Source organism: Cryomorpha ignava, from assembly GCF_010686655.1.
Lineage (GTDB): Bacteria > Bacteroidota > Bacteroidia > Flavobacteriales_D > Cryomorphaceae > Cryomorpha > Cryomorpha ignava.
In genome coordinates, this window is sequence record NZ_JAAGVY010000030.1 from 1 (window position 1) to 57,671 (window position 57,671).

Annotated in this window: 53 protein-coding genes (1 of these 53 running past the window's edge); 27 read left to right on the forward strand and 26 right to left on the reverse strand. The window is 41.5% G+C overall.

Features of this window, described 5'->3' with window-relative positions; genetic code table 11:
- A partial coding sequence (locus G3O08_RS14085; protein WP_163286027.1) for a fasciclin domain-containing protein occupies positions 1 to 887 on the forward strand: 887 nt, incomplete at its 5' end.
- 181 nt (positions 888 to 1,068) lie between these two features.
- Here G3O08_RS14085 and G3O08_RS14090 read toward each other — a convergent pair.
- The 3 genes from G3O08_RS14090 to G3O08_RS14100 form a co-directional block, all read right to left on the reverse strand.
- Positions 1,069 to 5,307, reverse strand: coding sequence for a reprolysin-like metallopeptidase (locus G3O08_RS14090; RefSeq protein WP_163286028.1), 4,239 nt, complete (start codon positions 5,305 to 5,307; stop codon positions 1,069 to 1,071).
- Positions 5,308 to 5,428: 121 nt separating this feature from the next.
- Positions 5,429 to 5,896, reverse strand: a complete 468-nt coding sequence (locus G3O08_RS14095; RefSeq protein WP_163286029.1) for a hypothetical protein — start codon at positions 5,894 to 5,896, stop codon at positions 5,429 to 5,431.
- A 203-nt stretch (positions 5,897 to 6,099) separates the two neighbouring features.
- Positions 6,100 to 6,501, reverse strand: coding sequence for a LysM peptidoglycan-binding domain-containing protein (locus G3O08_RS14100; protein ID WP_163286030.1), 402 nt, complete (start codon positions 6,499 to 6,501; stop codon positions 6,100 to 6,102).
- A gap of 111 nt (positions 6,502 to 6,612) precedes the next feature.
- On the opposite strand from G3O08_RS14100, the gene G3O08_RS14105 reads away from it, so the two are divergent.
- The gene (locus G3O08_RS14105; RefSeq protein ID WP_163286031.1) at positions 6,613 to 7,071 is read left to right on the forward strand and encodes a hypothetical protein; all 459 of its coding nucleotides are present in this window, start codon (positions 6,613 to 6,615) and stop codon (positions 7,069 to 7,071) included.
- Between the two features lies 1 nt (position 7,072).
- Here the strand turns inward: G3O08_RS14105 and G3O08_RS14110 are convergent, their stop codons facing one another.
- A complete protein-coding gene (locus tag G3O08_RS14110) occupies positions 7,073 to 7,606 on the reverse strand; it encodes a hypothetical protein (protein ID WP_163286032.1) in 534 nt (177 codons plus the stop codon).
- Between the two features lie 558 nt (positions 7,607 to 8,164).
- Here G3O08_RS14110 and G3O08_RS14115 point away from each other — a divergent pair.
- The 3 genes from G3O08_RS14115 (at position 8,165) to G3O08_RS14125 (ending at position 15,288) form a co-directional block, all read left to right on the forward strand.
- Entirely contained in the window at positions 8,165 to 8,908 is a 744-nt protein-coding gene (locus G3O08_RS14115; protein WP_163286033.1) for a LuxR C-terminal-related transcriptional regulator, read from the forward strand.
- Positions 8,909 to 8,986: 78 nt separating this feature from the next.
- Positions 8,987 to 12,853, forward strand: a complete 3,867-nt coding sequence (locus G3O08_RS21745; RefSeq protein WP_163286034.1) for a S8 family serine peptidase — start codon at positions 8,987 to 8,989, stop codon at positions 12,851 to 12,853.
- 212 nt (positions 12,854 to 13,065) lie between these two features.
- Positions 13,066 to 15,288 (forward strand): NADP-dependent isocitrate dehydrogenase, encoded by a 2,223-nt coding sequence (locus tag G3O08_RS14125; protein WP_163286035.1) that lies wholly within the window; start codon positions 13,066 to 13,068, stop codon positions 15,286 to 15,288.
- Positions 15,289 to 15,483: 195 nt separating this feature from the next.
- Here G3O08_RS14125 and G3O08_RS14130 read toward each other — a convergent pair whose 3' ends face one another.
- Positions 15,484 to 15,621, reverse strand: coding sequence for a hypothetical protein (locus tag G3O08_RS14130; RefSeq protein WP_163286036.1), 138 nt, complete (start codon positions 15,619 to 15,621; stop codon positions 15,484 to 15,486).
- 214 nt (positions 15,622 to 15,835) lie between these two features.
- On the opposite strand from G3O08_RS14130, the gene G3O08_RS14135 reads away from it, so the two are divergent.
- Together G3O08_RS14135 and G3O08_RS14140 are read left to right on the forward strand one after the other, a co-directional pair.
- Positions 15,836 to 17,767, forward strand: a complete 1,932-nt coding sequence (locus G3O08_RS14135) for a T9SS type B sorting domain-containing protein (protein ID WP_163286037.1) — start codon at positions 15,836 to 15,838, stop codon at positions 17,765 to 17,767.
- Positions 17,768 to 17,906: 139 nt separating this feature from the next.
- Positions 17,907 to 18,782 (forward strand): DUF808 domain-containing protein, encoded by an 876-nt coding sequence (locus tag G3O08_RS14140; RefSeq protein WP_163286038.1) that lies wholly within the window; start codon positions 17,907 to 17,909, stop codon positions 18,780 to 18,782.
- A gap of 472 nt (positions 18,783 to 19,254) precedes the next feature.
- Here the strand turns inward: G3O08_RS14140 and G3O08_RS14145 are convergent, their stop codons facing one another.
- On the reverse strand, positions 19,255 to 20,265 hold the full coding sequence (locus tag G3O08_RS14145) for an endo alpha-1,4 polygalactosaminidase (RefSeq protein ID WP_239541242.1): 1,011 nt from the start codon (positions 20,263 to 20,265) through the stop codon (positions 19,255 to 19,257).
- Positions 20,266 to 20,546: 281 nt separating this feature from the next.
- On the opposite strand from G3O08_RS14145, the gene G3O08_RS14150 reads away from it, so the two are divergent.
- The 3 genes from G3O08_RS14150 to G3O08_RS14160 all read left to right on the forward strand — a co-directional run bounded on the left by G3O08_RS14150 (position 20,547) and on the right by G3O08_RS14160 (position 23,423).
- Complete coding sequence (locus G3O08_RS14150) at positions 20,547 to 21,878, forward strand: MATE family efflux transporter (RefSeq protein WP_163286039.1); 1,332 nt, start codon at positions 20,547 to 20,549, stop codon at positions 21,876 to 21,878.
- A 99-nt stretch (positions 21,879 to 21,977) separates the two neighbouring features.
- Positions 21,978 to 22,454, forward strand: coding sequence for a hypothetical protein (locus tag G3O08_RS14155; protein WP_163286040.1), 477 nt, complete (start codon positions 21,978 to 21,980; stop codon positions 22,452 to 22,454).
- Between the two features lie 177 nt (positions 22,455 to 22,631).
- Positions 22,632 to 23,423 carry a type II toxin-antitoxin system antitoxin SocA domain-containing protein gene (locus tag G3O08_RS14160; RefSeq protein ID WP_163286041.1) on the forward strand — a complete coding sequence of 264 codons (792 nt, stop codon included), beginning with the start codon at positions 22,632 to 22,634 and terminating at the stop codon, positions 23,421 to 23,423.
- A 252-nt stretch (positions 23,424 to 23,675) separates the two neighbouring features.
- Here G3O08_RS14160 and G3O08_RS14165 read toward each other — a convergent pair whose 3' ends face one another.
- Entirely contained in the window at positions 23,676 to 26,648 is a 2,973-nt protein-coding gene (locus G3O08_RS14165) for a glycoside hydrolase family 3 N-terminal domain-containing protein (RefSeq protein WP_163286042.1), read from the reverse strand.
- A 149-nt stretch (positions 26,649 to 26,797) separates the two neighbouring features.
- On the opposite strand from G3O08_RS14165, the gene G3O08_RS14170 reads away from it, so the two are divergent.
- From G3O08_RS14170 to G3O08_RS14220, 11 genes are all read left to right on the forward strand, one after another.
- On the forward strand, positions 26,798 to 27,109 hold the full coding sequence (locus G3O08_RS14170) for a hypothetical protein (RefSeq protein WP_163286043.1): 312 nt from the start codon (positions 26,798 to 26,800) through the stop codon (positions 27,107 to 27,109).
- An 8-nt stretch (positions 27,110 to 27,117) separates the two neighbouring features.
- Positions 27,118 to 28,950 carry a DNA mismatch repair endonuclease MutL gene (mutL, locus tag G3O08_RS14175; RefSeq protein WP_163286044.1) on the forward strand — a complete coding sequence of 611 codons (1,833 nt, stop codon included), beginning with the start codon at positions 27,118 to 27,120 and terminating at the stop codon, positions 28,948 to 28,950.
- Positions 28,951 to 29,694 carry a rhomboid family intramembrane serine protease gene (locus tag G3O08_RS14180; protein ID WP_239541243.1) on the forward strand — a complete coding sequence of 248 codons (744 nt, stop codon included), beginning with the start codon at positions 28,951 to 28,953 and terminating at the stop codon, positions 29,692 to 29,694. It begins immediately after the preceding gene.
- A 1-nt stretch (position 29,695) separates the two neighbouring features.
- Entirely contained in the window at positions 29,696 to 30,601 is a 906-nt protein-coding gene (locus tag G3O08_RS14185) for a rhomboid family protein (RefSeq protein WP_163286045.1), read from the forward strand.
- A 53-nt stretch (positions 30,602 to 30,654) separates the two neighbouring features.
- A complete protein-coding gene (locus G3O08_RS14190; RefSeq protein WP_204336888.1) occupies positions 30,655 to 31,716 on the forward strand; it encodes an endonuclease/exonuclease/phosphatase family protein in 1,062 nt (353 codons plus the stop codon).
- Positions 31,717 to 31,793: 77 nt separating this feature from the next.
- Entirely contained in the window at positions 31,794 to 32,486 is a 693-nt protein-coding gene (locus G3O08_RS14195; RefSeq protein ID WP_163286047.1) for a transposase, read from the forward strand.
- Positions 32,487 to 32,726: 240 nt separating this feature from the next.
- Positions 32,727 to 33,182: a DinB family protein gene (locus G3O08_RS14200; protein WP_163286048.1), complete on the forward strand. Its 456-nt coding sequence runs from the start codon at positions 32,727 to 32,729 to the stop codon at positions 33,180 to 33,182.
- Between the two features lie 115 nt (positions 33,183 to 33,297).
- On the forward strand, positions 33,298 to 33,543 hold the full coding sequence (locus G3O08_RS14205; RefSeq protein WP_163286049.1) for a hypothetical protein: 246 nt from the start codon (positions 33,298 to 33,300) through the stop codon (positions 33,541 to 33,543).
- 3 nt (positions 33,544 to 33,546) lie between these two features.
- Positions 33,547 to 33,750 carry a PIN domain-containing protein gene (locus G3O08_RS14210; protein WP_163286050.1) on the forward strand — a complete coding sequence of 68 codons (204 nt, stop codon included), beginning with the start codon at positions 33,547 to 33,549 and terminating at the stop codon, positions 33,748 to 33,750.
- Positions 33,751 to 33,763: 13 nt separating this feature from the next.
- Entirely contained in the window at positions 33,764 to 33,919 is a 156-nt protein-coding gene (locus G3O08_RS14215; protein WP_239541244.1) for a PIN domain-containing protein, read from the forward strand.
- Positions 33,920 to 33,924: 5 nt separating this feature from the next.
- Positions 33,925 to 34,203 (forward strand): ATP-binding cassette domain-containing protein, encoded by a 279-nt coding sequence (locus G3O08_RS14220; protein ID WP_163286051.1) that lies wholly within the window; start codon positions 33,925 to 33,927, stop codon positions 34,201 to 34,203.
- A gap of 69 nt (positions 34,204 to 34,272) precedes the next feature.
- On the opposite strand, the gene G3O08_RS14225 is transcribed toward G3O08_RS14220, so the two are convergent.
- Positions 34,273 to 35,160, reverse strand: coding sequence for an arsenite methyltransferase (locus G3O08_RS14225; RefSeq protein ID WP_163286052.1), 888 nt, complete (start codon positions 35,158 to 35,160; stop codon positions 34,273 to 34,275).
- Between the two features lie 726 nt (positions 35,161 to 35,886).
- Positions 35,887 to 37,893, reverse strand: a complete 2,007-nt coding sequence (locus tag G3O08_RS14230) for a choice-of-anchor B family protein (protein ID WP_163286053.1) — start codon at positions 37,891 to 37,893, stop codon at positions 35,887 to 35,889.
- Between the two features lie 157 nt (positions 37,894 to 38,050).
- On the opposite strand from G3O08_RS14230, the gene G3O08_RS14235 reads away from it, so the two are divergent.
- The 3 genes from G3O08_RS14235 (at position 38,051) to G3O08_RS14245 (ending at position 41,238) form a co-directional block, all read left to right on the forward strand.
- A complete protein-coding gene (locus G3O08_RS14235; RefSeq protein WP_163286054.1) occupies positions 38,051 to 38,341 on the forward strand; it encodes a DUF551 domain-containing protein in 291 nt (96 codons plus the stop codon).
- 64 nt (positions 38,342 to 38,405) lie between these two features.
- Positions 38,406 to 39,842 carry an SDR family oxidoreductase gene (locus G3O08_RS14240; protein ID WP_163286055.1) on the forward strand — a complete coding sequence of 479 codons (1,437 nt, stop codon included), beginning with the start codon at positions 38,406 to 38,408 and terminating at the stop codon, positions 39,840 to 39,842.
- Between the two features lie 64 nt (positions 39,843 to 39,906).
- Positions 39,907 to 41,238, forward strand: a complete 1,332-nt coding sequence (locus G3O08_RS14245; protein WP_239541246.1) for an MATE family efflux transporter — start codon at positions 39,907 to 39,909, stop codon at positions 41,236 to 41,238.
- Here the strand turns inward: G3O08_RS14245 and mnhG are convergent.
- From mnhG to G3O08_RS14325, 16 genes are all read right to left on the reverse strand, one after another.
- Complete coding sequence (gene mnhG, locus G3O08_RS14250; RefSeq protein WP_163286057.1) at positions 41,235 to 41,642, reverse strand: monovalent cation/H(+) antiporter subunit G; 408 nt, start codon at positions 41,640 to 41,642, stop codon at positions 41,235 to 41,237. The two genes, G3O08_RS14245 and mnhG, sit on opposite strands and share 4 nt — an antisense overlap.
- On the reverse strand, positions 41,639 to 41,911 hold the full coding sequence (locus G3O08_RS14255; protein ID WP_163286058.1) for a cation:proton antiporter: 273 nt from the start codon (positions 41,909 to 41,911) through the stop codon (positions 41,639 to 41,641). Before G3O08_RS14255 ends, mnhG begins: the two co-directional genes overlap by 4 nt.
- On the reverse strand, positions 41,908 to 42,384 hold the full coding sequence (locus tag G3O08_RS14260) for a Na+/H+ antiporter subunit E (protein WP_163286059.1): 477 nt from the start codon (positions 42,382 to 42,384) through the stop codon (positions 41,908 to 41,910). Before G3O08_RS14260 ends, G3O08_RS14255 begins: the two co-directional genes overlap by 4 nt.
- A 6-nt stretch (positions 42,385 to 42,390) precedes the next feature.
- Positions 42,391 to 43,896 carry a proton-conducting transporter transmembrane domain-containing protein gene (locus G3O08_RS14265; RefSeq protein WP_163286060.1) on the reverse strand — a complete coding sequence of 502 codons (1,506 nt, stop codon included), beginning with the start codon at positions 43,894 to 43,896 and terminating at the stop codon, positions 42,391 to 42,393.
- Positions 43,893 to 44,252, reverse strand: a complete 360-nt coding sequence (locus G3O08_RS14270) for a Na+/H+ antiporter subunit C (protein WP_163286061.1) — start codon at positions 44,250 to 44,252, stop codon at positions 43,893 to 43,895. Before G3O08_RS14270 ends, G3O08_RS14265 begins: the two co-directional genes overlap by 4 nt.
- A 2-nt stretch (positions 44,253 to 44,254) precedes the next feature.
- Positions 44,255 to 44,668, reverse strand: coding sequence for a Na+/H+ antiporter subunit B (locus G3O08_RS14275; RefSeq protein ID WP_163286062.1), 414 nt, complete (start codon positions 44,666 to 44,668; stop codon positions 44,255 to 44,257).
- A gap of 3 nt (positions 44,669 to 44,671) precedes the next feature.
- Complete coding sequence (locus tag G3O08_RS14280) at positions 44,672 to 46,978, reverse strand: putative monovalent cation/H+ antiporter subunit A (protein ID WP_163286063.1); 2,307 nt, start codon at positions 46,976 to 46,978, stop codon at positions 44,672 to 44,674.
- A gap of 154 nt (positions 46,979 to 47,132) precedes the next feature.
- On the reverse strand, positions 47,133 to 47,417 hold the full coding sequence (locus G3O08_RS14285; RefSeq protein WP_163286064.1) for an addiction module antidote protein: 285 nt from the start codon (positions 47,415 to 47,417) through the stop codon (positions 47,133 to 47,135).
- Positions 47,418 to 47,434: 17 nt separating this feature from the next.
- Positions 47,435 to 47,917 (reverse strand): hypothetical protein, encoded by a 483-nt coding sequence (locus tag G3O08_RS14290; protein WP_163286065.1) that lies wholly within the window; start codon positions 47,915 to 47,917, stop codon positions 47,435 to 47,437.
- 292 nt (positions 47,918 to 48,209) lie between these two features.
- On the reverse strand, positions 48,210 to 48,545 hold the full coding sequence (locus tag G3O08_RS14295; protein ID WP_163286066.1) for a T9SS type A sorting domain-containing protein: 336 nt from the start codon (positions 48,543 to 48,545) through the stop codon (positions 48,210 to 48,212).
- A gap of 49 nt (positions 48,546 to 48,594) precedes the next feature.
- Positions 48,595 to 48,906 (reverse strand): hypothetical protein, encoded by a 312-nt coding sequence (locus G3O08_RS14300; RefSeq protein ID WP_163286067.1) that lies wholly within the window; start codon positions 48,904 to 48,906, stop codon positions 48,595 to 48,597.
- Between the two features lie 184 nt (positions 48,907 to 49,090).
- On the reverse strand, positions 49,091 to 49,258 hold the full coding sequence (locus G3O08_RS21890; protein WP_163286081.1) for a T9SS type A sorting domain-containing protein: 168 nt from the start codon (positions 49,256 to 49,258) through the stop codon (positions 49,091 to 49,093).
- A gap of 288 nt (positions 49,259 to 49,546) precedes the next feature.
- The gene (locus tag G3O08_RS14310; RefSeq protein WP_163286068.1) at positions 49,547 to 50,509 is read right to left on the reverse strand and encodes a D-2-hydroxyacid dehydrogenase; all 963 of its coding nucleotides are present in this window, start codon (positions 50,507 to 50,509) and stop codon (positions 49,547 to 49,549) included.
- A gap of 10 nt (positions 50,510 to 50,519) precedes the next feature.
- On the reverse strand, positions 50,520 to 51,608 hold the full coding sequence (serC, locus tag G3O08_RS14315) for a 3-phosphoserine/phosphohydroxythreonine transaminase (RefSeq protein ID WP_163286069.1): 1,089 nt from the start codon (positions 51,606 to 51,608) through the stop codon (positions 50,520 to 50,522).
- A 662-nt stretch (positions 51,609 to 52,270) separates the two neighbouring features.
- Positions 52,271 to 53,167 carry a hypothetical protein gene (locus G3O08_RS14320; protein ID WP_163286070.1) on the reverse strand — a complete coding sequence of 299 codons (897 nt, stop codon included), beginning with the start codon at positions 53,165 to 53,167 and terminating at the stop codon, positions 52,271 to 52,273.
- A gap of 78 nt (positions 53,168 to 53,245) precedes the next feature.
- Positions 53,246 to 53,593, reverse strand: a complete 348-nt coding sequence (locus tag G3O08_RS14325) for a 4Fe-4S binding protein (RefSeq protein WP_163286071.1) — start codon at positions 53,591 to 53,593, stop codon at positions 53,246 to 53,248.
- Positions 53,594 to 53,685: 92 nt separating this feature from the next.
- Here G3O08_RS14325 and G3O08_RS14330 point away from each other — a divergent pair, with 92 nt between their 5' ends.
- The gene (locus G3O08_RS14330) at positions 53,686 to 54,732 is read left to right on the forward strand and encodes an aldehyde dehydrogenase family protein (RefSeq protein ID WP_163286072.1); all 1,047 of its coding nucleotides are present in this window, start codon (positions 53,686 to 53,688) and stop codon (positions 54,730 to 54,732) included.
- A 27-nt stretch (positions 54,733 to 54,759) separates the two neighbouring features.
- Here G3O08_RS14330 and G3O08_RS14335 read toward each other — a convergent pair whose 3' ends face one another.
- Positions 54,760 to 56,244, reverse strand: coding sequence for a hypothetical protein (locus G3O08_RS14335; RefSeq protein WP_163286073.1), 1,485 nt, complete (start codon positions 56,242 to 56,244; stop codon positions 54,760 to 54,762).
- A 278-nt stretch (positions 56,245 to 56,522) separates the two neighbouring features.
- Here G3O08_RS14335 and G3O08_RS14340 point away from each other — a divergent pair, with 278 nt between their 5' ends.
- Positions 56,523 to 56,780, forward strand: a complete 258-nt coding sequence (locus G3O08_RS14340) for a type B 50S ribosomal protein L31 (RefSeq protein WP_163286074.1) — start codon at positions 56,523 to 56,525, stop codon at positions 56,778 to 56,780.
- Positions 56,781 to 57,238: 458 nt separating this feature from the next.
- Positions 57,239 to 57,671, forward strand: partial view of a putative sugar nucleotidyl transferase gene (locus G3O08_RS14345; RefSeq protein ID WP_163286075.1) — the 5' end (the start) only. The gene runs 773 nt beyond the window's last position; the window shows 433 of its 1,206 coding nt (coding positions 1-433); it begins with the start codon at positions 57,239 to 57,241; the stop codon falls past the right edge of the window.

Below are 57,671 nucleotides of genomic sequence, written 5' to 3' on the forward strand. Positions count from 1 at the left end.
CGGTAGAGACTGAAACTATGACCACTATGGCTGGCGACTGGGAAACACTCACTTTCGATTTTGCTAACCAAGTTGATGGTACAGCCGCTCTTAACTTTGCCAATACGTACAATAAGGCCTCTATCTTTTTCAATTTCGGAACAGATGGAGTCACTGCGGGTGCTCAAACTTATTACTGGGATGACGTAACTTTTGGAAGTGCTCCCGAGCCTTTTACAGTGGTTGATATTATTGCTAACAGTAATGATCACAACACGCTTGAGGCGGCACTAGTAGCTGCCGGACTTATCGATGCACTTAACGGCGACGGACCTTTTACTGTCTTTGCTCCTACAGATGAAGCTTTTGCCAATCTTCCCGACGGAGTTCTTGACGCTCTTTTGGCAGATCCTACTGGCGATTTGCAAGAAATTTTGCTCTATCATGTTTTAGGGATGGAAGTTCTGGAAGCTGATATTGTAGCTGGAGACCAAACAACCCTTCAGGGAGAAGCTGTAACGATTACTATTACTAGCGGGCAGGTTTTTGTAAATGATGCGCTAATTACTGTTACAGATCTAATGGCTGATAATGGTGTTGTACACGTTATCGATGCGGTGTTGATTCCTGCAAGTATAATTATTGGGCTCGAAGATATTAGCAATAATACTTCCGTAAGTGTTTGGCCAAACCCTGTTGTAGACCAGCTCAATGTTTCATTTAAAGATGGGAACTTTGCCGGAGCTACCTTGCGTATATTTGATGTGGCAGGTAGATTAATTAAATCGGTAAATGTGAGTTCTTCTATTGTGAATGTTCAAACTGCTCCTTTTCAAGCGGGACATTACATTATGAGAATTGATACTCCACAAGGTGGATTCTACCACAAATTTGTGGTGACTAAATAGTGGCTCAATTGAGGCTTAAATCTGGATCATAAGTTTGATAGCCCATACAGACATGCGTTGGGCTATCGATCTTTCTTAACTGGACACCTATGTGTATTGACAAACTCTAGTTTGTGGCCATGCGAGGCCAAACAAAAAAGCAGCCTCATGGCTGCTTTTTTGTTATCAATAAATTCAAAAATCAATTCTCTTTAATCAATTTAAAGCTCGAGCTGCCCTTATCTCCGGTAGCGCGAATAAAATAAATACCCGAAGCGTATTTGCTCAAATCAATTTCCAGCCACTCGGCATTTGCAACAGGAATAGCTTTCAATTCACGACCACTTACATCGTACAAGCTAATCAAGTCTATGCCTGACGCTGACCCCAGTCCGATTTTGACATTGTCGGAAGCGGGATTTGGAAAAATGCTCAAATTGTATTGATCTGCATTATCCACTCCAACGAATACATTTTCGTCAAAACAAATTTCCAGGCTCCAGGCTTCAAAGCTTCCACCACCAGATAATTCAGAGTCTTCGAGTTCAAGCGTCCATATTCCGCTAGCTTCTTCGTCGGCAAAGGCCGAAAGTGACTCTAGCGGCGCATAAGCCAATCCAGAAGTGGGTGGACAGTCAATTTCTGCCAAACCATCATCTGAAAATGATAGATTAAAATCCTGATCGGACCCACAAACATTGGCAAACAAATCTACCACCGTGCCGGCAGGGCTGATCAATCGCGCGCTCAAATCGCTAACTCGGAAATGAGCTCCAGAGAGGCCGCTTACTCTCACAGTTTCAACATTCCCCGAAAGGGGCACCTCAATTTCTGACGAATATACTGTCGGAAGAGCAGATATGCTTACAGGCAAATCTATTGCCAGGTTAATTAAACAGGGTAAAGTTGAGAATGAGTATACCGCAGATGTAGCCTCTCCACATTCATTATCAGTGCGTACCCTCCAGAAAAGGGTTTCAACCGGTGGCAAATCCTGATAGAAATAATTGACATTGGTTAAACCTTCAAAAGATTCAAGCATATCGGAAAAAGCTGCGTCAAATGCAATATCAAGAGCGTAAACCGCAGCGGGCGAAATGCTTTGTTCCCATACAAAAGTAACTGAGGTAGCCACTTCGCTATTCAAGTTTTGGGGAAGCAAGAGTTCGGCTGCCGCCGGAGTCTCTTCATTTATATTCAGATTCATATCCAGATTAGATGCAATATTTCCAGATAACCCGTTGACAACAATATCGTAAGCACCCACGCTGGAAGCACCGCTGGCCGTGAGGGTAACTGTACTGCTTTGTCCAGGACTTATCGTTTCAGGGTTGAAAGTTGCGCTTACACCATTTGGCAGATTAGACACGCTTAGCTCAATTAAATCGCTAAACTCAAAAACAGGCAAGGCAGTAACACCAAAGGCCGTTTCGTTGTTTTCACAGACGTTTAAGAAAGTCTCGTTTGTAGTGAGTAGGTAGCTACCACCCTCGGCAAAACAGAGCTCAATAGACCAGTTGGTCAAAGACCCACCTGCTCCGTTCACCTGATCGAATACCTTCAGTTGCCATATCCCTTGCGAGTCTTCACCGTTAAAGTCAGAAAGCGCTTGCTCTGGCAGATATGACTGACCAGATGTCGGCGGACAATCTACATCTTCAGAAAAAGCAGCATCATCAAATCCAAAGTTGAAATCTGTATCGGAACCACAAACATTGCTAACGAGCGTTACCTCGGTGCCCTGTGGACTTTTAAGCTTGAAAACCAGATCGCTAACCCGGAAATGAGTACCTGCAATATTTGTAATATTCACATCGGTAATAATTCCACTGCTCTCCACTTCCAAATCTGATGCAATTACTCCGGCTGTTGCGGGGATAGCTTGGGGAACATCGTTGCTCTCAAATCCAAAACAAGAATGGGTAGAAAAGCTAAAAACATTAGAGTAATCTGATACTCCACAGGGTGTAGATTTCCGGACGCGCCAGTAATACGTGGTTTCAGCTTCTAAACCGGCAAGAAAAAGCACACTTTCAGAAAGGTTTTCGATATCGTTTACAATATCAGTAAATCCTGCATCAAGAGCCAGTTGAAATTGGAAAACTAAATTGGGCGATGAAGAAGAGCTCCAGCTAAATTCAACATCGGTTGAAACAAATTCTGCATTATTTTCTGGCGAGTTAAGCTCTGGTATAGAGGCATCTACTGCATTAAACCCAACTTGTAGCGGGAGGCCAACCTGCGTACCCATAGATGTACCGAGTACGACCAGATTTACTACCCCACTCTCTACTCCCGAGGTATTAGAAAGTGTGAGTGTTGTGGATTGGCCGGGCAATAAAGTAGTAGTACCGAAAGTAGTTGTAATTCCTATGGGATCGTTTTGCAACGACAATGTAACCGGGTCATCAAAATTGCCAACTGCCTCGGCAGTAATATTAAAAACTACATTATCGCCAATGCATACTATCTGCGATGAAGTATCGGAGGTGAGATAAAACCCTTCGGTAATGGCGTTTATTGTAAAATTTGAATTTGAAATATCAAAAAAGGTTCCGGCATCGTTCATCACCATTACTCGTGCGGTGCTGGTAGCACTATTTGGAACACTAACTTCTGCACTACCTGAGTTTGCAACATTTTCTGCTAATAGCACGGGGTATGAGGTGCCCCCATCTACCGAAAGGTAAATATCAACAATCTGACAATCAATAGGCAACTGATCAGTATTTGCTACATCCCAGGTTACAGTTTCTAATGTATAAGCATCCCATGCTATTCCGGAAGTGGTGGGATACGTTACTGTAAATGGCCCTGCATCTGCCACGACCGTCACGGTTGTATTTTCAAATTGGGTACATCCAGCGCTCGGCGAGTTGTCGCGCACAGTGACTCTAAAATTCATGTTTCTACCAACTGCCGGAAGGCGTTCCCATATTTGGGAAGCCGAGTTGGCAAGGGATGGCAATCGCGGAAAATAGCGTGTAGGGCTCAAATCAGGGTCGAATGATCTGAAGTTAGGGCCATTTGTTGAGCCGGCAGAAGGTGGCTGGGTTGAAATTTGACTATCAGTTTGCTCCCAGCAGTATGTCAATATATCGCTTTCATCCATATCGCTGGCTTGAGCAGTAAGCGCAAACGGAGTAGATATTGGGATGAACACATTTGTTGGTACACTCTCTATTTCTGGAGCAGTATTATCAATGCTGGTAATCACAGCACAACCATGAGATTCTATTTCGATTCCTATCTGGCGCATGCTCACCCCGTGGAAGTAGTCATCGCTATTATTTTGAACATCAGGAGAGCAAATTCCGGCATAAGCCATAATGGTAGATCCGCTACCGGGCTCTATGGCTGTTGAATTGTTGCGATTGCCATTGCAGGAATTATTAAAAGTGTGGCTGCCACCAAACTGATGTCCCATTTCGTGCGCCACGTAATCTATATCAAACGAGTCGCCAATAGGAGCTCCACTGCCGGTAACTCCACGCGCTTTTTGCAAACCACAAACAACGCCCAGACCGGCGAGGCCACCGCTATTTGTACCAAACACGTGGCCAATATCGTAGTTTTCCGAGCCTATTACATCATTTATATTTGTTTGATTTTGATTTATCATCGCCCCGGGATTTCCATTACTGTAAGGGTCCGTAGAAGCACTGGTATAAATAAGTGAAGTGGTATTTGCAATGAGCTCGAGCGTAACACCAAAATCGCGTTCGTACACCATATTTACTCTGTTTACGGTCGTTATAATTGCCGAAAGTGCATTTGGAACTGTTCCGCCTTGAAATTGAGTGTACTCGCCTGTGGCAGCAATAGCCAGGCGGTAAGTTTTCAGCTCACAATTATTATAGGGTATGGCAAGTTTTGATTCCTCAGGCACGTATTCACCATCTCCCCCATTTACCAGGCAATCTGCTGTTTTGTTTGCAATGTATTTTGAACGGGTGTACACAATATAGGCCTCTGTATCGCCTTCAAAAGCAGGATCTATAAAGATTGTTTCCTCGCCGGGCACTTTATACATGGCGTGTAGGCCTTTCGGCGAAAGGTCTAATTTTCCCCAGGTGCTATGGTTTTGAGTTGATACAATATTATAGGTTACTATTTCTGGGAATTCAGTCTGTAAGGCTGTGCTCATGGTTGTATTCTCAACCAGAAAAAAAGTTGAAAATTTCCCGTTTTCCGCAGGCAGTTCAATTGTATAATCCGTTTTTAATTGCAATATTTCCTCATAAATTGCCTGAAAATCTATCGTAAAATACTCTGCTTCGCGCGACTCAATAAGCGGTTTGTCAGAATGATTTGATTTGAGATGGTTTAAACTAACGCTGTTCCAGTTTTCCTGTGCAGCAGCAGAGAAATTTAAAAAACAAGCTAATAGAAAAGTCACCAGCACGGATGTGCGGAAGGGGTTTAATTTCAGGTTTGTCATAATAATATAATGGTTTCAAAAATCAAAAGTACATTCATCCTGCGGAGTAATCCAGTAGATAGTGCATGGAAAATAAAAACTTTAGTGCTATTCAAGGAATCCCGAAAAGCAAGAGTTTCTATTATCTACCATCTGCTCTCAATCCATCAATTCGTTCAATGATAGCAGTTTGCTCATCTTTGGCAATTTTAAATTTTGGATCTGCTTGTTCAATTTCGGAGGGCGGCTCTTCATCGGGAATTTTGTAATGCAGTACATATACATAAGCATATTCCAGCATGGGCATATCCATGGCAATGTCGCCGCGGATATATCTAATTATATCTTTCCGTTTGCGAATGCCTTCGAAAATGGCAGGCACAGTTTCGTTTCCACGGTTGTACAGACCTTCAAAAGCGATTAAGCTCACAACGGCGTTTGGATTTCCGGTAAGAGCCAGTAATTCATCGTCGGTTGCTATGCGCATCAGTTTCAAGCGCCGGGCATAGGCGGGATCCATTTCCTGCTTTCTAGCAATCTGCTCGGTTCCTATGTAATTATCGGCCGTTATTTTTTCTACAAGCATTTCTACTTCTGCACTAATATTCATTGGCTTTTTTTCCGATTCTGACAATTCTACTTTTGACCTGCATGCAGATGAGCAAAGTAAAACAACCATAAAAAGACAAGAAATACTCTTTTTCAAATAATTATACCGGTACATATGAGTTCTTTAAAATATAGTACTGCCTTAAACTGCAGCCTTAAATACAAACCTCAGATTTTCTTTTTTAGTTGAGCTTTCCGAAAAAATCAATTCTGTGCACTGCGTCCTTCCGGAAATGGAATCGTAAGCTCCTGACCAGGAAATATTTTATCCGGATCTTTCAGCTGGTCTGTATTCGCCTCAAAAATACGCTTGTATTCCATGGGTTTACCATAATACGCTTTCGCGATTTTTGAAAGTGACTCGCCACTTTTTACGGTGTGCTTCGCGTAATACTGATGATTAGAAACTTTTATATCGGCCTCAATATCAGAAGGATTTTCACCGCCAATACGCTTTATTTCATCCCACATCAAGTCTTTCTCGCGCAAAGTGTTTACTGTTCCACCTACCCTCAATTTCGATCCGGATTCTTCTACATAACCATCCTTAACATTCATTTTTTCGCCCATATTCAATACGGGTTGGTACTTTTCTTTTACGCTCATAATTCTTGATTTAAAAATTAAATTTGTCAATTTCAAAATTTGAGATTGCAACTCGCAAGTTAGCATTTCAAACTTGTGTAATTTTACGATTTTAACCTATCAATTCTTTCTATGCCTGTATTTATTCATCTCGCTAATCTAATCATTCCCAAATCGATAGTTGAAGCAAAATATCCCGGCGGTATAAAAAGCTTTAAAGCCGAAAACGACTTTGATGGCGAAAATCACAACCAGCAAGATGATGAATTGTTCAGCATTTCAAGAAAGTTCATCCATGAATTTGACATTGGAATGCTCATCCAAAAAGGATTTGATTACGATAAGGAAAACCATTTCTCAAATGATTTTGTGCTACTTCCGCGAAAGGGAAAAGCACCGTGGCAGCCTGAATGGTTAGAACAGAATGGCGTTTTTGCCTGGCATACCTCCAGCCATCCCGAATCAATAAAACGGGCAAACTTTATAGCGCACGAGCTCGATGCCGAAACTATTAAGCGCAGTTCAGATCTCGGGGTAAATCTATTGCTACCTATTCGCAGAGATCAGAGCGATTATTACCCGAAGGATTAATTTAATATGACGACCGACGTATGTCGCCGCTATCGGGCGCAGAACCGTCATTCCAGAAAAAATCAGGATGTGCTTCTTCACGTATTTGGGGCAATTGTGACAAGGGCAAAGCTTTGTATGAGGATGAAGTCATAGACCAAAAAACGATCAAGGTCATATCGGGTTCATCGTTTTCTATGAGATCTACGTCGATTATAAATTTCTGCTTTGGATTAATTCCTTTTGGCACTACACCGCTTATATAGATGATTTTCTCAACCAGACCATCATTAAACTTTATTACATGGTCTATCCCTTTTTCTATGCGCCAAGGTATTTCGTATTTACATTCGTAATAAACCAGCCCGTCTCTATTCTTTTTTTTTGGCGGAGCCAGATAAACATCCTCCCGGCTGGTAATACCCTGCGCAACAACAGAAGCTATGGCAATGCTTTCTGAATAAATTGTACCCTTAATTGTAAGTTGAGCCAAAGCATCTCCATACCCGCCGAGGAATAATAAAATAATTGTGAATAAAATGTAGAATCGCTTCATAAACGCAAACTGACTTGTATTATGTCAAACTTATCTCTCACACTAAAATGGAAGATCAGGCAGGAAGTAAAAGGATGAAAAACCCTTTGAATGCGGTGAAAATAGCCAAATTCTTATGGCCTAAAATCACTATCAACATAAAATCTTAACATTTTAGTGTTATCTTTTTCATGGATTCAGTATTGCGATCAATTTTTTATGAAAACTAAAAGAGATTGCTGTCGGTCTGAATAGCATCGCATTATGGATGGTAAAAAGAACAATTACAGGATCTACACGAAGACCAAAATCCACAGCCTGACTCAATTTAGTTTCAAAACAAGAACCGGAACATTTCAATTTAATTGCAACATGATTAATATAGAATCACCGTTGCAAGAAAAATGTATCAAGCTATATGTCTGCGCGTTAGCTCTCCGACCTATCAATTAAGATGAAAATATCTGAATAATTTCTTTCTTTTTTCATTCTTTTTTTTCATTTTAGAGCGCTTTCTTGTGATATGCAGTCGGGTAGATGAGAGAAGACGCTGCGCATCATTAGTGAAATAAGATTTCTATGGAACAGAATTTTAAAAAGGAATTAAAAGATATTACTCAAAACCTCATTGTGCAGCCCATACACACGGAAGCACGAGTTCCATTTGATTTTCACTCCTATCCCCTTTCTGCCAATCAGGCATTGTATGTGCTTTCTTTAAAATCAGGCGAATTGATTTATCAGCGCAATATTTTAGCGCTGTTGGGCTATCACGAACAGGAATTTAATTTTGACTCGCCATTTGATTTAATCCACGAAAATGATTTTCCGATAGTAAAAGATATAATTAAAAACACGCTGGCTTTTTCGCGAGACTACGGCTTGCCAGAAGAGTCTGTACTTTGCATTACCTATAGAATGCTTAAAAAAGACGGAACTTATATTAGAGTACAGCGGCTTTCAGGGATTTGCCCAAATCCCGATGGCAACTCCCTAAGGTACAACTATTCCATACTTCAAGACATTACCTATATGGGAATGAACCCTGATGTGCATTGGGACTGGAATAGTCCCGGATTAAATAAAGGAGCCTATATAAATGCGATAAAAATTCAACCCGTCGAAAATTTGACCAAAAGGGAAAACGAGGTTATGGAATTAATCCTCGAAGGAATTGATGGATACGCAATCTCCAAAAAGCTTGGAATTAGTTACAACACCGTAAAGACACATCGCAAGAATATATTCCAGAAAACAGGGTGCAGCAGCGCTCCTGAATTAATGCACTATATAAGAAAAGGGGTCTTTCGTCGAAACTCTTGAAAAACTTCTTTTCACTTACTGTTCAATTGTTTAGATTTGTCGCGTTGTAACTTTTTACCCATCAAAATTACCAATTGAATGAAAAATTTGACCATTACGCTTGCGGGTATTTTATACCTCGCCACATCACTCTATTCCCAAGATTATTTCTACGATGAAGACCGCCCTCTGGCAGTCTCTGAAAATGCAAAAGAACTGGTTGTTCACTTAAACACAGCCGAAGCATTTTCGAAACTCACAAAACAAATTCCATCCGGATGGAAGCTCGTGAAGCAAATTGAAAAATACCAAATGGTGGTTCTTGAATCTCCGTCAAATCTCCCTGAAAATTTCTCGCTTACCGATCTTGCCGGTTATTCGGATTTGAATATTAAAGACGAAAATTTCGCTATTCAGCTTGACGACGGATTTAATCTTTGGCTAGGTTATCAATTGCTGCTTGAACCTAAAAACGGAGTATCCATACCAAATGATATTTCGGGTTTAATGGAAAAATTTGGCGGAAGCTTTTACCGCGATGACTTTGGAAAGTTTATTATTGAAGTCACCAACCCCAAAAATTCGCTGCTTTTTGCAAATGCACTTGTTGAAAACGGATATGTAAACTGGGCCCATCCCAATTTTTACGCCAATCATACCAAATACAGCGACCCCTTGTACCCATTTCAATTTCAAATGAATAATACGGGACAATACATTAGCGGTACCAACAGCCTGAACGATATAGACTGCAATGCCGCCGAAGCATGGGGTATTACTACTGGAAGTTCTAGTATTACAGTTGCCGTAATTGACGATGGTATGGAAAGCCACGAAGATATGGAAGATGCAAATGGAAACAGCCGCCTTATTGCAGGCTTCACTCCATCAAATGGAGCAGGTGGCACCCCATATTCTAGCGGCGCTCACGGTATGGCCTGTTCAGGTATAATTGGTGCTTCACACAACGATATTGGTGTGCGTGGCGTAGCTCCAGGAGTAAAATTTAAATCTGTAAATATCTTTGAAGGAAGCGAAACGACAAATGATTTGGCCAATGCATTTACCTGGGCCAAAAATCAGGGAGCAGATGTAATGAGCAATTCTTGGGGATATACCTCTTGCACATTAAGCCTTTCGGCGTTGAATTCTGCAATTACCGATGCCAAAAATAATGGGCGCGGTGGAGCTGGAAGTGTTATTGTTTTCGCTTCAGGAAATGGATATAAAACCTGTGTTGATTATCCTGCAAAACTTAGCTATGTAATGGCAGTTGGGGCAGTAACAAATCTAGGTACACATTCTAACTACGCCAATGAAGGCTCTGATCTTGATATCGTTGCACCAAGTAACGCTGCTCCCGGACAAGCAGGCGCAGGTGTACGTACAATAGATCGCGAAGGATCAAATGGCTACAGCTCTGGAAATTATACCAGTGGTTTTGGAGGTACGTCTGCCGCCTGCCCTGTTGTAGCAGGGGTTGCAGCACTTATTCTCTCTCACGATCCCACCCTTACCGAATTAGAAGTGAGAAATCTTATTCAGAGTACGGCCTCCGACATGGGAACTTCTGGATTTGACAATACTTATGGATACGGGCGTGTAAACGCTTATCAGGCCTTAATGCAGATAGGTGGAACACCAGCGCCGGTTTGCAATCTTACTGTCTCAAACTATCCTTACTACATGGATTTCGAAAACGGATTGAGCGGCTGGGCACAGCAAGATAACGACGATTTTGATTGGACGCTGAAAACAGGATCGACAAGCTCTTCAGTCACAGGACCTACTTCGGCATATCAAGGCAATTTTTATCTGTACACAGAAGCCTCGGCACCGAATTACCCCAATAAAACTGCCGGAATTTTAGCGCCTTGCTTTGATTTAACAGGCATAGACAATCCTTCGCTAAACTTCATGTACAATATGTATGGTGCAGCAATAGGCCAATTAAGCGTTGAAGCGAGCACGGACGGGCAAACCTTTACGGAAATATGGTCGCTATCCGGAAATCAGGGCAATGCCTGGGAACTAGCAAACATTAGCCTGGCAGCATATACCGGCGAGAGCACCTTTAGTTTTCGAATTATAGGAACTACAACAAATAATTATACAGGCGATATAGCCATCGACGATTTATCAGTCACTTCGGGAGTCATTGCCCCTATTGCGAGCTGTACCACAACAATTGAAAATTATCCCTACGTTGAAAGTTTTGAATCTGCCGTTTCGCTATGGCAAAACTTGGAAAATGATAATATCGACTGGACAAGGGATGCAAGCGGAACACCTTCAAACTCAACCGGCCCCATAGCTGCTGCCGATGGTACTTACTATTATTATATAGAAGCTTCATCGCCAAACTATCCGGCAAAGACGGCTGTGTTGGAATCTCCGTGTTTTGATGTTACCGCAATTTCAGATCCGGTAATTACTTTTGAAACAAATATGAACGGTGCTGCCATGGGTACTTTAACACTGGAAGCCAAGACCGAGACAGGCGACTGGACAAGTATTTGGAGCCTTAGCGGAAATCAGGGTAGCGACTGGCTTTATCAGCAAATAGGCCTGGCAGATTATGCAAATGAAACGGCCTTGAAATTTCGATTTACAGGTTCTACAGGCACTTCTTTTACAAGCGATATGGCTTTGGATGCGATTTTTGTTGGTACCGCTCCTGCGGAAACCGGTGGTGATTGCACATCAACAATTGCTGCATTTCCGTATTCAGAAGGTTTTGAAACGGTAGCTACAGCGTGGATTCAAGGCAATTCCGATAATCTGGACTGGACACGAAAAACCGGCACCACAACCTCGTCAGGCACCGGACCGGGAAATGCCTTACAGGGATCATACTATTATTATATGGAAGCTTCATCGCCAAACTATCCGGCAAAATCTGCCGAACTGATCTCACCTTGTTTCGATTTTTCAGCAGAGACGAATGCAGCTATCGACTTTTCGTATCATATGTATGGAAGTAGTATGGGAGATTTGAAACTCGAAGCCAGAAATGGAAACGGCCCATGGCAATTGCTTTGGTCAATAACCGGTAATCAAGGAAATAACTGGATTACAGAAACTGTGTCGCTTAACGATTTTAGCGGAAGCGAAAACATAGCACTTCGCTTTATTGGCACAACCGGCACCAGCTTTGCAAGCGATATAGCAATAGACGGAATACAGGTTTACACCAATACAACGGCGACAGCCTGCCTACCCGAAGATTTTACCAATAACGTTAACTCATATGGCGGCTCACAAGATGCGGGCACTCACAGCGTATCAGGAGGAGGAAGCACCATTTCAATACAAAACAATGCTTGGAAATACGCGCCTTTCAATTACACAATTACAGCCAATACCATGCTCGCTTTCGAGTTTAAAAGCACCGGCCAGGGAGAAATACACGGAATAGGTTTTGATACGGACAATAATATTTCCAATACGCTCACCTTTCAACTTTATGGAACGCAAGCGTGGGGGATTTTGAATTACGAAAATTATTCAGGTTCAAACTGGCAGTCGTACACCATTCCGGTAGGGTCATTTTTTACCGGAACGTATAACAGACTTACCTTTGCTTGTGATAACGACGGTGGAACGGGTGACAACTCGCAATTTAGAAATATTGTTATTTATGAAAACGGAAGCTGCACGCCCGGGATTTCAATCAATACCTCAACTGTGAACAATGCAATTATTGGTACAGAAAATGAAACCGTCTCTACCTTTGTAGTTTATCCCAATCCGGCGTCGAATTTGGTTCATATTACCATAAATAATGTCCGAGAGCAAGGGTCTATCGCCCTTACAGACATTAGCGGCAAGGTATTGAGGGTCATTAAACTGCAAACAGAAAACACCGACTTAGATATCAGTAATTTTGCAAATGGTGTTTATTTTATTCAATTGCTAAATGGCGACCAAATTTTGGAAACACAAAAATTAATCAAGACAAATTAATACTTTAGTAAATCGATTAGTAAAAAAGGGAGTCTGTTTCAGATTCCCTTTTTTGTTTACACATGGCGAGCGCTTTAATTTAAAGGTATTATCTTCGCAGCCGAAAAATAGTTAGTACAATCTGCCCCGGTTAATTTCTTAAGAGACCAATAGCGGGTAGAAAGGATAAGAATCAAATATTTAAAGAACAGCAAAGAATTAATTTTTCAGATATGTTAAACGCACCGCGCATTTTATATACCAAAACAGATGAAGCACCGGCATTGGCCACAGCCTCATTTTTACCCATTGTAAAAGCATTTACAAATACGGCAGGAATTACAGTTGAAACGCGCGACATCTCTCTCGCCGCTCGTATCTTGGCTGTATTTCCTGAAAAGCTAAGTGCTGATCAGCGGGTAGTTGATGCGCTGCACGAACTTGGTGAAATTGCCAAAACGCCGGAAGCCAATATTGTAAAATTGCCCAATATCAGTGCGTCCATTCCACAGCTAAAAGTAGCCATATCCGAGCTTCGGGAGAAAGGCTATAATATTCCGGAATATCCGGAGGATCCTGAAAATGACGAAGAAAAAGAGGTTAAATCGCGTTACGACAAGATAAAAGGCAGCGCTGTAAACCCTGTACTTCGCGAAGGTAATTCAGACCGTCGCGCACCTCGAGCCGTAAAAGAGTACGCACGCAAACATCCGCACTCTATGGGCGAATGGAGCAAAAAATCTAAAACCCATGTGGCCAGCATGGATCATGGTGACTTTTATGGAACCGAGGTTTCAAAAACCATGACCAAGGCCACAAAGGTTAATATTGAGTGGATTAACCAAGATGATGTAACGCATATTTTAAAGCAAGACTTGGCTCTACTAACCGGTGAAATAATTGATGCTTCTGTAATGAGCAGAAAAGCATTGTTGGCATTTTTGAAAGCTGCAAAAGCCGAGGCGAAAAACGAGAAAATCCTCCTCTCCATTCACCTGAAAGCCACAATGATGAAGGTTTCCGACCCCATTATTTTTGGCCATGCCGTAACCGTTTACTTCAATGAGCTTTACGCAAAACACCATCGTATATTTGAAGAGTATGATATCGACCCGCGAAATGGATTCAACGATTTACTGGTTGCTATTGAAAATATTCCTGAAGTAAAACGTCACGAGATAGAAGGCGATATTGCAAAAGCATACCAAGAAGGGCCTGACCTGGCAATGGTAAATTCTGATAAAGGAATTACAAACCTCCATGTGCCGAGCGATGTAATCGTAGATGCTTCGATGCCAGCGATGATACGCACATCAGGTAAAATGTGGAATAAAAAAGGTAAGCTGCAAGATACACTCGCCATAATTCCAGACAGAGCTTATGCCGGATTGTATAAGGAAACGATTGATTTTTGCAAAAAACACGGTGCCTTTGATCCCCGCACGATGGGAAGCGTTTCAAACGTGGGGTTGATGGCTCAAAAGGCCGAAGAATATGGCTCTCACGATAAGACTTTTGAAATAGAAGGCAAAGGTAAAGTGGTAGTTAAAACCGAAGACGGGAAAATTATCATGTCTCACGATGTGGAAGAAGGCGATATCTGGAGAATGTGTCAAACCAAAGATGCACCTATCCGCGACTGGGTTAAACTTGCAGTAAACAGAGCGCGAGCTACCGGCACACCTACCATTTTTTGGCTGGATTCCAATCGAGCACACGACAATGAGGTTCTTAAAAAGGTGAAAGCCTATCTTCCGGCGCACAACACAGAAGGTCTTGATATTCAGATTATGTCGCCCATTGAGGCTACTAAGTTTTCGCTTCAGCGCATGAAAGATGGAAAAGATACCGTTTCTGTAACCGGAAATGTATTGCGCGATTATGTAACAGACCTCTTCCCTATTTTGGAAGTAGGCACCAGCGCCAAAATGCTTTCTATTGTGCCTTTGATGAATGGAGGTGGATTGTTTGAAACCGGAGCAGGTGGGTCTGCACCAAAACACGTTCAGCAATTTCTCGAAGAAGGACACCTTCGCTGGGATTCACTTGGAGAGTTTTTGGCTTTATCAGCATCGCTAGATCATTTAGGAAATTTCGCAAATAACCCCCGGGCTATAATTCTAGGCGAGGCACTTGACGAAGCCAGCGGAAAATATCTTGATACCGATAAATCTCCTTCGCGAAAAGTTAATGAGCTAGACAACCGAGGAAGCCATTTTTATTTGGCAATGTATTGGGCAGAAGCTTTGGCAAAACAAGAAAAAGACAAAGAATTAAGCTCCTTTTTTGGTGAAGTTGCTAAGAAGCTAAAAGACAATGAAGACAAGATAATCGCTGAATTGCTTGCCGCTCAAGGTCATCCGGTAAACATCGGCGGTTATTACGAACCGTTAGATAAAATGGTAAACGACGCTATGCGACCAAGCGCTACTATGAATGAGATTTTGACGTGGTAGATAGTTTTAGCTGCAAGCTGTAAGCCGCAAGCTTCAAGTAGCATTTGTCTTTAGCTGCGCGATTTTCTTGCAGCTTAAAGCTTACGACCGAAGGAAGTCCGTATGGATAGCTACCAAAAACTTCCAAAACCAAAAGCGCACCGGAAACTCCCGATGCGCTTTTCTAATTAAGATTGGTACACTATCTTATTGAGTTTATTTCATACTGATTAATTTACCGGTTTCAACCTCTGTATTGTTCATGTAGAGTTTATAGATGACAATACCCGTGGGTAAATCTGCGCTTTGTACAGTGAGGTTAACCTGTTTTTCAGCAACTTGTGTTTCAAACACGAGTCTGTATTTATTATCTAAATTGGTCGGTCAGCATTGTCGTGACCATTTCATGTTTCAATCTCATTCTAATACGGGAAAATTCAAAATTTCTTATTAACTTTCATGCTTAGCAATACTAAAGTAATTCTTCTTCATAAGGTTAAGTTTTAAAGGATTTACTTGCGGTGCTAAAAAAAAAACCAATTTAGCAAGGATTAAGTAAGTTAATTTTATGAAGTGGATTCTCTTTTTGACATTAGCATTTTTCTTGTATAAACCAACATGGGGTCAAAATCTTTTTGTCGAAGAGTGTTTTGTGGGTGGTGTTACGGTTGCTGGTAGAACTTCTTTATCAATAACTGATGGTTTTTTTAAAATAAAATGGGAGAATAATTATAGTTTAAAGGCGGCTTATGCTTTGTCATACAGATTTAGATCACCTCCGTCAACCGAATTTATGGTGAACGATAATACATTTATTTGGGATTCCTCCAATCAATTCGGTGATCAACAGGCTGGGAATATCTCATCGGATTACTTCGCCGTAAATGTTCTTGATATTACTAATCAAATAGAAATAAGTAGCGATTCATGTTATGTTTACATGAATGGCATAGATTATTCAAAAGGGTTCGAGCAAGCTTATTATAGTTTGGAATTCGTATTTCTATATGAGTCTCCGAGTATTTCAGACACTACATGTTTGAGAATTTACACTGCCTCTCAACCGCAGTATATACCTCAAAACTATTCTTTTGTACTTCCTGATTATAATCCATATAAAGATGTCGGATTTTCAATTTATTCTGATCGGCTCAATAATTTTTATGAAGATAGAACCTGCATCGGTATAAATGGTGATAATATAGGTTGTGTATATGGATGGGACAAAACGAATTTAGGCACGTCCGGTGTGAGGGGTCATTTCTATTACGAAAATGGAGAATTACAAGGTTTAGATGATGATACCGCCAATACGCGTGTATTTAAGAGTGATGGAATAGCCATTATCAACCAGTATTTAACTGATCAGCCTTTGCAACAACTTTATTTAAATCCTGTAAATTATAATAATCCGATCTGGGGTTTTAATAATCACCCCGCCTTCTTCATCGTGTACACCCCAAATTGCAGTCTCCCTCAAGGAGATATGCCACGCTCTCAATCTACCTGCCGCCGACAGGCACCAAATCGAGGCCAACCTGATTACACAGAACCCATAGAATTTAGCGCCATACCGGGCTATGACCATTACGCATGGACACCTGCCGCTGGTCTTAGCGATTCTACAATTGCCAATCCCATTTGCAATGCAGATAGCAGTGGCTGGTATCGGGTACGGATGTGGAACGATGATGAAGACGGTGCTTGCGCACAAACTATCCCTGTTTTTCTCACAGTCGGCAAAGTGCCGCGTCCAAAAAGTCTTCAAATAATTCCCAGCACCTGTCCCGCCAATACCGGCAAGATTATCTTTGGAGGAATGGACGGGAAAGCACCGTTTCAATACACTGTTAACGGAGAAACAAAAAACAGTTCCATGTTTGAGAATCTTGCGCCCGGTAGTTATGAACTCTCTGTGCAAGATGCCTTGGGATGTTTGTGGGACAGTACCGTGGTGCTTGATGTAAATCCGTTTCAAACAGCCGCCTTTTCGGCCAATCCAGATTCGGGTTACTCGCCACTTAAAGTCGTTTTTCACAACCAAAGTACCAATGCCACAAGCTATGTCTGGCTTATGGACGGCGAACCTTTTAGCACTTCGCCTAATTATACCGGCTATACCTTTGCAGATACGGGCACCTTTACCGTCGCACTTATTGCGTATCGCATAGACGCCACATGTACTGATACTGCCTTTGCCACCATTCGGGTAGCGGAAGGAGTAAAAATGATTGTTCCCAATATCATTACACCAAATAACGATGGCCGCAATGATGCCCTCGTGGCACAAACCGGTGGCGTAGCCATCATGCGGTGGGAAGTGCGCAACCGCTGGGGCAATCTTCTCCATAGCGGCGAAGCTACCAATCCACCACCGGCGCTGACCCTCTGGAGCCCGGAAGAAAATCAATATCCTGATGGAGTTTATACGGTGATTATTACGGCGCGAGGGAATAGCGGAGAGGTTAAGGATTTTGGGGTGCAGGTTGTTTTGAAATAGTCTCGAGTCGCTAGTCTCTTGTCGCGAGGGAGTAGTTTCAAGCCGCAAGCTGTGAAAATTTCTCTTTAGCTGCGCGATTTTCTTGCAGCTTGAAGCTTACGGCTTGAAGCTTTTCCCATATATTTACCGCAAAAAATTAATGGCTTCAGGAATTTTTGCCGTATTAGATGATCTAGCCGTTCTTTTGGACGATGTGGCTATGATGAGTAAAGTTGCGGCGAAAAAAACTGCCGGAATTTTGGGCGACGATTTGGCTGTAAATGCTGAAAAAGCGTCCGGGTTTGCCTCTACTCGCGAAATTCCGGTATTGTGGGCTATAACCAAAGGGTCGTTTCTCAACAAGCTGATTATTCTTCCAGTTGCCTTTCTGCTAAGTGCATTTTTGCCTTGGGCTGTTACAATTATTTTAATTCTCGGTGGTCTGTATCTGGCTTATGAAGGTGCCGAAAAGATTTACGAATTCTTTGTGCCACATAAACACGAAAAGGAAGTAAAGTCTAAAATAGAACTCTCTGAAAGTGAAATTCTCGCATTTGAAAAAGAAAGGGTTAAGTCAGCCATTTTAACCGACTTTATTCTATCCATTGAAATTATAATTATCGCGCTTGGCACAGTTGCTACCGAGCCCATCGTATCACAGATATTGGTGGTAACTATTATTGCAATTATTGCAACCGTGGGTGTTTATGGTATTGTTGCGCTTATTGTGCGAATGGACGAAGTGGGCTTTAAACTCATTAAAAACAGCAAAAAAGAGAAGAGTTTTACCAAATCTTTGGGTAACTTTCTTGTTCTGGCATTGCCAAAAGTGATTAAAAGCCTAAGCGTAATCGGCACCATAGCTTTGATTTTAGTTTCCGGTGGAATATTTGTTCACAGCACCGAATTTTTCCGTAATCTTCTCCCCGCTCTCCCATCCATTCTGCTTGAGTTTATCGTTGGACTCGTGGTTGGATTTATTGTTTTGCTTTTGGTAAACGCATTTATGAAAATAAAAAGTATGCTGAAGAAGTGATGGCAATGAGGCAGATCAAATTTGACTTTCAATATTTGGAGTTTACAGGTGGCTGAACATCAATGCTTCCCGCACCCCAACTTAGCATAGCGATTTCCGAACGACGAAGTCCTCACGAATTCAAATAGAAAATAAACACTTATGAGTAATACCTTATAAAATGAACTCTTATGAGTAAAAGGGCGCCACCGCACACATCATGCAAAGTGAGCAACTTAGCGCATCGATCTCATGACCACAGGGAATAATTTTATCCATTTATATGCTTTTCTAGGCAGATCAAATTTGGCATTCCCCTTAAGGATGTGATGACAGAAAGACTTCAATAAATGATTTTAGTTTCTTCTTTACCAAAAGACCACACAGATTTTACGCAATCAAGCGAAGCATAACCAAAACAAAAATCAAATCAAGAACAACTTTGCGCCTAACGCCAAATGCGTCATCCTTGATTTGCGCCTTAGCGAGACTATTAATCATAATACTCAAACCCATCAATAATATCTAAATAAACCCCATCAAAACCGGCATTCAGTATTTTAGAAAGATACGAATCTTCATTTCCATAAATTATATCCTGCCAGGCCGGTTCCCAATACTTCACCTTGTAATTGCCCGGCCAGTCTGGGTTCACAGCATCAAGCCATTCGGGTTTTGCTGAATTCCATAATGGGTTCCAATAATAACGGTAATCTTCAGCTTCGCCAATAGACATATAGCATACCACCAATCGCGAGCCACCATTTGCTTTAATACGCAGCTCTTCTATTTCACCGGCAGTGAAAGCCAAATTGTCGGCCGAAAATAAATCCATGATTACCAAATCATAGTTGGTGGCTGTTACCGCATCTATAAAATCAGATTTTGATGTAAAGTTTGCAGGATTAATCAAGTAAAGAAAATTCTTAACCTGCGTCATTGCCAGAATATCATCATCATTTTCGGCATAAATAGGATTGGGATAATTGGGAATATGGTCAAGTTCACGGCGATTTGCCGCAAATGACACATAATTTCTCGACTGATTTACAGCATATGAATCATCTACCTTTAAGGGAGTGGAACAATAATCAGTTACCAGAATTTTATTTCCGCTATTTCGAGAAACATTTAGAAAATCAATGATATAATCTCTTTCCTCACCAAGCGTAGCTTCGTTATCATTATTATAGCCGTACAGCAAATCTTCCTGTCCGTTTGCATCAATTGCGTTTAAATAATCCATTGCTTTAGCACCATCAGCCTCGCCATCTATGGTAACCAGCTCTATTCCATTTTGGGGTATAATCAAAAATCCGGGATGATCTTCTTTTGCCGCCTGGCTAATACCGATTACAAAATTTCGCATTTCCTGTCGGTAATACGGATTTACTTCCTCAGCTTCTTCATCACTTTTCTTGCAAGAGGTAAATAGAATGAGCGCCACGAAAAACACTTGAGAAATACGAACCATAAAATCCATTTCTGTAAAAACGCTCTCCATATTTTAAAATTGTTTTCTTTGATCGAGTAGAGCTATTTCATTGTGCCTATTAAAAGAAAGTGACTTTATGACTTTGGTTTGAATCAATTAATGAAGTGTTTGGTTCGCTGGCTAAAGTAAATGTGCCATGTGATTTGTGCCTCACCCAAAAGGGTGATTTTTAGGTTAAATGATTTAGGTAACGAATTATACACCTGACAAATCATATCAAAGCCAAATCAAAAACCCCTTCTAAAATTCTCCAAACTAATCATCAAAAAAAGTCTATTTTTGCCGCCCCAATGACCGTTCGCGAACACTATAAAACCAATATGCGCATTGCCCTTCCGGTAATGATCGGACAGCTAGGACACACCATGGTGAGCGTTGCCGACAGCATTATGGTTGGGCAGTTGGGCACGATAGAACTGGCCGCCGTAGCTTTGGGAAATAGTCTTTTTGCCATTTTCATGGTTTTCGGTATTGGCATTACATCAGGCATTACCCCACTGGTTGCCAAGGCAGATGGTATGAAAAGTAAGCACCTGCAAGGGGTATTGCTCCGCCACGGTTTTTGGGTTAATCTGGTGGCAAGCATCGTTTTATTTGCCATAATCAGCTTCCTTACCCCTGTTTTGTATCTCTTAGACCAAGATCCGGGCGTGGTGCCGCTTGCACAACCCTATCTTATTATTTTAAGTGGATCTATTATTCCGCTGATGATGTTTATGACTTTTAAGCAATTTGCCGAAGGTCTGTCTGATACAAAAGTTGCGATGGTGGTAATAGTGGGTTGCAATCTGGTTAATGTCGGACTCAATTACGTGTTCATTTTCGGAAAGTTAGGCTTTGAACCGATGGGTTTAATTGGCGCCGGATGGGCTACGCTTATTGCACGCATACTCATGTTTATCGTTATGTGGATTTATGTGCGCCGCGCCAACCGATTTAAAATGTACAATTTACGCATTCGGGTTACGCGTTTCCGCAAAACGGTTACCATGCGATTGCTTCAGGTCGGCATTCCATCGGGATTGCAATATATTTTTGAAGTCAGCGCCTTTTCACTTGCGGCAATCTTTGCGGGAATGATCAGCGCTACAGCTTTGGCAGCGCATCAAATTGCCATTAATATCGCCAGCGTGAGTTATATGGCCGTTACCGGATTGGGCGCAGCAGCGACAGTGCGCATTGGCAATCAGGCAGGCCAAAGAGATTTTTTAAACCTAAAGCTGGCAGCGAGTACTATCTTCAAAATGGGTATTGCTTGGATGGCACTAACAGGTCTTATTATACTCATATTTAAAAACCAGCTGGCCGGTTTCTATTCCACCGATCCCGATGTGCTTGCCCTTGCCGGAAAAATGCTCATCGTTGTAGTTATATTCCAGCTTTCCGATGGTATTCAAGCAGTAGGTTTGGGAGCGCTCCGCGGATTTACAGATGTGAAAATTCCCACCTACATCACCTTCGCCGCTTATTGGCTTTTTACGCTTCCGCTGGCTTTTTACCTTTCGCAATATACCGTGCTCGGCGCCATGGGGATTTGGTATGCGCTTGCCGCCGGGCTTACCGTTTCTGCTATATTGCTTGTTTCAAGATTTAAAAGGCTGCTCGCCGATTTCGTACATTAACACATTGGTAGGAAATGATGTCCTTAAAACATTCAACAAAAATTTAAATTTATTCCTACGCTTTCGCGAACAAATTCTAATTTTCGGTGTTTTATAAGCATGAAAACAAACACTACCCTAATCATCATTCTGGTCACTCTTTTGTCTCTCGCAGGATGTAAATCGAGCATCTCTCTTGAAGATATGCAGAAACAAAAAAGCAAGGCTATGAGCGAATTGACCTCTGCCAAAAAAGAGCTCATAGAACTCGCCGATATGAAAGAAAAATACTCACTCGACGTTCGGAAAGAGCAAGTAAAAACCCTCGAAAAACGGCAGAAGCAAGTAAACAAAGATATCAAGAGCGTAAAAAATGTTGAAAGCACAAGTGCTCAGAAAGGTGCCAATACCATGGTTGATAATTTGAAAAGTGAAAACGACAAATTATCCAAAAAGATATCAAACCTAAACTCAATTAAACAAGAGGATTGGTCATCAGCAAAAGATTCTATTAATCAGGAGTTTAGCCGTCTAGAAAAGAAAATCCAACAGCTAACTTCGAATGTAGAAGTTCTTAATAAAATGGAAGTTGAGTAAGATTTAGAATATTTGTATTTAACAATACCCTATAATTAAGACGTCGCCGCGAGGCGACCTTTTTTTTGGTCATCACTTGGGTTACGCGAAGTTGGATATCCCCGCTGTAAGAAATTCGAACATTCACTTGTTTTACATGCTAACATTTTTTATCTTCGAACAGAAAACCAGTTAAAAATGCAAACAATAACTCGAAAAGAAATAGCTGATAGAATATCAAAGCTAAGAAAAAACAAAGGATATACTCAAGACGAACTAGCAAAGGTTCTGCACATTTCAAGACCTTCTTTAACCCAAATAGAATTAGGCAATAGAAACTTATCGGTAATAGAATTGAAAAAAATTGCGGATAATCTCTCTATTTCGATAGATAAATTACTAGCTGAAGATTTCGAGATTGAAGAAATTCAAATTAATTTCAACAATGAGTACAAGGGTCAGTTGAGGATATCTACTCCTGATTTAAAAGTTGACAAGTTTAAAAACATCCTACTCTATATACTTGAAAAATGTGCAGGCAAATCCAATTTTGGCGAGACCCTTTTGTACAAGCTCTTGTATTTTTCTGATTTCAATTATTATGAAATTTATGAAGAGCATCTAACCGGTGCGGAATATCGAAAGTTGCCATTTGGCCCTGTACCACAAAAATTTGATTCTATCATGAATCAAATGATTTCAAATAAAACCATTAAAAGAATTAAAACCGAATATCATGGTTATCCGCAAACCAGATACATTCCTCTTTCAAAACCTGATTTAACAAAATTCAAGGCAAGTGAAAAAGATGTGATCGATAAAGTTATTGATCAGTATTCTGACTGGTCAGCTTCTGCAATTAGTAACTATTCTCATAAAGATATGCCTTGGTTAGCCTCTAAGGAGGGTGAAGTAATCGATTATGAACTTGCTTTTTATCGAGAGCATCCATACTCTGTCAGAACTTATTATGACAATAATGTCAAGTAATGAAAATTGAGGAATTAAGCGAATACAAAAAAGATGTTAAGAAGCTCACTAAGAAGTACAAAACCTTAGCTGAAGATATGGAAGTGGTTAAAAAGGTATTAATTGTTCATCCTGTGTACTGGCAATAGTCTAATTTTCCCTAAACTTCATAAATTATATGCTCCAATTTTAAACACTTGTTTGCAACGCCAATGTGCCTTTGCGTCGATAAATATCACCGCGGAGCGAGGCAAACCGACTGAAGATCAAAATTCACGGCGCAACAAAAGCAGTATCAGCGATAGAACCAGCCAAAACCCTGTAAATCTCTGCCTGGATATTTGTACGAATATTCAGCTTGGCGAGTTTGTTGTTTTCGGCAGTAGGATATACGCGGTTTGACAGAAAAACATAGATTATATCTTCCGTCGGATCGGCCCAGATTATTGTGCCGGTAAATCCGGTATGGCCAAAAGAATCAAACGAAACACACTTGCAGGTTGGCCCGGGGCCCGGAGGCATTACAGGTTTATCAAATCCGGCACCGCGGCGGTTTACGTCATTTTCGTCTTCGCAATACTGGCATTTGGTATACTCTTCAATCGTAGAAGCTTTTAGATACCGCTTACCGCCATAAACACCCTCGTTTAGAAGCATTTGCATTACTACTGCCAAATCTTCGGCATTGCTGAATACGCCTGCGTGACCGCCTACCCCGCCTTGCATGGCAGCACCCGGATCGTGCACATATCCGTGTACCAATTCTTTTCTAAAATAAGTGTCGTACTCGGTTGGCAAAATGCGGTCTTTGGGAAATCGCTCAAGTGGCAAATAACCCATGGTGGTGAGGCCGAGCGGTGCATAAAAATTCGCGGAAGCGAAACTATCAATGCGCAAACCACTCTGACGTTTTACTATTTCGCGCATGAAATAATAACCCAGATCGCTGTATTTGTAGTCATTATTTGCCCGCAAGGGCGCCATAATAATCTTTGTCAAAAGGGAGTCGCTGTAGTTTTTATTGATGAACATTTTATAAGCCACCTGACGCGAGTACAAATCAGATTTTGTCTTGGAGTAAATGTTCCACTTTGGCTCACCGTCTTTAATGGTGCTGGTATAGAAAGGAATCCACGCAGGCATACCCGCTACGTGAGCCAGCATTCGGCGGGGAAACATGTCGTAATAGGGATTGGTTTTCTCGATTTCGGGAAAGTAAGTATGGAGAGGTGCATCGAGATCAAACTTGCCCTCATCGTCAAGTTTCATCAGGCTCAAAGTGCTGGCGACAATTTTGGTGATGGATGCGAGGTCGTAAATATCTGTAGTGCGTACCGGCACATCATCGTCGTAGGTGTGAAATCCAAAAGTCTTGTTATACACCACTTGTCCGCCTTTTGCCACCAGAATTTGTGCACCAGGGTACGCTCGCTGGCGAATGCCTTCAATAGCCATGCTGTCAATCAGGTCAAATGCATTCGGCTTTAAGCCAAATTCCATAGGGGTAGAATAATGGAGTCTGATGGCTTCAGAAAGTTGAACGCCGGTTTGTGCCGGAAAATAAGTTCCGATGGAAACAGGTAGCTTTCCGGTAATTTTAATGGCTCCCATAAGCGCTTCGGCGGCAGCCCTGCTCAAATAAGCATCATCTTGATAGCTGATTAAAATCGCTGCAAATCGCTCGGGGTGATTCAGTTTTTCAAGCGCGTAAGGACTTCCCTGATGAACGAGGATAACCTCCTGCTCAAGCGCAATGGCTTCGATAAGCGAAATGGCCGCCGCACTCAATCCAAAATTCTTTCCGGGACGATTGTTTGTACCCTCTATATTTACAATAACTGTATTGCGGCCTTTTAATTCCTCGCGAATGCTTTTTCCATCGGCCAAAGTTGGTGCAGATGCGGCTTCAATCGCTTTAAAATCGGCGTATTTGGCAAGTCGGTTTTTAAAAACCGTTCCGTTTCCACCAATAGTCAAAACGGTAATTTTTCGGTTTTCGAGGTTCTTAAGCGGAATAATATTGTCCTTGTTTTTCACCAAAGTGATAGCCGCTTCGCAGAGTTTCTTCTTGAGATGCTGGGCTTCGGGGGTATTTAAATCATTGTTGAGATTTACTGTGCTGATCGGTTTTTCGGTATTCAAGCCCACCCATTCCTTGGCGCGGAGAATTTTCATAACGCTCGTATTCAACTGCTCTTCAGTATAATCGCCTTTGGTAATTGCTTCTTTAATTTTGTCAATCGCTTTTGGCACATCCATCGGAAAGAGCAAAACGTCATTTCCGGCTTCAAGTGCCTTTACATCAACCTCGCCGGGTGCCATATAATCTGCCAATCCCTTCATATTCATTGCATCAGTAAAAATAAGGCCTCTAAAACCCATTTCGCCTTTCAGCAAATCGGTAATAATCTCGGGCGAGAGGGTGCTGGGATGATTTGGAATGCTGTCAAATGCTTTTACCGAAAGGTGCGCCACCATTACAGATGAAAGTCCTTTATCAAACAACTTAGAATAGGGATATAATTCCAGATCGGTTAATCGCTCTTTATCGTGTTTTATCACCGGAAGGCCGAGATGTGAATCGGTGTCGGTATCGCCGTGTCCGGGGAAATGTTTGGCATTAGCCATTACGCCATTATTCTGCATTCCCTGCATGTATGCGATCGATTTTCGGGTAACCCAGAGTTTGTTTTCGCCAAAAGAGCGGCTGCCAATAACTGGATTTGCCGGATTGTTATTGATGTCAACCACAGGAGCAAAATTAATGTGCGCCCCTACCCGCTTAAAATTGCGGGCAATTTCGGCGCCCATGGCATAAATCAGCGAATCGTTTTGAATGGCGCCAAGCGTCATCTGTCGCGGATAGGTAATGGTGCTGTCAAGGCGCATGGAGAGTCCCCACTCACCGTCCATTCCAACCCAAAGTGGAGTTTTAGAAATGGCCTGGAGCCGGTTGTACATATTGACCTGTCGCTCAGGACCACCTTGAAAAAAGATAAGCCCGCCGATATGGTATTTCTTAACCAAGTTAGAGAGTTCGCGCTCGTGAGCCGCGTCTTTATTGCTGTAGGCCGCCACCATAAATAGCTGACCTATTCGCTCCTCCAGGCTAAGCGACTGAAAAACAGAGTCGGCCCAGACAGATTTAACGCTGTCAAAAACAGGTTTGAAACCCGCATTTTGGGCTACAGCCATATTTGCAGAAAGCGTGACAAAAAGCAATAAAACGGTACGCAATATTTTCATGGAGCGATATTTGTTGTCAAAAGTACATCAGCACAAGTGGAGTACAATGGTCATGCCATGTATTTATCCACAAAGGGCTGTATTTAAAGAACGATTCACAAAAGAGTAAAGTATATTTGACGATCGGTAATCCGTAAAAACACATAGATATGAAGCCGCCGAGAATTCCATCCGTTTTTAAACTTGGAGAACACAATAGCTACAAACGCTTTGACTATAAGCCGCGTACCTTTGATGAGCAAAAAGAAAAGCTCGAAAAACAACGCATTACTATAGAAAAAGAGATAGCGCGTGAGCAACGACTTGGACAAAATTATGAGTCGCACCTTCGCGAAAGAATAACCGATTCGTGGACGCATAAAGAAACTCGTCGTCAAAATCGTGCTTCATCCAAGCGGCTTTTACTAATTTTGGCGATCCTTGTTCTTATTATTTTCGCCATCTACTCAAAAATCGCTTAAACGATATAATGCCCGATATTATTCAGCTTCTTCCCGACGCCGTAGCCAATCAAATAGCGGCGGGTGAAGTCGTACAACGCCCTGCTTCTGCCGTAAAGGAATTGCTTGAAAACGCCGTAGATGCCGGTGCAACAGAAATTAAACTCATTGTAAAAGATGCCGGCAAAACGCTGATTCAGGTTATAGACGATGGCTGTGGGATGAGCGATACTGATGCGCGGCTTAGCTTTGAACGGCATGCCACCTCAAAAATCCGTAAGGCCGAAGAGCTTTTTCAAATTCGCACAAAAGGTTTTCGAGGTGAAGCGCTTGCTTCTATTGCGGCGATTGCCCACGTAGAGATGAAATCGCGGATGCGCGAAAACGAACTCGGTACGAAAATTCAAATTGCAGGAAGTGAAGTTAGCAGCCAGGAGCCATGCGCTGCGCCTTGTGGGACTTCCATTTCTATAAAAAATCTTTTTTATAATGTACCGGCGCGCCGCAATTTCCTGAAATCAGATTCGGTAGAGATGCGCCATATTATCGAAGAATTTGAGCGCGTAGCTCTCGCCCACCCCGATGTTGGTTTTACTGTACACCATAACAATGCCGAGCTTTTTAATATCAAATCGTCGCCTTTGCGCCAGCGCATTGTCAATATGTTTGGCTCCCGCTACAATGAGCGTCTGGTGCCGGTGCGCGAAGAAACCGCCATTGTATCGGTAATGGGTTTTATCGGAAAGCCAGAATTTGCTAAGAAAACACGCGGCGAGCAGTACTTCTTTGTAAACGATCGATATATCAAAAACAGCTATCTCAACCATGCTGTTACACAAGCTTTTGATGAACTTGTAAGCCGAGGATCGCATCCCTCGTACTTTTTGTATTTAAAGGTTGATCCTTCCACTATTGATGTAAATATTCACCCTACAAAAACGGAGATTAAGTTTACTGAAGAGCGGTCTATTTACGCCATTATTCACTCGGCGGTGCGCAATAGTCTGGGCAAGTACAATATTGCTCCAAGCCTTGATTTCGATCAGGAAGATATTTTTAATGTTGCTCCTATGCCACAAAACATGGAAGTGGCACCTCCCGAACCCAAGGATTATGATTTCAACCCTTTTGAGCAGGGGGCTAAGCCTTCCGGCAATTTTGGGGGCGGCGGGCGCAGCTCATCGGGCAGCTTTCCCACCGGCTGGAAAGATTTGTACGCAATCACCAAATCGGGCGATGACCAGCAACCCCTTTTCGATCGGGAAGAATCAGAAATATTCCCCGAAAGGGAAGCCGAAACCAGACCGGTTTTTCAGCTGCATGGCAAGTATATTTGCACCACCATAAAATCCGGCCTCATCATTATAGATCAACAACGAGCTCACGAGCGCATTCTTTACGAAGATGCACTTAATAATTTAGAAAATCAGGGTGGTTATAGCCAGCAGCAATTGTTTCCGCAAACGGTTGAACTTTCAAATGCCGACTGCGCCTTGATCAACGATTTAAGCGATGACATGCACCGTCTGGGTTTTACGATCGATAATTTTGGTGGAAATGAAATTGTAATTAACGGCATTCCCACCGAGGCCGCTAATATTCCGGTGCAGGGATTAATTGAAAATTTTCTGGAACAATACAAAAATACTGTTAACGAGGTGCAAAGCAATACCCGCGATCGCCTGGCACGTAGCCTTGCCCGCAGCCTGTGCATACGCGAAGGGAAGAGAATGCAGCGTGTAGAAATGCTCGATTTAATAGATAAACTTTTTGCATGTAAACAACCACAAGCGGCACCAAATGGCAAGCCAACTATTCTTACTTTTGCAAACGACGAACTAGACAAAAAATTTAAAGCATAAATGTTAGGCAATCAATCAGGAGGTATTCTCGGCAATATGCCGACGGTAGTTAAAAATTTACTCATTATCAATGGGTTGTTTTTTTTAGGGACAGTTGCTTATGAGCCACTCACGAAACTTTTCGGCGCGTACTATTACGATTCGCCCTACTTTCACCCATGGCAAATTGTAACTCACATGTTTATGCACGGAGGTTTTATGCATATTCTCTTTAATATGTTTGCCCTGTGGATGTTCGGTACGGCCATAGAACGAGTTTGGGGTCCCAAGAAATTTCTAATTTACTATCTGATTACTGGCTTTGGAGCTTTCGTACTGCATTATGCAGTAATAGCGTGGCAGGTAAATGGTTTGGTAGAGCAGCTGGGGCCACAAGCCATCGAAACGATTAAGACGCAGGGAATTCAGCTTTGGGCAGAAGGCAAGAATTACACTGATCCGCTCATGGCGCAGCTTAATGCGTTTTACAATATTCCGGTTGTGGGTGCATCGGGAGCCGTGTTTGGAATATTACTCGCTTTTGGAATGATGTTCCCCGATGTGCGTCTTATGCTTCTCTTTTTTCCAGTGCCTATCAAAGCCAAGTATTTTGTAATTGGATACGGTGCTATTGAACTTTTTTCGGGAATTGCAAACCGTCCGGGAGACAACACAGCCCATTTCGCCCACCTTGGCGGAATGCTTTTTGGTTTTATCCTGATCAAACTTTGGGGCAAAAACGATAATAGTTACAGACAAAATTGATATGGCTAATGTATTAGACGATCTGAAACTTGCGTACAGATCTGGTAGCATTGTTACCAGATTGCTCTTTGTGAATGTGGGCATTTTTCTTGTTCTCACCCTGATTCGCATTTTCGGATTTTTTTATCAAGCCCCTCTCCTTCCGCAGGTTATGCCGTGGATTGCGGGTAGCAGCGGCTGGGAGCGGATGCTCTATCGTCCGTGGACGCTCATTACATACATGTTTGTACACGAAGGCCTCTTCCACCTTTTCTTTAATATGATTTTGCTCTACGTTGCCGGCCGTATTTTTGAAAACCTCCTCAACGGCAAACGACTGCTTGCAGTTTATTTTCTAGGTGGAATAGCCGGCTTCTTACTATATTTTGCAGCCTATAATATTTTTCCGGTATTTAGCTCACAGAATGGCAGTCTTATTTATGGAGCCTCTGCATCCATAATGGCAATATTGGTCGCAATTGCAACCTATCAGCCTAATATTGAGTTGAGACTTATCCTTATCGGGAATGTGAAACTCAAGTACATCGCCATTTTTTTCGTGGCAATAGATGTGCTATTCCTCGATGGTGGAAATACCGGTGGAAGAATTGCTCACCTCGGTGGGGCGATTTTTGGATTTCTATATGCGCGCCAGCTTCAAAAAGGAAACGATTGGTCTAAAGGCTTTTTTGCGGTGACCGATTTCTTTGGACAGTTGGTTAATTCCAAACCAAAAATGAAAGTGGCTTCTAGTCGTGCACGCACTGCCGGCTCGGCGAAAACCACTAGCAAGCCCTCGCAGCCTTCAAAGCAAGACAAGGAGCATCAGACAAAAATTGATTCCATTCTCGATAAAATTTCGCATAGCGGCTACGATAGCCTTACGAAAGCTGAGAAGGAATACCTATTTAACGCAAGTAAGAAATAGTGATAAAGTGGCTTAGATCATTGAGCAAGCGCCTGCTGATACTGTTAAACATATTGGCAGTAGCGGCATTGCTTCTGGCTTATCTATCCACATATATCAGCCCCGAAAATGTGGCTTTCCTCGCTTTATTTGGTATTGCTTATGGTGTAATTCTGATTGCAAACTTGATTTTCATTCTGTTTTGGCTGTTTGTTAAAAAGCGACTTGCACTCATTTCTGCAATCGCAATCATAATCGGATTTTCACATCTGGCGGCTTATATGCAGCTTATGCCTCATTTTGAAAAATCTGAAATAAAAGGTCAAAAAATCAAAGTAGTTTCACAGAATGTAAAGCTTTTTGGGTGGTATAACTGGAGGCACAACAAGCAGGACAGAGATACCATGATAGCGGGTTTGAAAAGGGCTGAGGCCGATATTTATTGCTTTCAGGAATTCTTTCACAATACCACACCCGGCAAATTTGACACCCGAAACACCATCGAAAAAAGGTTGGGTACACCCTATTCTGATTTGCACTATACCAATTCCATTAATATGGATGAGAAGTATGGAATTGTGACTTTTAGTAAATACCCCATTGTAAATATGGGCAGGGTAGTGTTTGAAAGAGAGTACAGCAATACCTGCATTTACAGCGACATAGCTATAAATGGCGACACCATAAGAGTATATAATGCCCACGTTGCTTCCATACGTTTTCAAAACGAAGATTACCGCTTTATAGAAGAGATCAAAAAAAACGATCAAACTGTAAAGCCTGCTATTAAAGATGGGATGAGCATTTTAGAACGCCTGACTATCGCGTATAAAAAACGGGCCAATCAGGTGCGCTCCATAAAAGCCCACGCCGCTGAAAGTCCGTATCCAGTAATTATTTGCGGCGATTTTAACGACACACCCGTTTCGTACAGTTATGCACAGCTATCTGAAAATATGGTTGATTCTTTTCGCGAAAGCGGCTGGGGAATTGGGAATACGTACATCGGCAAATTTCCTTCCTTTCGGATAGACTATATTTTTCACAGCCCGGAATTGAATTCGCAGAATTACCGCAAGTTGCCCGAAAAGGTTTCTGATCATCATGGTATTGCAGCTGAGATTTATTGGGAATAGTAATCCATGTAATTCTTAGTCTAAAAGGTTTTTCCTATCTTAGTAATCCAAATTCAATAAAACCAGATAGATTTTCAATGACCTTATTTAATGGCAAATATCGAATTGAATCTACCAGAATGAAATATTGGAATTACAATTGGGCAGCATCCTATTTCGTTACAATCTGTACACATAACCGAGATCATTTTTTTGGAGAAATAAAAGATCATGAAATGATTACCAATCCAATTGGCGACATGGTAAATATCGAATGGTTAAAAACATTGGAATTACGTCCCGACATGAATTTAATGTTAGGTGATTATCAGGTTATGCCAAACCATTTTCATGGAATCGTAGTGATTGACCCAAACAAATACAATTCCCGAAAAACGGGATATGATGGTTATGATGACCCCAACGGTAATGATGGCGAACACGATGATGTTGGCAATTGCACCGAACGTAGAGACGCGATGCTTCGTGTCTCCCCTTCAACGCCCGATAATCCAAACGACAAAACAATAATAATCGATAACGCAGAAAATTATAATCCATCAAACAAAAAAACAGCCCAAAACCAATTCGGCCCACAGAAAAAAAACCTGGGATCAATTCTTCGTGGATTTAAATCTGCCGTAACAGGATTCGCCCATACGATCGATCCATCATTTAAATGGCAGCCGAAATTTCACGATCACGTTATTCGCGATCAAGGGCAATACGACGGAATTTCGTATTACATTAGAAACAATCCCAAAAATTGGAAAGAGGATCGGTTTTATTGAATGGGATTTTTTGGGTTATGCGGGATTGGTGGTAACGAACGCGGGCATCATGAATGTAATGTATCCATATTGGTCGCGCGGCAAGAGACGCCATGCCTTTGGCTTGGTAAACTGAGCATCGCGTCTCTACACGCGCCCCGTCAACACAACCACCCAACGGCAATGACCGCGACCAAAATACCATCATCGTCATAAACAAATCCCACAAAACAATCCCGCAAACCACCCTGTTATCTACACATGGATTCAACAATTAAAAACCAAATAATAAAACACCTTCACGGCGGTGAGGCATTTCTGCCGATAGAAAAGGTATTGGAAGAATTCACGTTTGAAAACGTAGGCAAACGCATGCATGGGCTACCCTATTCCGGTTATGAAATGTTTTACCACATTGTGTTTGCACAAAAAGATATTCTCGATTTTTGTGCCGCCGATAAATATAAATCGCGTAAATGGCCTGACGAATACTGGCCCGACGAACAGGCACCCAAGGATGAAAAGGTATGGGAGGATTTGAAAATAGCTTATTTTGATGACCGCGATGCCCTTGTTGTATTTGCGAAAGAGAAGGATTTATCTGAGGTTGTAAAACATGGAAAAGATCAAACCCTCGTACGGGAAATTCTTCTGGTTATTGAGCATACTGCTTATCATATGGGAGAGCTGGTGGTATTGTCACGATTGGTGGATTAAGCTAATAATTTGATGTATAGAAATTTGATTTCAAGCTTCCTTGGAAATATGATTCCTGATCAGCAATGTTTTTATTCATGAAAACCTTATCTTCAACTCTCAAACTGATTGAAAAATGGAAATAATTATTAAAGGTGATGACAAAAAATTACTGAAGCAGGTTGAGGATTTAGCGCGAAAATTAGGATTGATTGTCTCAAGAAAAAAACAAACGGAATTAAACCTTCAAAAGGATCGCTCTGAAAAATTATTTCAAATTATGGAAGAAATAGCAGCCTCAAATGCTTTTGGTTCGATCAAAGACCTTGTAGTCTGGCAACGTGAGCAGCGCAAATACAGACCTTTACCAGGAAGAGAATAGCCTATGAAAATCCTTATTGATGCAAATATTATCATTTATTCTGTTCAAAAAGATCAGGAAGATCTTCGCAAATGGTTAAAAAACTATGTCCTCGTAGTGTCATCAATTACCCAATTAGAAGTACTCGGATATCATAAAATCACCACTGAGGTTCTCGATAAAATGGAACAATTTTTTTTCGAATTGCGATGTAATAGCTATAAGTGACGAACTAATTAATATGGCAATAAAGTTACGCCAACAAAAAAGTATGAGTGTATGCGATGCTCTCATAGCTGCAACTTCTCTTGAAGAAGGGCTGAGACTTGTCACTGCTAATGTTCGTGATTTCAAACACATAAATAACTTGGATTTATTTAATCCGATTGATTTATAAATCTATTGGAGAAAGAAAGTTTCTGGATCATACCGTCCTTTGCACAGCTTTGGGATGAACCATTTGCCAATCTCGATCCTTCCACTCAAATGCGCATCAGCTCGGTGATAGAAAAGCAAAAAGAAAATGGTCGGACGAGTATTATCTCAAGCCACGATTTGCATCATATTTATGAAGTCTGCGAGCGGATTATCATTCTAGACCGTGGAAGAGTAATTAAAGACTCCCTGCGAAAGGGTACTAGCTGCGAAGAGCTATTTGCTTATTTTGGGGTTACTTCTTAAAAAGGTACAACTACCTTAATAAAAGTAACTTAGTTCAAATAACTTAAATAAAGCTTTTCAGTATGCTAATTAACAACAACCACCACCCGGCGTACATTCGCTTGCGGCTTGAATATCTTTTAGTTCAACTTCTGGCTTCACTCCTGCTACGCCTGGTTTGCCAGCAAAAACTGAAATACTGAAAATCCCAATATTACCGGACTTGAAGCTTTTCATTTCGTTTTCGCTCAGATATTTGTTCAAGATATCGTCTGGAATAAGAATTGGTTTTTCCTTTTGAATTACCATGTCTTTGAAACCTGCTTTTTCAATAAACCCGAGGTACTCATTGCGCTGAATCGCTCCTGAAACACAACCTGCATACATTTCAGCATCCTGATGTAGAGCTTCTGGCAAATCGCCAACCAATACAATATCCGAAATGCTAAAGTGACCACCGGGTTTTAAAACGCGGAATATTTCGGAAATAACTTTTTCTTTATCCGGTACCAGATTGAGAACGCAATTGCTTACAACTACATCAGCCACAGCATCGCCAACTGGCATATTGTCTATATCACCTTCGCGAAATTCAACATTGTTGTAGCCGAGTTTATCTGCATTCAACCGAGCCTTATTAACCATAGCCGGAGTGAAATCAATACCGATTACTTTTCCAGATTCGCCTGTTTCATGACGTGCAATAAAGCAGTCGTTTCCTGCTCCGCTGCCCAAATCAATTACTGTATCGCCTTTCAAAATTTTTGCGAATTGTGTTGGAAGCCCGCATCCCAAACCGAGATCGGCGTCTGAATTGTAGCCTTCGACATCAGAATAATCGTCGGTCATAATATTGTAAACTTCTCCAGAAACAGCTCCTGAACCGCAACAAGAGGCCTGATTAACGGCTATATCCTGGTTTGCAATTTCGGCATATTTGTCGCGAACGATCTTTTTTAATTCTTCAGCAGTTTTCATTTTTTCAGTTTTTGGCATTCCATACGGGCTCCCTTCGGTCGTTTTACTTGGTTTGAGATGTAGTTCAACAACTTCATCCAAGCGTTAGAGATTCCATTTCTTATTAAAAGCAATATTACGATAAAAGGATATAAGAGAGGAGAATTATTTTGTTAAATAATGGCTCCAATGTTTTTGCGCAGCACACAAATTCATTTTTCTGATGCTTTACGATTATGCTAAATACAACGCATTCACGTTCTTTTTTTTTGCCACTAATGCACGAATGAATGTCTGCTTCCAACGAAAATCCTTAATCTTAATACGCTAAACTTTTATTAGTGCATTCGTGGCATTCTCTTTTTTTGCCACTAATGCACTAATGACTTTCCTTATCCAAAAAATAACCTCAACGAATTAATACAAACTACGTTTTATTCGTGTATTACCTTGCATACGCACTCCCAAGGTCGTATGTGAGATCGCTAATTACATGGTCATTCTCTTTTTTTTACCACAGTAAATTACTGTCTGCAAGTATTGAAAATTTCTTCCATTAAAACCTGGTGGGATAAAAAGTTCCTCTTAAGATGCGAGCGACTTGGTCGTGCTATAACCACCTTCGACAACAAATTTATTCGTGCATCTGTGGCATCTCCTTTTTTTGTCTCGCATGCATAGATGGCTTTTACCATTATTGAGCTTTCGAATTAAAACAGAGAAGCAAGTAAAATTTGGAGTCTAAATTTAATTTTTAACCAACTTCACTCCCACCGCACTTCCGCTCGACTTCACAATATAAATTCCCTTTTCCAAATGGGCAATTGAGAAACTTTTCGAGCCACTTCCTGTCCAATGTGCCACTTCCTTCCCGGCAATATCAAAAACACGGAAATCTGATCTGCTTTTTTCTCCATTCTCAATATAAACCACATCACTTGCCGGATTCGGATAGATCGTAAAATTCGCTTTCGCGGAAGCTTCAGAAACACTGCTCGCAATATCAATAGTAAACGCTGCAGCATCACTTATTAAATCATCCCCACAAGCCGTTGGCTTAACCAATCGCCAGAAATAAGTCGATAGATCAAAAGGCATAAAAGCCTGTACTGAATTACTGGAATCGTAAAAATTCTCGGCATAAACAATCTCATCAAAATCAGCATCAAGAGCGACTTGCAGCGTTACCATACCAGGCTGATTGTCAGTAAAAGTAAATGTGACATCCTGGTTAGGCAATAGTTCAAAACTAGGACTCACCGGGGCTGGAGCTACTGCTGTGGCCGGTTCAACATCTTTAACCAACACAAAAGGCAAGCGCTCTTCGCGGCCATTATTTGAAATGAAAACCACGCCCGGGTAATATCCGGGATTCAAAACATCTAATCCTGCCCAGGTGATTATATTTTCTGAAGGTGCGCCTTCAGTTTCTGAAAATTCCAATACCGGTGAAAGACCTGCAACACCCTCCATTTCAACCGTATAAGTTACCGATCCAAACAAACGGCGGTTTACGGAAATAGGCAGGTTTGCTGTGCTTTCTCCACAGACTTTCACCACATTTGTTTGGAGCGCATAAAATTGGGGTTTCACCAAATGCAATCCCGTAAACATACCACTCACAGGAACAACGCCACTTTCAAAATAAGGATAATTGCTCCAGGTGCCTATAAATTGTGCAGCATCTGTAAATGGCACGACATCAAAAAAACCAAAATCTTCTAAATGACCGGTTTCCACTTCGAGCAAATCCAGAATTCTCAAACCATTGGTATAATTGGATTCGTAAACCATATCGTTATCGATATAAAGATTGTGATCGATAGAAGTATTTTGTAAATCAACATAGCTTATCACCTGTGGATTTTCCAAATCTGCCATATCCCAAATGATGGTTCGGGTATTCATTCCAAAGTCAAGCTCATCTGTTTCGTCATTGCTCAAAAGGTAGCGCATATCTTCGGTAAACCATCCCTGATGCGTGTATCCCACATCTTCGTATGTCGTTTGCGAAATAATTTCTACATCGGTTTTATCGGTAACATTGTAAACCACTATTCGATCTGCATTAAATCCCACTGCAATTTCTTCGCCGGTGTAATTTTCATCAGGCCCCGTATAAGTCCGCACCTGCGCATCATGCACATAACCTCCCATGGCATTGCTTCCGGCATATTGCGGGTTTAAGGGATCAGACACATCAACAATGTGCAGCCCACCATTAAAGGTACTGGTTCCCACGCCGTAAATGAACTTATTGGCCGTATCGGCTATCACATTATGAGCGTGACCAAACCCGCCGTAATAGGCATCCTCGTCAAATACACGCGGCAAACCTTCGGCTGTTAAGTTTTCGAGTCGTGTGAGGTCAAAAACCTGAATGCCATGTTGATTCGCTTCAGAAACGATATAAGCATATTGATCAATCACTTTTACATCGCGCCAAAGCGACCCAACAGTTGCTGTCGGTAAGAAACCAAGATAGATGGGATATTGCGGAGTAGTAATATCAATAAAAGCAGTTTTGTTTTCAAGACCAAGCAGTACGTATTCCCTTCCGGTAACGGTGCTTGTCCAGCCCCAAATGTCATTGGCATTGTCGGCAAAGAAATCATCTAGCGGAATCATTGCGAGCTGATCTACCTTATCGCATGGATACTGACCTGCAAAACCATCAATACAAGGCTGTGCCAGTACATTTAACGAGAAAAAAATTGAAATAGAAAAAAGAATACATGTGTAAAATCTGAACATAGAATATTTTTAGACTGCGAAAGAGGAAAAACTATTGATAAAAAGCAAGTTTAAAAATGGGTATAGCGGAAATCCTAAAGGTTGTGGTGAGTTAGCGAGATCAAAAAACATGATGTTTAAAATGATTGCCTAATTTTACCACAAAGCCCTATCATTAATGAACTGGATTGATGTAAACGATTCTTTGCCCGAAAACGATCAACGCGTATTGGCATTCTTGCCAAAAAACGAGATTTTCCTTCCCGGAAAAACCGGAGAAAAACGGTTTCTTCCCGTAATTTTTCTGCGCTTTGCCCGTGACTTTTTCGGAGAAAAAAACCCAAAACGAGCACAGTTTGGAGCGCACTTTTGGCTTGGCGAAGGACAGAGCAATCATTATTTTAGCGATGTAACACATTGGCTACCCGTTCCTGAAGGACCGGGAGGAGAAGTGGAAGAAATGCGGTAAGCGTCAACCCCGCTAAACATCTTCGCCTTGTGCATTGTCATAGTAGCACTAATTACATTTAATCTTGAAGATTCTACTAACAGGTGTAACCGGTTATATTGGCAGGCGGCTTATGCTCGAACTGGCCAAAGAAGGGCATCATATCGTTTGTTGCACCCGCGATGCGAATCGGTTTTCGCCGCCCAATTCACTTAGAAACAGTACAGAAGTTATAGAAATCGATTTGCTAAAGCCGGAGACTTTGGAAAACATTCCCAAAGATATTGATGCGGCTTACTATTTGGTGCACTCTATGGCCGGTTCTGAAGACTATCAGGAACTGGAGCTAAAATCTGCAGAAAATTTTCGAAAAGCAATTGATAATACAAATGCACGTCAGGTAATTTTCCTTAGTGGAATTATCAACGATGAACATCTTTCAAAGCACCTGCAGTCGCGGAAGAATGTAGAAAATCAACTTTCAAAAGGAAAGTATCACTGCACAACATTGCGCGCCGGAATTATAATCGGTTCTGGAAGTGCGTCTTTTGAAATTATTCGCGATTTGGTTGAAAAACTGCCTATAATGATCGCTCCGAAATGGCTTAATACAAAATGTCAGCCCATTGGAATTGCAGATGTATTGTGTTTTCTAACAAAATCGCTTGGCGATGAGCGTACTTACGATCAAAATTTTGATATTGGTTGTCCCGATATACTGACCTATAAGGAAATGCTGCTGAAGTACGCCGAAGCGCGCGGACTGAAAAGATCTATTGGCATTGTACCTGTAATGACCCCAAAACTGTCGTCGTATTGGCTTTACTTCATCACATCAACATCATACAACCTGGCTATAAACCTGGTAGATAGCATGAAGATAGAAGTTATATGCCGGAACAATGATTTGGCCAAAATGCTTGACATTCATCCGATATCGTATATGGAAGCTGTGGAGCGCGCTCTGGCAAAAGTGCAGGACAATTCCGTAATTAGCAGCTGGAAAGACTCTTTTATAAGTGGTGATTTCAAAATTGCCGTTTCTGATTTTGTGAAAGTACCTACCCATGGTTGTTTTGTAGATACACGGAAACGGAAGGTTAAAAATGAAAACAAAACCCTCGATAAGCTCTGGTCGATTGGAGGCAGAAACGGCTGGTATTATGGCAATTGGCTTTGGCAAACGCGGGGATTTATCGACAAGCTTTGGGGCGGTGTAGGCTTGCGCCGCGGGCGAACCAGCACGACGAATTTGCAAGCTGGCGACACCCTTGATTTCTGGCGGGTACTTTTTGCCGATAAAACAGAAAAACGCCTTCTACTCTTTGCAGAAATGAAACTCCCCGGCGAGGCCTGGCTGGAATTTGAAATAAAAAACAATGAGCTAAAACAAACAGCCACTTTTCGCCCCAAAGGTTTGTGGGGAAGGCTCTACTGGTTTTCCGTATTTCCGTTCCACGGGTTCATCTTTAAGGGAATGCTCAATAGCCTGATAGATGTGGAAGATGCTGCGGACAATTAGCAGCGCAAAAGAAGCAAAATAAATTCTGCCGTCATCAATCGCAATGATATTATATTTGCGGTTATTGAAAAGTCAAATCCCAAATACAATAAGCAATAAGGCTATAAACCGCCTCGCCATTCCTGCAATTCTTATGGGAATTGCAGAGCCGTTAATCTCTCTTGTTGATATCGCTTTTATTGGTCGTACAGGTACTACGCAGCTCGCGGCTGTGGGTATTGCAAGCGGTTTTTACCTCATGTCAGTCTGGATTTTGGCTCAAACGCTCACTGCCATTGCGGCAATAGTAAGCAGACATTACGGACAAAAAAAGCTCGAAGAAATTGCCAGCCTTATTCCGCAGGCACTGCTCGCTAATATTCTTCTCGGACTTGGTTTTTACATCCTTACCTCCTATTTCTCCACAGAAATATTTCAACTTTACAATGCTCAAGGCGATGTGCTTGATGCCTGCAACCGATATTTCTCGATACGTGCCATTGGTTTTCCTTTTTCGCTTGCGGCCATGTTGCTTTTTGGCATTTTCAGAGGGCTCCAAAATACAACCTGGGCTATGATTATTGCTTTGAGCGGCGCGGCGATAAATGTGGTTTTAGACTATATTCTCATTTTTGGTGTCAGCGGATTCATTGAACCAATGGGCTTGGAAGGTGCGGCGTATGCCAGCCTTACCGCACAGATTGTTATGTTTCTGCTTGCAGTGATTTTTCTCTTGTGGCGCACTCCATTTAATCTTCGGCTTTCGCCAAAAATAAATCCGCAATTTAGATGGCTCGCTGCCATGAGCGGCGATCTTTTTCTGCGCACTATTCTGCTCAACCTCACTTTTTATCTCGCTACGCGATACGCTACGGGGTATGGCGATGAAGTGGTGGCAGCGCATACCATAGCACTCAATATCTGGCTATTCTCTTCGTTTTTCATAGATGGATACGCCCACGCCGGAAATGCAATTTCGGGCAGACTCATAGGCGAAGAAAATACAGCTGGGCTTTATCGACTCGGTTTTAAAATCGGCAAAATTTCACTTTTTATTGGTTCCGGGCTCGGTTTGGTTTACTTGATTCTCTACCCGTATATTGCCGGTGTTTTCACTTCAGATAGTTTGGTGATTTCGGCTTTTAATACCGTTTTTTGGCTGGTTATTCTTTCTCAGCCTATCAATGCGCTTGCCTTTGCTTTCGATGGAATTTACAAGGGAATTGGACATACAAAAATCTTGCGCAATCTCCTTGCGGCAGCAACTCTCTTGGGGTTTGTTCCGGTAGCAGTCAGTTTTCACATCTTCGCTCCCTCCTTGCTTGGAATTTGGGTCGCCTTTTTAGCGTGGATGCTTATTCGCAGCGGCTGGATTGTATGGGATTTTAGGCGAAAATATAAACCAGAATCTACTTAAACCTCGCTTTCAGGCTTTTGAGAATCATCCTTTTTATCCGCGTCTTCGTCTTCTTCGTCAATTCCCAATAACGAATGGGTATCCTCACTATCTTTTAAATCGTCGAGCACTGTTTTTCTCCAAAGCGGAATTCCAACGAAGTATGAAGCTTTGCCGATAAGGTGGGCTGCAACCGGAGCAGTAAGCAATAAAAAGAAAACAATGGCAAGTGCTCTGGTGGTCATAGACGCTTCGCCAAAATACACAGCTGCTGCAATCAAGATCATTCCCACGCCGAGTGTAGCAGCCTTTGTGGTAACAGATATACGCAAATACAAATCGGGCATACGTACAATACCAATCGCAGCGAGAAGTACGAAAAGCGCACCAAAAGTTATAACAACCATAATCACATAATCCATCATCTCTTCTTTTGTTTTTCGATATAATAGGCAAATGCTACCGTTGTTAAAAATGCAATAAGGGCGAGGATTATTGCTACATCGAGGTAGTCTTTTTCATTAAATATAACCGCAAATACGCTGATAGTTCCTATTGCAGTGGTGATTAACAAATCAAGCGCTACCACGCGGTCGCTAAGGCTGGGCCCCATTAAAAACCGCACAAAAATAAGGATGGCACTAAGCGCCATAATGGGCAGAATAACAAACTGAAGATATTCGTGTAAGGTCATCTCAATAATTCTAGCACTTTTCGTTCAAATCCATTTTTGATACCATGAATAAACTCCTCTTTATCATGCACATACATGGTATGCACATAGAGCACATCTCCTTTTTCTGATACATCGAGACTCAACGTACCGGGAGTAAGAGAAATAAGGTTGGCAAGCATCGTTATTTCCAAATCTGTTTTAGCATCGAGCGGTACGCTTACGATGCCCGGCTCCATGTATAGTGTAGGCGTCATTACCTCATACGCTACCTGGATATTGGCCTTTATTAGTTCGTATAAAAAGAAGAGAAAAAAGCTGATTGCCGAGGGTAGTAACTTGAAATATCTTTTGCCGGCATGCTCTCTATCGGCAAGCCACAGCGCCAAAAACCCCAGAAAAAATCCGAAAATGAAGTTGGCAAAGGTAAAATCTCCCTTAAGGGCAACCCAAACCAGCATCAGCATATTATTTACCAAAAACTTCTTTTTCATCGCTGTTTATTTTCCCATTACGGTATCAATATAGGGTTGCACATTTATCAGCTCACCGGCTATCCTGGTCGCAAGGGTATTCACACTTTCGGCACCAAAACCAATGTAGAGCGTTACGAGGGTTAGAAACACAACAGGAAACAAGATAGCAACCTTTCGCCTTTTGCGCAACTTATTAAAATATGAAAAATCTTCGTGCTCTTCGAGATTGGCAGATGATTTCCAAAAAACTTGCGCCCATAATTTAGCTACAACTACCAGAGTTATAAAACTCCCGAAAAGAATAAAGCCTACAGTAAGATAATTATCTGCTTCCATACCGCCCAATATCAGCGACACTTTTGGCCAAAATCCCGAAAGTGGCGGTATACCAATAAGCGAAAATAGAGACAGTGCAAAAAGCAAAGCTAATTTAGGATAATCGTTGTAAATATCACCCAATTTACGCATATCTGATGTGCCTTTAATTTTCACAATGACTCCGCTTATCAAAAATAAATTGGTTTTAATAACAACATCATGAATGAGATAAAAAACCATCCCCGCAAGGGCAATTTCATTAAAGAGCCCCAGGCCAATGATCATATATCCAATATGACAAATGATAAGGTAGGAAAAGAACTTTCTGATATTGGTTTGAACCAGCGCGCCAATACCACCACTAAAAATTGTAATCACTGCCAGAATAATAAAGAGCTGACTAAAAAATTCATCAACTACAAACACTACGCTAAACACGCGTATAAGTGCGTAAACGGCCACTTTGGTAAGCAATCCGCTAAAGATTGCTGTAACAGCTGTAGGCGGCGCATGGTAAGAATCGGGCAGCCAGGCATACAATGGAAATAAGGCCGCTTTAATTCCAAAACCAATAAAGAAAAACAAGGCGCAAACATTCACCAATCCGCGATTTTCCAATGCCGCTACTTTTCCCGAAAGGTCGGCCATGTTTAGCGTACCTGTCAATCCGTACAAAATACCGAGGGCAGTAAGAAACATGATAGACGCCAGCATATTGAGCGCAAAATATTTTACTGCACCCTCAAGCTGCTTTTTTTCACTTCCGATGGTGAGCAGTACAAAAGAGCTGATAAGAATAATTTCAAACCATACGTAGAGATTGAAAATATCGCCGGTAAGGAAAGAGCCCGCCAATCCCATAAGCAAAAAGTGGAGTATCGAGAAATAGCCAAACCTCAAGCGATCGCGGGCGATCGTAAACGCTGAAAAAACCGATACCGCAAAGCCGACAATGGCAGTGAGCAGCACCATAGTAACGGCGAGGGTATCTGCAACGAAAGTAATTCCAAACGGCGCGCTCCAGTTGCCTGCCTGTACCGACATGCTGCCATTAACCCAAACGGTATAGAACAGTAGCGACGCAATAACCAGATTGACACTGCTCCCTGCAATGCTAAGCACCTTTTGTGTCTTAGTTTTAGTATAGAAAAACAGCAGCAATACTGCTAAACAGGCTTGAAATAATATGGGCAGAAGAATGAGTTGTGTCATATCGTTTCGTCGTCTTCGTTATAACTCAATTCATCCAAATCGTCGGTGCCCACCACTTTATACACCCGCTTAATCAGCACAATGGCAAATGCCTGCAATCCAAAACTGATAACAATCGCTGTAAGTATCAATGCCTGTGGTACAGGGTCGGCGTACGCTTCCGCGAATGTGTCAAGTCCATCGGGAATAATCGGTGTACTGCCTTTTGTAAGCCTTCCGAGAAGAAAAATAAGCAGGTTCACACCATTTCCCAAAAGGATAAGCCCAATAATCATTTTCACCAAACTACGGCGCAGCATCATGTAAATGCCTGAAGCATAAAGAATACCGATCGTTATGGCAAGTAGCAGCTCCATAGTTATGCGTCTTCGCTTATGGTGAATATGATGGTAAGCGATACTCCAAAAACAACAAGATAAACTCCGAGATCAAAAAACAGCGCCGAGCCCACTTTCCCAATTACGGGAATTGGATTTTCCATCCAAACTCCGGTCATAAACGGCTCGCCGGTAAAAAACACGGGAGCAAATCCGCTCAGCAAAGCCAGGCTAAGCCCAAAAGGCAATAAATACCCGGGATGAATCACAAGCAGCTCCCTCGTTTTTTCGAGGCCATGGGCAAACATATGTAGTACAAAAGCCACCGCAGCAATAAGGCCACCCACAAAGCCACCACCAGGCAAATAATGACCGCGAAGCAAGATAAAAACAGAAAACATAAGCAACAGCGGAAGAATATAGTTGGTGGCCGTGCGCAGAATTATTGAGTTCATAGCTTATTCTATATCCGATTTTTGCATTTGTAATTTCAGCAAGCTATATACGCCGAGGGCAGATATAGCTAAAACAGTAATCTCCACCATCGTATCTATTCCACGAAAGTCCACCAATATTACGTTTACTACGTTTTTACCTTTCGCAAGAAGGTATGCGTTTTCGGCATAGTAGGCGCTAAGTTCGCGGTTAACGGGCTGCCCCAGTACTTCCAGAATAAGCAGCGTAATGAGTAATCCAAAAGAAATAGCGATAACGCCATCGCGAAAACGAGAACGTGTATCACTCAATTTCAAATACTTAGGCAGTCGGTACAGTACGAGTACAAATAGTATAACCGTTAGTGTATCTATGGCAAACTGGGTCATGGCCAAATCTGGTGCTCCGTAAAAAACAAAGATGATACAAATGGCATATCCCAGCACGCCCAAGGCTGCGAGAGCGGTAAGCCGCGAAGGACTGAATACGGCAACTCCAATACCCAAAATCATAATCAGGATGGTACCCATTTCATAAAAGGATACTTCTTTGAGTGTTGCAAAATCCATGTACACATGTGTGCCAATAAAAAGTTCGTACCCCACAACCCCAATAACAAAAATCATTACGGCAATCAAATAATAGCGCACATATCCACTGGTAAAGAAACGCGTCCACATCAGTGAAATACGTTCAAAACCAATACTAGACAGTTGGGTAAAAGAAAGTGGGCCAATAAAATCGGCTTTTTCCATAAGGTCTACTTTCTTTTGGCTTGGCCTTATCAGAAAGTAGAGCACAAAACCCGATGCGATTGTAATTCCGCTTAGAAGCAAAATGATATTAAATCCGTGCCAGAGCTTGATATGAAAGTCGTATGGTTCGCCAGCCACCGCTTCCACTGCGGGTCTTACCAGGCTTTCGCCAATAAATGGAAAGAGACCGAATACAAGGCAAAGCACACCCAGGATTAATGGCGGCAACCAAATTACGGGCGAGAGTTTGCGCACATCATCCACGAGTTCTTCAGGTAGCCTGCCTACAAAAGGCTTTATACCCGCCACAAAGCCCGCGTAGAGCAAAAGCACATTGGTAATAACTGCCGCTGCGGTAATAAAAATCGCCATAGTGCCGGTGCCGAGGGTGGCTTCATAAATCAAGTCTTTGCCCAGAAATCCAAACGAAGGGGGCATTCCGGCATTAGAAACGGCAGCCAAAAATCCGGCAATGGCGACTGGAATCATATACTTTGCCAGTCCGCCAAGTTTAAGTATATCACGGGTTCCAGAAGCTTTATCGATCGACCCTGCGACCAAAAAGAGTGTGGCTTTGTAAAGCGCATGAACCAGAATAAAGATCAGCGCAGCCAGAAAAGCCTCTTCACTTCCAATCCCAATCAGAAAAGTGAGAATACCCAGCGCTGAAATGGTAGAATAGGCAAGAATACTTTTTAAATCGGTTCGGAAGAGCGTGTGCCAGGCACCGTAAAGCATTGTAATTCCTCCAAAAGCCATAAGCGTATTATTCCAGGACGGGTCGTTGCCGAGCAGCGGACTTAACCTAAGCAAGAGGTAGATTCCCGCTTTTACCATCGTGGCCGAGTGCAGGTATGTCGACACCGGCGTAGGAGCTTTCATTGCCAGCGGCAACCAAAAATGAAATGGAAACTGCGCCGACTTCGTGAAAGCTGCACCGATTATGAAAAAAAGGATTAGGATATAAGAGCTACTTTCTGAAAAGACAACTCCCGAGTTTAGCAGTTCTTGAATGGAATAGCTTCCGCCAACAGAGCCCATTAATATGACGCCCCCAAGCAGCAACATTCCTCCCAAACCTGTAACCCCCAAAGACATTAAAGCCGCTTTTCGCGAATCTTCCTGACGGCTGTTGTAGCCGATTAAAAAGAAGGAAACCACGCTGGTCAGTTCCCAGAATACAAAAACGGTGATCAGATTATCGGATAAAACGAGCCCCAGCATGGAAGCCATAAACATGCTCAAATAGCCGTAAAACCTATCGAGATGGGCGCTGCCCTTCATGTAGGCAGAGGTGTAGATAAATACCATTGCCCCAATTCCCGTAATCATCAAAACAAAAATCAACGAGAGCCCGTCGAGATTGAAGTTGAGATCGACGCCCATAGAAGATACCCACTGGTAGGTCTTGAGAATAGGCCCGTTATTGAGTACTTCGGGAATAAAACTTGCGAAATAAACAAAAAGCCCCACCGGAACGATGGCATTTAAAATTGCCGCACGACCTTTCAGCTGGGTTCCGGCAAATACCAGAACACAAGCCCATAAAAATCCGATAAGAATCGCAAACAGCATATTTTCAGTCTTCGACTACAATTAATTTAAAAACTGCGAATATACAATAGGTAGCGGTTTTTATTGTGGTAAGATTGAAATTTGAGCGACAACTTTTTGGTGCCTATCACGAAGGGTGTGTACTATAAAAAAGATTGTGGTGTCGCTGTTTTATTCAGACTGACTTTGGGCTTACTTGTATTTGTCCTGCTATTGCTTTTAAAACTTTCATTATCGTCGCAAACTGCGGTTTGGCTCCATCTGACAATGCTTTGTACAAACTTGGTCTACTCAATCCTGTTTCCTCCGATATTTTTGTCATTCCTATCGCTTTAGCAATATGTCCGATAGCATTAATTACATCTGCATTATCTCCTTCTTCCAAAACAGCATTAAGATACTCTGCAATCATTTCATTGTTGTCCAAATAATCCGCTATGTCAAATTTTGAAGTTCCCATGTTTTTTATTCGAAAGATTAATCAACCCTATCAAGGGTCATTTCAAAATATTGTATCCATTCCTCACCTTTCTTGTACTCGCCGGTTTCATACCACTGGCCTTTTTCATTCAACCAAATAATGTAGCGCAAATTGTCATTTGGGTACCAATGTAATTTATTGTCAATAAGTTCGGCATCAAATTCATTGTTTTCCCCGTTTGGCAGATAGGAGCGAAATGAATATTCACCGTCTTGTTTGTTATACGAAATAATGGCGTAGGCATTGTGAATTACCCTTCCGCCTGCCATTCCCAAGCCTTCAATGACAATAAGGGTGGAGTCAAGTTTATATTTTATTTTTTCAGTTTGGTCGAAGTTTGATTTCCCACCCTCGCGCATCATCCACCCTTCTCCTTTCCAATTGCCAACTATAAAGTCAAGTTCTGCCATTTTAGCTTGTATTTCAGGATCGGGCTGTACCGGTTGAGAAAAAGAAGAATTGATTAAAAAAGCTGTCAAAAGCAGAGTTAGAATAGTTTTCAGGGTTTGATTTTTAGTTGATTGGAGCTTAAAATTAGAAATATATCCAATAAAACATACTCTCACCAATCCTTTTTCTTGTCTGATAGTCCTCAATTTTTTCCGAAAACCAATCCTAACCGACTCCTTATCAAAATTTATATCCTGAATTTCTAAACAACTTGGGTATCTAAAAAATTTATCAAAGACTTATCAATCAGTTCTTTAAATCCAAAACTTAAATTAAATCTGCTGCTGTTTGTCCTTGCCAAGACTAATTCATTCTTTATAACTACCTATCCACAACAAACTTTTTAACTAAACTCCCCTTCTCATCTTGTATTTCAACAAAATAAAGACCGGCGGCAAAACCGTCTAGGTTTATTTTCTGCTGCTCACCAATCACAGCTCCACTCTTTACAAGCATACCATTCGCATTGTAAATCCGAAAATTTGCATTTACTGAATTTGTAAAAGACATTAGAATATGACTAGTTGCCGGGTTCGGAAAAATGGAGAATTCAGCTTCTTTTATTCTCTCTAAACCCACCCCGCTTCCAAGAGGGCCTCTTTTAAAATTAATAGCTAATGGAAACTGATTACCCGATCCCCACGAAAAACTTGGCATTTCAACATGATTATCAAAGGTTAGATAATATTGGTGATACAAATTATTATTATTCTGAAAAAAAAAAGTATTCGTTATCAAAATAGGCACGATTTACCGGATCACCATATTCATATAATACGTCTGCTCTAAATAGGCTGCTATCCCATCGTGCTGTGATTGGCAAGACATAGTTTTCGGCGTATATGTAAGTTTCAAGGAATAATTCTGAAATATTAGCTGCATAAGAATTAGTTTTATTTAATTCTTCATCCAAATATCTCCAAACTCTAAACTGCCCGTTATTGGAATCCAAAGGGACTTCGCCCAACTGTGGATCAATATCGTATATAGTGTTACCTGCAGATGTGTCCAATACCATCCACATTGTATCTTTTGCCCCTATGGCATCCTCAAACGCTATGTAAAAAGGCCACTAAGCGTTTTCTTGTCCGTTGGTATTTTTTGAAATTAGATTTACCGCTAAAACTAAAAATGTAGTAATGAGCAAGTAGCTTGTAGATTTATTCTTGTTATACCTGATTGGGAGTTTTTCAAATGAATAATTATTCTGTTTTCAGAATCTTCGTTGTGCCAAAAGAATTATCAAATAACTTAACTCGGACAAAATAAACTCCATTAGGTAGACCGGACATTTCAATTGTTGAGCTGCTGTTAGAGTTAGTTGAAGTTACATTTCTGCCATACGTATCAAAAACATCAATACCCCGAATCTCTGATTCAGTATCATTTCAATAGTAGCGAATTATTTTAGTTAGAAAAAAATTTCAACTGATTATTCTTAGATAATTTTATAGTGTAATCCATACTTTGCTGGTACTAAAGGATTTAAAAGATAACTTTATCGGAATATCAAAATTATGTCCAATAATTATCATTAGCGATAATAATTAGCTACCATTAAAGACATAAAAAAAGCCGCAGCCATGATTTTCGCACAGCTACGGCATTATAAAAGACATTATCCAATTTCAGCTTGTTGCTAAAATTGGTAATCAATATTACGCTGTCGTCATTTCAGCCATAATCAAATCGGCAAGTTCCTCGCCTATTCTGTCTTGTGCTTCAAGCGTAGCAGCACCAATATGTGGGCTAAGCGCCAATTTATCGTGTGATAATACTCCTTCAGATGGAGTTGGTTCATTTTCAAATACATCTAGTGCAGCTCCTGCCACATGTCCACTGCTTAATGCAGAAAGCAATGCAGGCTCGTCAATTACTCCACCGCGGGCAGCATTTACAAGAAGTACGCCTTTTTTCATTTTGGCAATTTCTTTGCTGTCAATCACCGAGCTTCCATCGGCTTGTTTTGGTACGTGAATAGAGATGGCGTCGCTGCGGCGAATAAGCTCATCAAGTTCTACTTTCTCAACATCTACTACCACCTCTCCATGACCGTGAATGACAAAAGAAACTTTGGTGTAAACATCATAGATATCCGCACAGATTACGTGCATTCCGCAGCCTAAGGCATATTGAGCAACAGCCTGACCAATACGACCAAAACCAACAATACCAAGCGTTTTTCCGCGAAGCTCAATGCCTTTAGCGTATTTTTTCTTCAATGCCTTAAAGTCTGAATGACCATTGGTAGGCATCTCGCGGTTGGCGTCGTAGGTAAAGCGCGCAAGGCTAAATAAATGAGCCATTACGAGCTCTGCAACAGATTGTGAGCTGCTGGCAGGTGTATTGGCAACCGTTATTCCTTTGTCGCGTGCATATTCCACATCAATATTGTCCATACCAACTCCACCGCGGCCGATAAATTTCAAATTCGGACAAGCATCGATTAACTCTTTACGTGCAGTTGTAGCACTGCGCACACAAAGTGCAACCACATCATTATTATTTATATAATCAGCTAATTTTTCTTGTGGTACATGATCTGTTACCACTTTAAATCCTGCTGCTTCAAGTTTTTGTTTGCCGGAAGGCGAAATACCATCGTTTGCTAATACTATCATTGTGAATATTTTAAGCGTTGTTTTCTAGTTCTTTCATTACATCTACCAGTACTTGCACGCTTTCAATCGGCAGTGCATTGTACATTGATGCGCGGTAACCACCAACTGAACGGTGTCCGTTTATTCCACTTACTCCTGCTTCTTTCCACATTTTGTCAAAGCGCTCTGTAAGCGATTCGTCTGTAAGAACAAACGTAGGGTTCATCAAGCTTCGATCTTCCACGGCAGTGGTACCTTTAAATAGTGGGTTGCGATCTACTTCATCGTAAAGCAACTTGGCTTTGGCTTCATTTCGTTTTTCCAGTTCAGCAATTCCACCTATAGATTTCATCCACTCCATGGTAAGCATAGCTCCATACACTGCAAATACAGGTGGCGTATTGTACATTGAGTCTTTTGCTTCTTGCTTTTGAAGATCGAGCATAGAAGGAATCTGACGACCGGTTTTGCCGAGTTTGTCTTTGTTAACGATGTATAGCGTAGTTCCGGCAGGACCCATATTTTTTTGAGCACCGGCATAAATCAAGTCAAAATCTGACACATTGATTTTGCGGCTAAAAATATCGCTCGACATATCGCAAAGCATTGGTACTGGTGATTTTGGAAATTCTTTTACCTGCGTTCCGCGGATGGTATTGTTAGATGTAATGTGAAAATAATCGGCATCTGAAGGAATGGTATACCCTTTTGGGATTTTGGTGAAATCATTATCCTTACCTGTTCCCACAGTAATAACTTCTCCAAGCAATTTTGCTTCTTTAATCGCTCCCGAACTCCAGGTGCCTGTATCGGTGTAAGCTGCTTTACCACCTTCATTTTTCATAAAGTTGATTGCCGATATGTAAAATCCAAGACTGGCACCACCTTGCAAAAACAAAACCGAGTAATTGTCAGGCACATTGAGCAATTCGCGCACGAGATTGCGGGCTTTTTCCATTATTTCAACAAAAGGCTTGCTGCGGTGAGACATCTCGATTAAGGAGAGTCCGTGATTGTCGAGCTCCAAAATACTTTCTGATGCTTTTCTTAAAACTTCCGGTGGCAGAATACAAGGACCTGCACTGAAATTGTGAACTTTAGCCTTTACTTGAGTTTCCATAATTGGGTTTTGTTTTATTTGGTGATGCAAAACTACTGCTTATTTTCAGATCGGCAAAGGCAGGGCGGGTATCTCGTTGGTTTATAACAAGGTTTAAGAATCAAAGGTTGAGTTCCGACCCCAAAAGAGAATTTCCTTACTTAAATTGCTAAAATGCAAAGTCTATAATAACGCCTTCCCGCACCCCAACCCAACTTAGCGAAGCGATCTCACGAATACCTTATAAAATAGACAGTTATGAGTAAAATGGAGTCTACCGCACACATTGTTCTTAACAGTATTCTCATCTATTAAAACGAAGTTCTCCGTGGAACATTAATGTGTGCGGTGGACGCTCCCCTTTATAGACATAATCTCTATACACATCTTGATTGGAAATTACGAAGTTGAAATTCCGATTTTCTTAACGACTCTATAGTTACACCATCCAGCACCCCAACCCTAAAAACCTACGTCACACATTACTCTTAAGAGTATTTGCATCTATAAGAACGAAGCTCTTCGAGGAACATCTATGTGTGCGGTGGACGCTCCCCTTCCTGCATCCGACGAGGCTTTTCGCCGAGAGGAATGCATAGGGGCGTGCGCGGACATTGATAAACAGCAAGTTAAAATCCTCAAATAATAAATAACTTTGAGAAAATCTTAACAATCAAAATCTACTACTGCCTGATAGGATTTGTATTGTTCCGGTGGCGATCGAAATTCACCTTGTCCGGAAAATTAAACTCAGCTCCTTTTTCTTCCGATTTCGGGCGGCTCATGTCAATAAATTCTATCAAATCCCAGGCTCCATCTCTATTTAGCTTGTACCCATTGTAAGCGGTACTGGGAAGATAAAAAGCATATTGACCTGCCAATCCTGTTTTTTCAGGTTCCAACCGGTCAAATACAATCGCATCTTTTGATTGCATAAAGCGCAGATTGAGAATAGCAGATTTTGCATACTCAAATACTCGGCGTCGCGCCATTCCATCTGGAGTTTGAAAAACGGCTTTGCCAAAAGTGATTTCACCTTTTTTATCAAACTCAATGGCATCGAGCACTTTCTTGTTTGAGAGTGAATTGTTCCCATCCCAACCCATCAAAACATAATAATTTTCCTTTCTGACCTTAACCGGAAAAATCTCGTAATAAAGCGCTCCATACCAGTTATTTGGCTGGAGTTCCTCATTTTCAATTTCCAAACTTAGTTCTTGATTGTCAACAAGCTCCACATACTCCCCTTTTTGCGGAAGCAAAACAAACGCGTAGTATAAAAAGGTTCCTTCTAAGCGCGGCTGCACCCAGTTAAAGAGCCGAAAAGTATTGTCGGGACTTTTAATCGTAGAAATAGCGATAAACCTATCGAATGGATATTCAAAGGCCTCTTCTTTGGCGAATGCTTTTACAAGCAAATCACGAATCTTTGCCGAGGCTTCATCTCTAATTTCATCGCTTGCTCCGGTGGTAAGGTCGTCTTGTAAATCGGCAATTTTTTGCTCCAAACCGGCCAAATCTGCCGCATATGCACCAAATACCAAAAACAAAGAAATACAGGTTACCAGAAAGCTTTTCATTGGCATTAGGAACGGTAAATAGCTTTTAAAATTGTCGCCGGACGAGATATACCACCAGCGACTTGGTTCTAAAGAATTTTATAAGTGCATAAATGCCTTTTTCTCAAGAAGTTTCTCATCAGATTCGCGGTGATCGGGGTCGTCAACGCAGCAGTCTACCGGGCAAACAGCCGCACATTGGGGCTCGTCGTGAAAACCTACACATTCGGTACATTTATCTGAAACGATAAAATATACGTCCATATCTACAGGTTCTTGCTCCTCCTCAGAGTCGTATGTATTGCCCATAGGAGTGGTGATGGTGCCGTTTAAGTCGGTTCCGTCGCTCATTCTCCATTCCACACCGCCTTCGTAAATAGCGTTGTTGGGACATTCCGGTTCGCATGCACCACAATTAATGCATTCGTCAGTTATGATTATAGCCATGGCTTAATATTCTTTTTTGATGTCTATTTTTGCAAATTCAAGTGCAAATATATAGCACTCTATGTTTGGAATTGTTCTAAGTTAGCAAGAATATGAATCATATCACAGAAATCATTGAGAAAGAGCAACTATCAAAATTTTCGGAAATCTTAAATGAGCTCGCCGAAATAGCCGATACAGAAAATACTGCCGATTCGTTTGGTACAAATAGCTCCTTTAATGATACGATAAATAGCAGCACAGTTTTAAATCCGTGGTTTACCCGCCAAAACATCACGCAGGCATTGCAAGGTCTTAGCTATATGCTTCGACCCGAAGCTTTAGAAAAATGGCTAAAGTCTTATGACTTTACTCAAGTGGAAGCACCTAAGCGCGTGGGTCTTATCCTTGCGGGAAATATTCCGATGGTTGGTTTTCACGATATTTTCAGCGTTGCTATAGCTGGTCATAAACCGGTGGCAAAGCTTAGCAGTCAGGATAAATTATTGCTTCCTGCCGTTTTTAAACTTTTTTATGCAGCAACTGGCATCGAGGGTTTTGATGTGGAATGGATAGAAGAAAGACTGCCGGCCGTTGACGCCGTAATCGCTACAGGAAGCAACAATACATCGAGGTATTTCGAGTATTATTTTGGGAAATATCCCAACATCATTCGCAAAAACAGAACTTCGGTGGCCATCCTTACGGGAAATGAATCTGAAGCAGAGCTCAAGGCTTTGGGAGCAGATATTTTCAGCTTTTTTGGGCTCGGCTGCCGAAATGTCTCAAAAATTTACGTCCACCGCGATTTTGATATCGACCGTTTTTTTAAAGGAATTTACGACTATCACGACATTGTAAACCACCACAAATACGCCAACAATTACGATTATTTCCGAGCCTTGTGGATGATGAATCAAGAGGACCTGCTTGATAATGGGTTTATGATTTTAAGACCAGCCACTTCACTTGCAAGCCCGATAGCAACAATATTTTATGAACGGTATGATGATTTAGGCGACCTTAAAAAGCAGCTTGAAAAACAGCGCGAAGAGATTCAGTGTATCGTATCACTTGATGATGTGCCTTTCGGCGAAAGCCAGCATCCTGAATTGTGGGATTACGCTGATGGGGTTGATACAATGGAGTTTTTGCTTTAGTAGCCGCGCGATTTATCGCGCGGAAAATCAAGGCAAAAACTCGAAACACCCGATCGCCGGCGGATTGGCGTAAGGAGTTCCAATCAAATCAAAAATTAATCCAGTGTTCTGACCTTTTCCAATTGCAAATGCTCCGGGAGTAAGTTGAAAATTGCCGCCAGAAAAATCGACAAAACCGGGCTGTTGGCCGACGTAAGTTGTGCCTGCAAAATATTCTAAGATCGGATTTATCACTTCTTCCTCGGCGCGAATTATGGAGTTTTCGAATTTCAGAATAACAGGTTGCGCGAGATCAAAATCAAGGCCTATCTCATTAATTCCATTTCCATAAACTATGCAATTGCGGAATTTACTTGAATCAATCGGTCGGACTTCAACCTCGGTGCTGCTCACTGGCGTAAGATTCGTCAGAAAAACTGCTGGAGTTTGACGGGTTCCAAATTTCCAGTTATTGGCAAAGGTGCAATTGTTGAAATTATAACTTCCGCCACCTGTTCCCGCCAGCAAATACTGGCCGGCGCTGCTCATCAGCACATTATTGGCGATAATTTTGTAATTTTTAGAGAGAATTCCGGCAATCGAGTTATTGCGGATCACCACATTATCAAGCTTTAAAGGTTGCGATGCAACGCTAACAGGATTTGGATTGTTAAAAGGAAGGGTTTCGCATTGAATGCCAATGAAATTATTCTTGATCAGCACATGCTTAAAAACGTTGATTTGCGACCCTTCGTTGATCCAAATTCTATCCCATTGCCCCGGCTGCTCATCATAAAATGATTCGAGTCGGTCTCCTTGAAAAACAATGGGCTCTTCAAGCGTTCCTTCGGCTTTGATATTGCCGCCGCGATAAACCCACAATCCGCTGCCCTGGTGAAAAAAGATCTGCGTTCCGGGTTCAACAACTAACTTTTGAAGTGAATCGACTACCAGATATCCATAAATCACAACGGGCTTTTCTGCTGTCCAGGTTACCGTAGCATTTGGATCATCGCTTATAATGGTGTAATTGGGCAATCCATTGGTAGGAAATACATCAGGAACATAAAAGATAGCATCCCAGCCCCATGCCACCAGGTCAACAGATTGGTTGTTTCCATTGGTCTCAAACTCAATTTTTCCTTCTACAAACGGGTAGAGAATATTCGCATTGGGTTCAACAGTTACTTCAATGAAAATGTAAATACTATCATTCGGGCCGATTTCAATATTCTCTAAATTTGTTCCTGCCAGGCCATCGACATTAATTCTATATGAATTATTCGGATCATTAAGCAGACTTACTTTGCTGATATTCACATAAGAATCGTCGCTGTTATAAACCTTTAGTACTTGTGTAGCAGAGCCAACAGTGTTAAAAACAGTATCAAACTTCACCGAATCAGTAGAGAAGGTGAGTCGCAAGTCCGGTGAGGTATTGATCTCATCTTTCTTACATCCCGAAAGCGAAGCCATAATGACAACACTTAGCGTAAAAAGAAAAAAAGTTATTTTATGTATTGGATTCTTCACTCAACAAATAAAATTAAAATGAACCGGCTAAACATTTAACCTATTGCAAATCAGAGTATAAAAACGGATTTATACTTTCTACTTATGCAAAACTCTAAAAGCTCACAAATATTATAAATTTCAGTGAAGTATTTCATCATTAAAAACAATATTGTACATTTGCACCCCGATAAATGGAAATTGTGGATTACACAAAAGTGTGTACGCATATTTCAGGAATCAAAATTCGGCAGATGGCCAAATCCATTTGCATTAAAGAATCCCAAATTGATAAAATTATGAGAAAAGGCATACACCCGGAAGACTATAAATTTGTTGTTTTCAAAGACATGTCTAACGATTACGCATTTTTAAGCCGTTCTACGGCGTCTTCTGACGAAACTATAGAGTGGGAAGATGGTAACGAATACCCACTGATTAAGCTTGAGATCTCTTACAAATCTCATCCTTTCTTTACAGGAAAAATGCAGTTTGTTGATACCGCAGGACGCGTTGACAAATTCAAAAAGCGTTACGCCAAATTCGACAAGAAATAAGCGATACGCCTATAAAACTGAAAGCCTTTCCGATTGGAAGGGCTTTTTTTTTTAGTTTTTGTTGCGGATGGATAAATCGAAAAAGATAATACATCCGAAGATCTCAACAATTTAATCAAGAACGCTCTCACACACCCCCAACCCCTAAAGGGGCGACCCTATCGCACGGTTTGTCTTGTCCTGAAACCTCGTAATTCAGAACGGAAGTTATAGTCTCAAAATTGGTTTAAAGGAAAATAATTACTTTTTTGAATAAGATGTGCGGTGGCCTCCCTTCAGGGTCAGGGTGCGGGAAGGATTTGATTATCAATTTTTTAAAATAATTTAATCGATACGGCCAAATTTTAACAAGTATATAGGTAAGGTCAACAAATTTGAATCCAGGTCACCAAAACCCAACTCCCCTACCCATCCATTTTCAATTTTCCATTACATTTACCCGGAAATAAAACTACTGCATGAACCCAATCCTTATAGATATTAACTGGAGAAATTTGCTTCCGCTCACTTTCGCGAAGCCATTGTCTCATTTACTTATTGGTATTGATACAATTGCAGAAAAATGGGAGCGTCATTTAAACGTGGTTCCGGGCGTTTTGCCACCCCAATATTTGCGCGAAGCCTTCCCGGCAAATTCCGATTCAGAAATTATCTTTATCAATTCGGCGGTTATTCCTACCCCATCATTGGCGGAAGCCGTAACCAAATTGAAACCCGGGCAGGTATTGACTCATCGCGGAATATTTATTGCTGCCCCTACTGGAAATAATAGTTTAGACGACCTGGCTGCAAGAATTGAAAAAGGAGAATCATTTTCATTTTCGAATTTTGGACAAGACGAAGTCTTTTTTAACGAACCGACCGTGATTTTAGAATCTCCGGCTGACATAT

Coding starts and splice junctions, on each gene's coding strand:
- G3O08_RS14205 (WP_163286049.1), top strand. CDS start 33,298: ATGGAAATAATTATTAAAGGTGATGACAAAAAATTACTGAAGCAGGTT.
- G3O08_RS14195 (WP_163286047.1), top strand. CDS start 31,794: ATGACCTTATTTAATGGCAAATATCGAATTGAATCTACCAGAATGAAA.
- G3O08_RS14285 (WP_163286064.1), bottom strand. CDS start 47,417: ATGGGAACTTCAAAATTTGACATAGCGGATTATTTGGACAACAATGAA.
- G3O08_RS14095 (WP_163286029.1), bottom strand. CDS start 5,896: ATGAATATTAGTGCAGAAGTAGAAATGCTTGTAGAAAAAATAACGGCC.
- G3O08_RS14090 (WP_163286028.1), bottom strand. CDS start 5,307: ATGACAAACCTGAAATTAAACCCCTTCCGCACATCCGTGCTGGTGACT.
- G3O08_RS14210 (WP_163286050.1), top strand. CDS start 33,547: ATGAAAATCCTTATTGATGCAAATATTATCATTTATTCTGTTCAAAAA.
- G3O08_RS14165 (WP_163286042.1), bottom strand. CDS start 26,648: ATGAAAATATTGCGTACCGTTTTATTGCTTTTTGTCACGCTTTCTGCA.
- G3O08_RS14200 (WP_163286048.1), top strand. CDS start 32,727: ATGGATTCAACAATTAAAAACCAAATAATAAAACACCTTCACGGCGGT.
- G3O08_RS14185 (WP_163286045.1), top strand. CDS start 29,696: ATGGCTAATGTATTAGACGATCTGAAACTTGCGTACAGATCTGGTAGC.
- G3O08_RS14170 (WP_163286043.1), top strand. CDS start 26,798: ATGAAGCCGCCGAGAATTCCATCCGTTTTTAAACTTGGAGAACACAAT.
- G3O08_RS14310 (WP_163286068.1), bottom strand. CDS start 50,509: ATGATAGTATTAGCAAACGATGGTATTTCGCCTTCCGGCAAACAAAAA.
- G3O08_RS14235 (WP_163286054.1), top strand. CDS start 38,051: ATGAACTGGATTGATGTAAACGATTCTTTGCCCGAAAACGATCAACGC.
- G3O08_RS14145 (WP_239541242.1), bottom strand. CDS start 20,265: ATGGAGAGCGTTTTTACAGAAATGGATTTTATGGTTCGTATTTCTCAA.
- G3O08_RS14330 (WP_163286072.1), top strand. CDS start 53,686: ATGAATCATATCACAGAAATCATTGAGAAAGAGCAACTATCAAAATTT.
- G3O08_RS14295 (WP_163286066.1), bottom strand. CDS start 48,545: ATGCCAAGTTTTTCGTGGGGATCGGGTAATCAGTTTCCATTAGCTATT.
- G3O08_RS14255 (WP_163286058.1), bottom strand. CDS start 41,911: ATGACCTTACACGAATATCTTCAGTTTGTTATTCTGCCCATTATGGCG.
- G3O08_RS14135 (WP_163286037.1), top strand. CDS start 15,836: ATGAAGTGGATTCTCTTTTTGACATTAGCATTTTTCTTGTATAAACCA.
- G3O08_RS14155 (WP_163286040.1), top strand. CDS start 21,978: ATGAAAACAAACACTACCCTAATCATCATTCTGGTCACTCTTTTGTCT.
- mnhG (WP_163286057.1), bottom strand. CDS start 41,642: ATGATGGATTATGTGATTATGGTTGTTATAACTTTTGGTGCGCTTTTC.
- G3O08_RS14160 (WP_163286041.1), top strand. CDS start 22,632: ATGCAAACAATAACTCGAAAAGAAATAGCTGATAGAATATCAAAGCTA.
- G3O08_RS14260 (WP_163286059.1), bottom strand. CDS start 42,384: ATGAAAAAGAAGTTTTTGGTAAATAATATGCTGATGCTGGTTTGGGTT.
- G3O08_RS14325 (WP_163286071.1), bottom strand. CDS start 53,593: ATGGCTATAATCATAACTGACGAATGCATTAATTGTGGTGCATGCGAA.
- G3O08_RS14300 (WP_163286067.1), bottom strand. CDS start 48,906: ATGGTATTGGACACATCTGCAGGTAACACTATATACGATATTGATCCA.
- G3O08_RS14150 (WP_163286039.1), top strand. CDS start 20,547: ATGACCGTTCGCGAACACTATAAAACCAATATGCGCATTGCCCTTCCG.
- G3O08_RS14280 (WP_163286063.1), bottom strand. CDS start 46,978: ATGCTGTTTGCGATTCTTATCGGATTTTTATGGGCTTGTGTTCTGGTA.
- G3O08_RS14215 (WP_239541244.1), top strand. CDS start 33,764: ATGGCAATAAAGTTACGCCAACAAAAAAGTATGAGTGTATGCGATGCT.
- G3O08_RS14270 (WP_163286061.1), bottom strand. CDS start 44,252: ATGGAGCTGCTACTTGCCATAACGATCGGTATTCTTTATGCTTCAGGC.
- mutL (WP_163286044.1), top strand. CDS start 27,118: ATGCCCGATATTATTCAGCTTCTTCCCGACGCCGTAGCCAATCAAATA.
- G3O08_RS14340 (WP_163286074.1), top strand. CDS start 56,523: ATGAGAAAAGGCATACACCCGGAAGACTATAAATTTGTTGTTTTCAAA.
- G3O08_RS21745 (WP_163286034.1), top strand. CDS start 8,987: ATGAAAAATTTGACCATTACGCTTGCGGGTATTTTATACCTCGCCACA.
- G3O08_RS14100 (WP_163286030.1), bottom strand. CDS start 6,501: ATGAGCGTAAAAGAAAAGTACCAACCCGTATTGAATATGGGCGAAAAA.
- G3O08_RS14275 (WP_163286062.1), bottom strand. CDS start 44,668: ATGAACTCAATAATTCTGCGCACGGCCACCAACTATATTCTTCCGCTG.
- G3O08_RS14230 (WP_163286053.1), bottom strand. CDS start 37,893: ATGTTCAGATTTTACACATGTATTCTTTTTTCTATTTCAATTTTTTTC.
- G3O08_RS14125 (WP_163286035.1), top strand. CDS start 13,066: ATGTTAAACGCACCGCGCATTTTATATACCAAAACAGATGAAGCACCG.
- serC (WP_163286069.1), bottom strand. CDS start 51,608: ATGGAAACTCAAGTAAAGGCTAAAGTTCACAATTTCAGTGCAGGTCCT.
- G3O08_RS14320 (WP_163286070.1), bottom strand. CDS start 53,167: ATGAAAAGCTTTCTGGTAACCTGTATTTCTTTGTTTTTGGTATTTGGT.
- G3O08_RS14180 (WP_239541243.1), top strand. CDS start 28,951: ATGTTAGGCAATCAATCAGGAGGTATTCTCGGCAATATGCCGACGGTA.
- G3O08_RS14265 (WP_163286060.1), bottom strand. CDS start 43,896: ATGACACAACTCATTCTTCTGCCCATATTATTTCAAGCCTGTTTAGCA.
- G3O08_RS14140 (WP_163286038.1), top strand. CDS start 17,907: ATGGCTTCAGGAATTTTTGCCGTATTAGATGATCTAGCCGTTCTTTTG.
- G3O08_RS14105 (WP_163286031.1), top strand. CDS start 6,613: ATGCCTGTATTTATTCATCTCGCTAATCTAATCATTCCCAAATCGATA.
- G3O08_RS14225 (WP_163286052.1), bottom strand. CDS start 35,160: ATGAAAACTGCTGAAGAATTAAAAAAGATCGTTCGCGACAAATATGCC.
- G3O08_RS14115 (WP_163286033.1), top strand. CDS start 8,165: ATGGAACAGAATTTTAAAAAGGAATTAAAAGATATTACTCAAAACCTC.
- G3O08_RS14110 (WP_163286032.1), bottom strand. CDS start 7,606: ATGAAGCGATTCTACATTTTATTCACAATTATTTTATTATTCCTCGGC.